Genomic DNA, 57671 nt, shown 5'->3' on the forward strand with positions numbered 1-57671 from the left:
TGTTCCCATGTTCTATATTTGATTTTATCAACCATGGTTCAGAGTTTGTAAACGCGTTCACTCCATTGCCAATTCTTGAGGCATTTTGGAAAGTGTTATCATGAATTACCGGTCTTGAGCCAACCATTGTGATTCCTCACAACTGGCAGTTGGTTATCTGTGAGTTGCGGATAACCGTGTTGTCGGCTCCGTAGTTATAGCTGTAGTATAAACTTATCCCATAGTGGGTATTGTCAATGATCACCCCGTCGATCGTGTCACCCGGACTGATATGACTGTAAATACCACAACTCGCGTTCTTTATTACAGCATTTTTAATCTTCAGGGGCGTTCTGTAAGCATGGATACCGTTTCCCGCTCCCCAGTTCTTTGAGACAAAATCAAACTCTACCTTGTTGTTCTGTGTTCCTTTTACTTCGAGTTCACCATCTTCAACCAATAATCTTCCGGAATTCCGGAAGGTAAGCTTTGTACCGGCACTCACTGTTAGCTTTACTCCTTCCGGAACAATGAGGGTTGTGTCAACTTCGTAAATGCCCTCACTAATAAATTCATCAACCACAAGAGTCCCGCCATGAACAAATCGAGGTTCAAATTTTAACAGAGTTCCGTCCCCGGCATTTAGGTACAAGTCGAAGTTTGAGTTTTTTGTTGTATAATACTTTTGTCCCGTTTTTAGGTTTGTTACTATTATATTGGAACAATGGGAGGCTACAGTTGAATCGATTTTTAAGCGTATAAATCTGTTCGAAGTGTCAGTACCCTGCCAATTACATCTCCTGTTAACGACATAAATATACTTCGCATGTTGATTATATCCTGCCAAATTCGGGTCTTCATCAAAATAACCCGTTTCAACATACGCATCCGCATCTATGCTAATTGCAGAAAAATTTGCACTCGTGGAAGTAGAACATTTTTTTATTCAGGTTACACCACTCTGGTCATTACGGCTCCAACCATCCGCGCCAAGCCATCTGAGGCGCAACAGGGTTGGAGCTATTAGTGATGTTGAGGAAATAAAACTTTGGACAGCATCATACCGTTCATTGGGTACTTGAAGGTTCGCCGGATTTTGAACCCATGTATCAGGATCTGAAGGGTCAAATGCCTTATCTGCCTCTTCAAACAATCCGTACTGACTGAGTACTGTCTGACCTTCCAGTGGTAGACCAGCCCTGGTAGGAACCATATAATACATGAATCCTTTCGCTCCATAGGCAAGTGAAATATTTCCCATCACTTTGATTTCATCAGGGGTTGGGGGTCTTCTACGATGGGGTCCATCCTCGAGTGATAAATTACTCCCTGTATTCTTAACATATTGTTCGGCTGCCACACAGATGGTTGAAATTAAAGGGATATTAGCCTCTTTTGCTGCCAAAATGGCAGGCAATATCCCGACATATTTGTATTTGTCCGGATCGTGATGAGTACCCCATGTATCATCAACATTATTGTAATTAATGAACAGGTCCAATCTGGGTTGTAGTGAAGCAGTTAAGGTAGTTGTATTGCTAACAATAGGATACATATTATACAAAAGATATTTTTTATAGGTACCTTCTTCTTCTTCATAATTAGCATATTTCTTGTCAAAATCGAGTAAGTGTTTTGGCGTACCTCCAACTGCACTGTTAACCTCAAAATTTTGATTTGCTGATTGATAATGATCCTTAATAAATTTTTGGATCTCCCCTCTATACTGTGCAGAAAGTTGGAAGGGTTCGTCAAAATAGAAACTCTGGAAAAATGAATCTATTGATGCCGGTGGATATGTGGTGAGCAGTTGACTCTTACCGTTTGCCGCAGGTACTGTAAAATCAACATACAACTCCCCGTATGAAGTGTTGTAAACCATTATTTTGTCAATAAACAGATCTGCATTCCCACTCCAAATTATATTAAATTCAAATTCCTTATTTCCTGCAATTAATATGGGATTTGACTCAAACCAGGCATAATTTGTTAAGTGGTCATTGATTAGATCACCGGCAGTTACCTCCTGTGCAAACGAAGGCGGGATTGTTTCAGGTTCTATTTCAGGATTACGGTGATCTCTCCTCCCTTCAAAATTGTATCCCGGTCTGGGTTCCCCCTGAACACTGGTTGCGTTTATTGTGAACAGTGTAACAGAACTTGAGGGAGCCTGACCCCGTCGAAACAGTATCCGGATTTTTAATGAATCTTTAAGAGGAAACTGCGCCGTGGGAAGTTTTGCCCACATTATCGCACCACCCGGTGTGTGATACTGTGTGAGTGCTATTCGAGAATGGATGCCAAACAAAGTGTCGAATCCATTTATTCCTGTACTGTTGACGCCGATTGGTTGTCCAGATCCCAGTTCTAACACCCATTTACTCGTGGTGCTAGCTTGAGAAGCAGTCACCCCAAACCCAAAATTGTGTAGCTCACTGATTGTTGAAACACGGCTTTCTCCTCCTAATTCAATTACATATTTTAACTCTTGATGTCCAAGTGAATTCATACTTCTTGCGGGTAAAAAATATCGGGGTGGATTTAGACTTAAGTCATGTTTCCAAGCAAATCCCATATCGTGGATGTAAAAATTATCAAGTGTGTGTTGTAAGGTTGTACGATGATATTGACCGTCAGAAACAAGATTTGTCAACCCGAGATCACTGAGTTGATCAAAATACCAATTTTGCTCATCATGACTTTTCTTTATTTGTCCCGGGTCAACAGTCCAATTGGGATTGCTGAGATAATTGACTACAAAGTCAAAAAAAGCAATTTGTGGCATATAATCAATGCCCGGTCTTAATTGTGAAAATGTAAACCCGTTTACAAGTACCAATAAAAAAAGTAACTTTTTCATAGTTAATTCTCTTTTCTTGTTGTTTGTTCACCTATTTAATTATTTGTACCTTAACACTTTTAGTTAAAGTCTTTTCACCTGTTTTAAGGGTGAAGTGAAAAATATATATTCCACTTGCTGCGGCACTGTTTTGAATATTTAACTCTTTTGTGTGGGAACCTTTCTCTTCCTGTGTCGAATTGTTGTATATCCTCTGTCCGAGGATATCCAATATCTCTGAAGTCAGCATACCTGAATCAGGGAGTGAATAATGAATACCTACCTTCCCATTTGTTGGATTGGGTGAGATTGCAACTTCCATGTTTTTTCCTACGGAATACTTTTCTTGTTCTTCCTCCATAGAGGCAGGCGTCCTGGTTCCTTTATAGATGTAGAGAGCACCGGCAGGTATAGATTGGTGATTTGTGGCTGCATTTTCACCAACACAAATATCATCTATCCCATCTCCGTTAATATCACCAACTCTCCCGGCAAAATTTATATCCCTTAAAAAAACATTGGAAACATAAAGTTTTGCTATAAGTCCTGTTATTGTGTTTCCTCCAAGGTATAATGCATAACTGTCATAAGGTATAAATTTTAACAAGTCGCCATAGCCATCTCCGTTTATGTCCCCGGGTGATACTCCTCCTCCTGAAAGTCCACCAGCACTGATGCGGACATCTGTGATTATATCAGGAGGACGAGTCCCGAATGAAAGTCCATAGCCTCCTGTGCCCCCACCAAGGTTGAGATAAACTATTAACTCTCCATTTCCATTCCCATTCATATCATTTACTAAAAAGATGTTTTCTGGTTGAAATGTTGTGTCATTGGAGAACTGGTAATATTCATTGAAGGAAAAATCGCTGTTACCAAAATAGAATCGGCGGAGGTCAACTGTCGGATTTGTCCTGGAGAGCATTGGCGAAACATCTGTCTTCCCGTCTCCATCCAAATCTGCAAAGGAGATGTAATTATACCAAAACCGGTAATTGGAATAGGCTGAATCGGGTTGTAATACATGATACTCAAAAGGTTGAACCCCGGGAGAGGAAATTATAAAAAAGAACTTCCCCGTAGTTGAGAATGTTACCCATTCCTCCCATCCATCACCGTTAAAATCGATCGGCCAATCCCTCCCATAGAGATAAGGTTTGGAATTCTCCGGATGTAAAATCTCATAGTCAGGTACAGTATCCAGGTTTGGACCTCCAAGATATACCGAAAAACTGATTGGGTAGGTTAGATTGGTCCCCTGCCTGACGATTACGTCCCTGTAACCATCCCTGTTTAAGTCACAGGCTGTGATGTTAAGAGGATTAATTGTACGAAAATAAAATGCAGGCGTATCAGAGACAGGGTTACCACCATAATAAAAATACGCTTTCCCTTCAGAACCGGGTGCGGTTGTGTCCATCTTGGTAATAATGAAGTCATCACATCCATCATCATTCTGGTCTCCCATATAGATGACGGATTCTTGCCAGTAAAGACCGGTAGTCCTGAAAATTAGGGTGTCGAAGTACTGGGCCTCCGCAGTGAAACTCAATAACGAAATTAAACAGGGCAGCAGCATCAATGTTTTTAGGTATTTACTCATACAGTCTTCCAAAAAGATTAAGTATCTAAATAATGGTTCAAAGGCATCTTAATTGCTTAAAATGTCAAAGTGCATTAGAATTGGTTTTGTAAAGGTTTCCCGGAGAAGAACCGCCGTGGTGGTTCTCTACAGGGTGTGGAAGGTACATTACGATAGAATATTTGCTCTAAAAGGGCCCGAAGAAAATCCTTGAACATCCTGCCGGATAACTTGTAATAACCGGACAATTTTTGTCCCGGTTATTTTATTTCCTGCTTTTACATCGCTCTCCCGTGTTTAATTATATCCTGGGATTAAATTAAAAATTTTTGTAATTAATGTCAAGATATACAAAAAAATATTTTAAAAAAATTGGACTATGGGATAAAATAGTGGCAAAGATGAAAAAGGCTAATTTTAGGATCGATGAAAATAAAGTCCGGGAAGTAACATCAAACTTTTTGGCTGACCTGAGTATCAGTAATTTTTAAGGTGAACCTTCAACCGGAGGTGGAAATTTTTATCTCAGGGAGGGTTTTACCACTGCAATATTTGGCAAAAATGTTCTTTAGTTTCTCTTCCACTTCCTCGGGAGTGGAATCGGGTGTTTTGTAGGGGATGTACCCGTGTTTCAGCCGGTAGTAGCGGGAAAATATTCTAAACCAAAACATAAAAGAGAAATTATTTTTTCTGATGGAGCTTTTGGAGAGGTCCTGGTCCTGATCGCCGATCAGCAGGTCGCTGCCGTAAATATCCGCAAACCACCAAAAAGGGGTGTGGGCGGAGAGTTTGGTTATTCTTGTGGTGAGATCGACATGCTCCCAAGCGTTGTAATACCACTCGTCGATCAATCCGGTTTTTTCGAGAATTTCCCTTGTGAAGTAGGAAAAAGCTCCGGGGATGTGTTCATTTAAAATAACGAGAGGTTCCCCGTCATAGGTTGCCACACCTCTTGTCTTTGGTGAACCGTCCTCATTTTTGTTGAGGGGACCGTGATAAGCGTAGTTGAAGTGCTGAATACCCGTTTTTTTGGAAACGGAAATATATTTTTCGAAAACGGAGGGGTCTTTTATCACGATATCATCTTCGAGTATAAATATGTGTTTGCATCCCTTTTCCAGCAGGTATCTCATTGCATCGTTTTTAGATTTGCCAACACCCTTGTTTTTTTTGTGCTGAATTATTTCAGCTTTTCTTCCGCTGTATGCTTCGGCAGGATATGATGCTCCATCATTCACGACCACAAGCTCATCACAAGCGGGGATGGATACAAACAAATTCCGGAAAAACTCCTGCCGCTGGTAAGTAACGATGCCGACGCCAATCTTTTCGCTCATATTACCCCCTTCGCAATGAGATATTTCTCATAATTTTGGATATAGACCGCTTTTGGGAAATTTTTGAATCGGGATATAATTTTTTTCACAGTCTTGTAATCACCTTCTCTTTCGGCTGACACTGCAATTATCCAGTAGATGGTCTCGTAATTGATAACCGGGTCTGCTGATATTTTCCAGATCAGGGCTGAAATTCTCACAGGGAGAGAACGAAAAAGCCGCATTAAATTTGTCACACCGGAATCTGAGTCGATAACACTATTATCAAGGAAGTGATTAATCAGCTCCAGCTTTATCTTAAATGCTTCGTGTATGGTTTTGTCAAGATTCTGGTATTCTTTGTTTTCATCCGCTGGTGATCTGAAATAGACACCGAGATTGGCATTAATCTTTCTGATTTCGTACACTTTGCTTACATCAGCCACAAACTTGTAGTCGCCTGTTACTTCAAAAGAGCCATCAAAATGAATTTTATGGAAGGTGTGAACTTCCCGCCGCCAGAGTGACTGGGGTCCGCACATGTAGCCGTTTAACAACCTGAGTGGGGAATACATGTCGGTGATGTGGATTGTTCTTTCATTCCGGGATGCCTCATCGAACGATTCATTTTCAACGGGGGAGACAAAATAGTCACCGTAGACAAGACCTGTTTTTTCATCCTTTTCGATTTCGGCGACAAGTTTTTCGAGAGCATACGGAGCCAGGCGGTCGTCAACATTTGCATTGGTTATGTACCTGCCTGACGACAGCCCGATACCCCTGTTCCACGATGTGTACATCGATTCGGTTTCCGGAGTTCTGAGATATTTAATATTGTCGTTCCCGGGGAGATATTCATCGATAATCTTTTTTTCATTTTGGGGAGAGTTGCTGTCGACAATTATAATCTCAACTTCCTTCCCGAGGGTCTGGGTGAGAAGGTCTTCGATTCTGCCTCTGATAAATTTTTCACCTTTGAAAAGTGATATTACAGCGGATACTGTGTATTTATGTTTTGCCAAAATTAACCTTGTTTTGCCGGTTTTAACAGGTTTGATAAAATTTCAATGAGACTTTTAAGGTTTGAACCGAAAAGTATCAGCCACGCAGCAGTCAGCCCGATAGCAATGAAAAATGGATTTAACTCCAGATTGTAAAGAGCCATGAAAGCAGCACATATTATCCCGAACTGGGCAATCAGTTTAATTCCTCCCGCATCCAGAAGATATCGGAGTCGGGAGTAATCGACCGTATGCTTTATCCACGAAAGCATGAAGAAATTTCCAAGAATTATGGTAAGTGCATATCCGGCGATTCCTGTGTAGGAGCCCGTTATTTTAATTCCAAAATAGAGGAAAACTGCAACTCCAATCAGGTTAATCAACTGGATAAGTGCAAGGAATTTCGCTTTCCCCGTTCCCATCAACATTGAATAATAAGAATATCCAAAGAGATTTACCGACTCAACAAGTGTGAGTAGAAGGAAAATGTTGTATGAGAGGGGTGAAGAATAGAAATAGATAAAAATGGCAGCAAAAAGGGGAGAAGCCGCCATGAAGACGAGACCGCCGTACAGAATTCCTTTTTTGGAGAGGGAAAGAACTTCGTTGAGGAGGAACCCCTTTTCCTCTTCTTTTTCGATTCTCGCCGCTTTTGGGTAGATGGTTCTGAAAGCTGCAAAGAAAAGTCCCGATGATGCCTGCGAGAACCGTTTCGCTATGTCATAATATCCTACAAAAGAGACATTCAGTCCGCTGCCAATAATATATTTCAGGACGGGATCGACTGCAGTTCCCAAAATTGTAGCACCCTGAACTCCAATACTGAAACTGAAAAGCCCTTTGAAAATGTCGAAACTGAAGTTTGTCGGTTTGAATCCGGGGAGCATCTTTGATGTTCTGCTGAAAGTTGCTAGAAGTAAGAGCTGAACTGTAGCTGCTGCCAGCATCAGGGCTGCAAGTCCCGCAATATCCAGAGCAAAAAGCCACGAAAAAAATGCAGCCAAAAGAGTAAGCAGGCTGTAGCTTATGGCTATTTTGCTGTAGAATATGAATTTCCCCAGCCCTTCATAAACAGATCTGAAAAAGGTGGAGATATAGTTGACATAGAAAAAGATACCAAGCAGCAGGTTGGTATTTGTCGCAGAAAGTTTAATGGAGCCGTTGATGAGAGAAGGATTTTCTATATAGTAGTAGTTACCGATCAGAAACCCGATTGAGAGAATTACAAATCCAAAGAGGAAAAAGAAAACGAAACCTGTTGAGGTTACTTTCCCCAACACAGTGGGGTTGTCACGCTCCTTCGAAACGGCTCTGATGAGTGCGAGCCCGAAACCGAGATCGACCACATTACTCAGCCCCCAGATGGAGGAGATAAGTACCCAGACCCCGAAAATATCGCTTCCGAAGTTCATCAGATTGAACTTCAATGAAACGAGTGAAGCAATCATTGTTAAAATATAGTGAGCAGCCAGCCAGAGATTGTCCCGTTTTTCGCTCATGGGAGAGAGGTTCCCTCATCCCTGCTTATAATATTGTTTATTGCCGCGATAACACCAAGAACCGTCCCCCACATCACAATCCCTCTTCCCCAAAACCAGGCATCGGTAAACATCAGGGAGGTGATTATGTATATTAAAACCCAAAATGCAATGAATGCGTGCAGAAAGAGGGGGGTATTCTCAGCTTTCAAATAGACTTTTCTCGATTTTCGGAAGAGAACGGTGAGGAAAATCAGCAGACCTGTGAAGCCAAAAATGCCGGCTTCCACAAGTATTGAATAAAATCCCTGATGCAGTGTAAGTCCCGAGACAAATTTTTTGTAGATGTTGTCAGGAAGTTCATTGTAGAACTGTGATGAATAGGCGAAGGAGTAGATGCCCATGCCAAAAACCGGATTGCTGACAAATCCGTTGTATCCGGTACTCCAGATAAAGTAACGGGTTACGAGTGAATTGTTGACATCTGCAATTTCGAGACTTTCGGCGGAGAGTTTTTGTTTCTCTTCGATTCTGAAAAATTTTGTACCATAGAAACTGATCAGCAGTCCACCAGAAAGGACGACAAAAAGAAGAGAAACGGTGCCGTAACGGATGATCTTTTTTCTGTCAACCTGCAGAAATTTCGCCTTCACCGCAACATGTATGAAAGAAATCAACATGACAAACGCAACATTTATCCAGACATTTCTGGTTTTGTTGAATATCATTGCAACCACTAAAAGTGCGAAAAGCATGCCATATCCTGCTTTTGATTTTCCTTTTGCATGCAGAAGAAGGATAAAAACGATGAGTATCGCAATCCCGAGGATATCGACGAACATAATGCCTGCAAAACCGAAGGCTCTTCTTCCGGTGGTAATTCCCTGAAAAATGGCAAAAAGTGCATTGACTGAAACAAATGCCAGGAATGCCTTAGTAAGAAAGTTGATGTGTCCTTCATCTCTGAGTGCAACAGCAAGAAGTGTAAACAGGAGGATGAAGCCGGGCCACATAAACATGTTTACTCCGGCGTTTGTCTTTGCGAGACTGTTGAAAAACGACGGAATAAGGAAGAGGACAAAAAAGATTGTGACAGTAAGGAAGGGCGTCTTCAGTTCGGAAAACCGGAAACCTTTATTGACTGCAGCAAACACCATCACGAGATACGGAATTATCACGAATGAGAGACTGATCAGGAGGTAAGGGAAAATATCCATGAAAAGCGATGCTATAAAAATCACGAGTGCGAATCTGAAATTCAGGAACCCCAGAAGCAGAAACGGCAGACCGAGAAGAATGACCTGAGTGGTTCTTTTTTCACCCATGTTACCGAGTACGAAGGTAACCGGTATGATCACCAGCAGAGCGAGACCGACGAGAAAGAAGTTGGTCTTAAAGTCGCTCGCCAACCCCGGATAAGTGTCGTCTTTAATCTTCTTTTCTCCTGATCGAGAAGAGATTGCGGAGGACAAATCTAACTTTAGGGTCGCTTACATTTCCGGAGACTTCTTTCATCACGAGAGCAAAAGCCACCATTCCGGTAGCGAAAAGGGAGATAAAAATTGCGTAAATCATCCTCGGAGGGTACACTTTTTTATCTGAAGGCACGGCTTTGTCGATGGAGAGGATGACGGGAATCTCCTTTTGCTCATCAAATTTTGCCTGTTCATAAACAGGGAGGAGGAACTCCAGCATCTCGGTATTTATTTTGACATCCCTGTAAAGACGGAAGTATTCAATCGCTTTTGAGGGGAGGGAACCCATCGGAATAAGGACAGATTTCCCGTTTTTCCCGTTTTTAATGTCATTCACTTTTTTCTCGAGAGCAGCGAGGGCATCCTTAAGATTTGTAACGGAAGGGGTGTTTTCCCCGAGCATTTTTGCGGCTGTTTCATACTCAACCTGTTTTCTGGCGAGTTCCATTTCGAGATCGGCAAAGGCGGAGACACTCGCCTTCACCTGCTGTTCTGCCTCAAAAACGCCATTTTTTTTCTGATATGACTCAAGTTTGTCCTCCGCAGTCCTGAGATCTGTCACCACTTCATTATATCTTTTTTCGAGGAAAATCCTGTTGTCTTTTGTCTTGCGGGTGTTTATTTCGAGCACTTTTTTGTTCAGGATATCCACAATATAATTCGCAATGTCGGCAGCCTTTTTGGGGTCTTTGTTCCTTACGGCAACCGAGACGGAGAGGTCGTCGTTGTTGATTACCGAAATGTCCTCAATCGCCCTTTTGAGTACATCGGCAAAATATTTCTGGTTGTATTCCTTGCGGAGATCGAATTTATCGATTACTTCGGTGAGGGTCGATCTGCTGTAAACGATTGTAAGGTAAAAGTCGAGATTTGAGCTGGAGCCGCCGAGATTCGAAAGACCACCGACAGGCAAGCCCGAAATGTTTTTCAGCAGGGAAGACATTCCTCCCGATTTCCCTGATTCGTAAGGAACGACCACAGCGGTGGATTCAAATTTTTCATCTATAAAATAATAGACTGACAGGTATCCCAGTGCTGCTGTCAGAACAGCAACAAAAAAGAGGAGGAATTTTTTCCTGACAAGTACAACCAGGATATCAAGCATTTCAATTTTTCGCTCTTCAGTCATTTTATTTTCAGTTGTTTTCAAATTTAGGTCTTGGATAAAAAGAAATTTAAATCAAACTGCAATATAATTATTTTGTGAGCTAAAAATTGAGAGAGGAGTTTTGGCACTGTCTGCTTCTGAAAGTTTTTCGCTTTTTTAAGGAGTACATTATTTATATATTTCCTTCATTCAATTTATAAATTAGAACAATCGATGTTATCCGGATTTAAAACCAGAACCTCAAAATTTTTACTGCTTTCCCTGCTGTCACTGCTTTTTATATCGTGTAATAATTCGGCTGTCGGACCGGTCACCGAAGAGATTCCGAACAGGAATGATACCGTTTCCTCTCCGGGTATCGAGAATGTATATCCCGTCCCTTCCGAAGCGCAGCTTGAGTGGCAGGATGCCGAACTTGTCATGTTCATTCATTACGGCATGAACACTTTTACGGGCAAGGACATTGGCGAGGGGGATGAAAGCCCTGCCCTCTTTAATCCCTCAAAAGTTGATGTGAAACAGTGGGTTTCTGTAGCCAAGGCAGCCGGATTCAAGTACCTTATTCTGACAGCCAAGCATCACGATGGATTTTGCCTTTGGCAGACTGAGCAAACAAGCCACTCAATAAAAAACAGTCCTTATAAAGGTGGACAGGGAGATGTGGTAAAAGAGTTTGCGGATGAATGTGCAGCCCAGGGAATGAAGTTTGGATATTATCTTTCGATGTGGGACAGGAATTCAAAAGTTTACGGCACTCCCGCCTACAACGAATATTACCGCGCACAAACCCGTGAGCTGTGTACCGGTTACGGTGATGTGGGTGAAATCTGGGTGGACGGATATCTTGGAAGGAATCCGTTGATCGATCATCCCAAATTTGACTGGTTGAGTTTTGCCGAGCTCTCAAAGGCACTTCAGCCAAAATCGTTGATGGCAATTATGGGTCCCGATATCCGCTGGGTTGGGAATGAGGACGGACTCGGCTCCGAGACCGACTGGTCGTTTACCTGGTCACATCCAGCACACCACGGCATTTCGAATGTAAGTGTCTGGTGGCCCACGGAATGTGATGTTTCGATCAGACCGGCGTGGTTTTATCATGATTATCAGGATAATGAAGTGAAAACACCTCAGTACCTCGCCGATTTATACCTGAAATCAGTCGGAAGGAACAGCCAGCTTCTTTTGAATGTTCCGCCGACACCGGCAGGAGTTTTTCATGACAATGATGTAAACAGTCTTCTCGGTTTCAGAAGGATAGTCGATGACATATTCCGAACCAACCTTCTTCGGGGCGGAACTGCGACAGCAAGCAATTCGAGAATTGATGATACACTTTTCTCGCCGGCAATGGCGATTGACGGAAGCAGGTCGACTTTTTGGGTGACTGAGCGGGGAATTGTAAAAGCCGATCTTACAGTGGATTTGGGGGTTTCGAAGCGAATCAACTATTTCAGGATAGAGGAAGCCATAAGATACGGACAAAGGGTAAAGGGATTCGAAATAGAGGGCTTCGTGAACGGCTCCTGGATTTTCCTCGCTGACGGGACAACCATTGGAAGGTCCAGAATACTGAAACTTGACACGCCGGCGGAAGTAACCAAAGTAAGACTAAAAATAAAGGACGCACGGGGAGCCCCCGCTATCCGCCTTTTTGGTGCCTACTACTACGAAAATTAGCTTTGTTTTAGAATATCCTCGAGTGCCTCGACAACATCATCTACATCCTGATCTGTCAGTTTGGCAGAGAAGGGGATGGAGAGGGTTCTTGCCGAGATGAAGTCAGAATTCGGGAAATCGCCTATTTTATAGCCGAATTCCTGCTGATAAAATGGATGCCAGTTGAGACCGAGGTAGTGTACACCCGTACCGATTTTCCTTTTGTGCATTTCGAAGATGAGCTGGTCACGGGTAACCGTGGTTTTAGTGTCATCCACCATTATAATGTAGAGGTGGAGCCCGTGCCGGGATTCAGGGTCAGCCGGAGCAGGAAGAATCAGAGGGAGATGTTTCAATCTTTCATTGTAAGTGTTCCAAATCTCCTCTCTCCGCTGATGGAGTCTTTCCACTTTCCGAAGCTGGTGAATTCCGAGGGAAGCCTGAATGTCTGTCATGTTATACTTGAAACCGGGGAATACCACCTGATAATGTTTGTAGCCGTCATCCGAGAACCGTTTCCACGCATCCTTGCTCATGCCGTGGAGAGCATAAATTTTTAATCTGTTTGCAATTGCCTCGTTGTTTGTAACGATCATTCCCCCTTCACCCGTTGTCAGATTCTTTGTTACATAGAAACTGTAGCTGGAAATGTCGTCGAAGCAGCCTATCTTTTTCCCTTTGAATTCTGTTTCAATCGCATGTGCGGTATCGTTGATGATGTGGATACCATATTCGTGGGCAATTTCATAGAGTTTATCCATGTCCACGGCTCTTCCCGCGAAATGAACGGGGATAATTGCCTTGGTACGGGAGGTTATCTTGCGTCTTACATCGTCGAAATCGAGAGTCATCGTATCGCGGTCAACATCAGCGAAAACGGGTTTGGCACCTGAATGGATAACTGCATTGGCGGTAGCTGCGAAGGTAAGGGCGGGTACTATTACCTCATCACCCTCTTTAATTCCGAGAGCCACAACGCTAAGGTGGAGCCCTGCGGTACAGCTTGCAACTGCTATTGCATATTTTGCTCCGACATATTCTTTGAATTCCTCTTCAAACTGTGCAACTTTTGGACCCGTTCCAATCCAACCCGACTTTAATGTATTTACTACTTCGTCAATTTCTTCCTGTTCGATAACGGGACTGCCAAATACAAGATAGTTTTCTCTCATTTTCTCTATGCTTTAAAAATTTCGAATAAATTGAAACAACAAGTTAAGGAATTTTACCGTTTGAATTTGCACCATAAGAGGGGTGTAACACAAATCACAGGTCGAGTTTTTGGAAAATTCTTTCGGGAATCGATCTGACGACGAACATTATTAATCGCCAGTAGCCGGGTGTGTAAATCACCGGTTTTCCTGCTTTCCAGCCGTTGTAGATCAGTTTTCCCACCTGTTCTGGTTGTGCGGTAAGGGGTTTCGGAGTTTCCAGTCCCTCGATCATTTTGGTGTTTACAAAGCCCGGTTGAACGGACATAACGAAAACACCTTTTTTGTGGAGTCGTTGCCGGAGACCCGAAAGATATGCAGTAAAACCTGCTTTTGCGGCACCGTAGATGTAGTTTTTCATTCTTCCGCGGTCACCTGCCACACTTGAGATACCGATAATCGAGCCTTTTTTTTCAGTCTCGAAGTGGTTCGCTGCGATGTTCAGGATGCTTACAAGACCCGTAAGATTTGTATCAAGTGTCCTTTGGGCGGCTGTAAAATCATTTTGGGCTTCCGCCTGATCACCAAGAAGTCCCGCTGCGGTTATAATGACGGAGGGCTTGGGGTCAAGCCCCGCAAAAAAAGAGCTGTGGGAGTCGTAGTCGAGTACATCAAAATGGAGGGCTTTTGATTCTATGTTGTGCCTGATGGCGAGATCGGAAGCCGTTTTCTTTAGGTCGTCCATGTTTCGCCCGGCGAGAAAAAGCCCGTAGCCGGCTTTTGCAAATTCAGCAGCGGTAGCTTTTGCTATTCCGCTTCCGGCGCCAATGATTAGAACAAATTTCATGTCAACTCCAGCCTTTTTGATTGTGTTGATGCAAAGATATTTTGCGGGTCATATTTTCGTTTTATTTCGAGAAAGTCGTTCAGATGAGGGTAACCCTTTTTAAAAACATCTGCTTTCAGGCGTGAATCTTTTGTGAAGTAGAATCTGCCGTCATATTTGAGGACAATTTCATCAAGTTTTGAGAGGAATTTCATCAATCCGGGCATTATGGGGAAATCCAGGGCAAGAGTGTAACCCTCCATCGGGAAGGAGATCAGGGAGTCCTGCCTTCCGAAAAGTTTAAGTACCGCGAGGAACGAACCTCTCCCTTCTTTGGCGATGGTCTGCAACACTTCTGTCATGCCTTCAAAACTTTTATTCAACGGAAGTACGAACTGATACTGCAGGAAGCCCTTTTTGCCGTAGATGCGGTTCCAGTTGTTAACCGAGTCAAGGGGATAGAAGAACGGATCAAGGTGGACGATGCCGTTTCCTTTCAGTTTGTTCATTTCGTAATACAGTCCGTTGAACATTTTAACCGTCAGAGAGTTGAGAGAACCCGAGGGGAAATCGAACGGGACCCCGAGCTTCCCTTTTCCGTGATACCAAAGGGGGGTGTTTTTGAAAACCGTCTCTTCAATGGTGGATAAAGGTGCATGCTCACCGAGGTAGAGGATCGATTTCCCCAGATTTTTCCCTTTTGCAAGGCAGTCGATCCATGCCACCGAATAAGTGAATTTCTTCGAATCGTTAAAAAGCTGCATCACCCTTTCGAGATTCTCAGCGGGAAGTGTCTCCTGCGAGATGAAGGAAGTTTCGATTTTCTTCAGGGCAAATTCCACTTCGAGTATCAGACCCGTAAGCCCCATTCCACCGATTGTAGCAAAAAAGAGATCCTCGTTTTGGGAGGGGGAGCAAAGGAGCACTTCACCCGAAGCGACCATTATCTTCATCTCCCGTACCCGGTCGCCAAAAGAACCCTCTTTGTGGTGATTCTTACCGTGGACATCGGAGGCAATTGCTCCGCCGACCGTGATATATTTTGTCCCGGGAGTGACCGGCAAAAACCACCCTTTTGGTATAAAAACCTCAAGAATGTCAGCGAACGAGACTCCGGCTTCACACCGCAGAACACCCGAAGACTCATCAAAAGATATAAAACGGTTGTAATCGACGGTCGAAATGATGTTTTCACCGAGAGAGCTGTCGCCGTAAGACCTGCCAAGCCCGCGGGCTATAACGGGATTAAGAATTTTCATCTTTTGCCGGGCACGAATCTCGTCTCTCAGGTCATAAATTTCAGCTTCAACCGAGGGGAATCTCCCCCAGTTGGATATTTTTTGCTTTTTCATTTTACAATTGAACCGGTTGAAATAATCTCTTTTTGAACAATTCCAAATATAACTATTTTTGGGGGGATGATGGAGGGGGGAGGTGTGGGGGAGGGCGATGATCGATAATACGACAAATGAACTCAGTCAATTCGATTTCGATCCCAATTATGTTTTTAAACAAAGGACAGTATGAAATCCGGGGAAATCGGACATCCTGATCGAATGGAAATATAGAATAAAGACCGCTCCATACCAGTTGATGAAATTGGTGTTAACTTGAAGGAGCGGACTTATTTATAGTGCGAAAATATTTAAGATAGCTAATATTGATATAACTAAATTTACTCAGTGAATTTTAATATTCCATCCGTGTTTAGCCACAAAGAACCTTCCAGATCTATAGTAATATTGTAGATCGGATAAAACCCAATTGCTGAATTAGAACTATTATAGACAGTCCAGTTGGTTCCGTCAAATTTTGAGAGAGAAACCTTCGGTAGTAATTCGTCACTTGCGGTAGCAATCCACTGGTTCCCTGTTTTATCAAATGCAATAGCAGTTACATTTTTATCGGGTAATCCGGAATTAGAATAATTCAAGAAGGTCCAATTTCTGCCGTCAAATTTAGCGAGTCCTTTATCACTTGTACCCACCCAAAGATTATCCTTATCATCAATTGCGAGGCAACGGGTAAACCCATCTGAAACTTTGTATTCAGTCCACGAGTTACCTTTCAATCGAGCAATACCATCAGCCATCATAACCCATTTGTCCCCTCTTCTGTCTATCCAAATGTAAGAGAAATTATAGCCATAATTGATGTCTTCTTTCCTGTAAACAGTCCAATTTGCTCCATCAAATTTGGTAAGTCCACTTTCTGTACCAATCCATTTATTACCTTTTTCATCAATCTGAATGGACCTTATGGTTGTATCGGGTATTCCGGAATTCAATGTTTTGTATACCTTCCAATTCTTACCATCAAACACAGCGAGCCCGTTTTGTGTACCAACCCATTTATTATTTTGCTTATCTACTGCCAAAGATGTAATAGCATTGGATGGCAATTCTGAGTTCAATTTGGTGTATGTAGTCCACTCTTTACCGTCGTATCTTGTAAGTCCACTTTCAGAACCAAACCACTTGACTCCTTCATTATCGACCAAAATTGACGAGACGAAATCTGGAGGCGCACCCGAGTTAGACATTTCGGAGATTGACCAGTTTGATTCATCAAATCTTACAAGCTTACCATCCACAGTTCCAACCCATTTAACATCGTTTTTATCGATCATAATATAATTAAAAGCCCCGTGAGAGAGACCGGAGGACGGTTTATAGTTGTGCCACTTTTTTCCATCAAATTTCATAAGCATAGTATCTGTACAGCTCCATATACCACCATTAAGATCTATTGCGATGGAAGAGGAATGAGTTGTCTCATTTAAAAAGGGAGATGCGTAGGAAACCCATTTTTTGCCATTAAATTTTTCCAGGCCATTTTTTGAAGCAATCCATATGTAACCGTTCTTATCTATATGTAATGTGCTTTCGGGATTTCCTTTAAACGCAATCCATTTTTTGCCATCAAATTTTGCGATACCCTCATTACCTCCAATCCATACAAAGTCTTTGTTATCAATTGCAACTGAATGGATTTGATTAACAGGCGGATCCCCGTCTCTTTCAAAGAATGAAATCAATCTATTTCCATCAACTTTGTATAACCCGCTCCAAATTGTGCCAATCCAGACAGTTCCTTTTGAGTCGATTGCCATGGAGGTTACAAAAGTCGAATACTCATCAGAATAAAGACTCCAATTTTTATTATCAAATTTGGCTACTGAACCACCGAATGTGCCAATCCATTTGCTACCTTTTTTATCAACACAGATTGATGTGACATGATTTTGAGGCAAACCTGAATTCGCCCTGTTATAAAATAGCGATTCCCCGGTCACTTTATTGAATCTGACAAGACCACCGCTTGTTCCAACCCACAACAAATCGCCCTCCTCGGCGATTGCATTGACACTTCCGGCATGTGAGTAATTAATCCACTTAAGGTTTTGGGCAGAAATTATTACGGTTAACAAGAAAATGGAAACCATAAAAAAGTAAAAAAATCGCATATAATCTCCGATAAAAATTGTAAAACAGATTTTAATTTATACTGTCATTTAAATTGGTGATGATCATATAAGATTCAGCGATTTTCAGAAAAACATCAGGATATTGACCATAAATCTCACCACTATTCTACCGAAATATAAGAAATTACCTATGAATTATGGCAACATATATATTTTGGAATATCCATTTGGAGTAACCATTTCACCTTAGAGCAGTTCACTATTTATGAATTCTGTTTTATATAGAGAATAGATGAATGTACCCTCGTATTCCCAGTTGTCTAAGAGATGTGATAGATCACCGCTAAATCACTCCCTGGATGTTAGACTAATTGACACAATATCAGTAAGTTTAAACTCAGCAGGCATAAAAAATTACTCTGAGCTGATGCGAGTGGATGAAAATATTTATCCCGAGATGTTGGATTTCACAAAAAAACAAAAAGGTCGTGCCGAATGTCGTTTTGTCCGCAACTGGAATCCCCGCTGCTGATATACAAAAAGCCGCTCCATAGCAGTTGATGAAATTGGTGTCAACTTTAGAGAATGGACTTATTTTTAAGAAAGTTAAATATTGAATATACAATGTTTACCCGCTTAATATTATTCAATAAATTTTAATATTCCATTCGCGTTTAACCAGAGCGAACCATCTTGGTCTACTGTTATCTTAGAGATATCGCCGGATCCAATTGCGGAATTTTCACTATTATAAACCGTCCATTTTATTCCGTCAAATTTAAAAAGTTCAGTATCACAACCCATTGAACAAAAAAGTGTGGCAATCCATTTGTTACCTTTTTTATCAACTGCAATCGTTGTGACGAAAGCATCAGGTAACAATGAATTGGAAGAATTAAAATAGACCCAATTATTTCCATCAAATTTTGCGAGACCTCTTGCTGTCCCCACCCAAATATTATCCTCGTTATCGATTACAAGACAACAGGGATACCCTTCAGAAATTTTGTATTCAGTCCACCCTTTGGGTGTTAATCTCGCGATGCCACTCTCTGAGAGTGTCCATATATCGTCTTTGCTATCGATACAAAGACTCCGGTAAGAATAGTCATTACTTTTAATGAACATTTTATAAACAGTCCAATTGGTGTCATCAAATTTGGTAAGCCCCTTCTCAGTCCTCAGCCATTTATTACCTTTTTTATCAATTGCAATTGCCAAGATGGCGGTATCAGATAATTTAGAATTCAAGGTATTGTAAACCTTCCAATTCTTTCCGTCAAATCTGGCGAGCCCATTTTGTGTACCTACCCATTTACTATTTACTCTATCCAAAGCCATACAGGTAACAACATTAGATGGTAACATTGAATTATCTGTTGTATAATTAGTCCACTCTTTGCCGTCGAATTTGGTTAGTCCTTTATCGGTACCAAACCATTTAATTCCGTCAAAATCTGCTAAAATTGAGGACACAGAATTTGAAGGTAAACCGGAATTAGAGACATTGAATACCGACCAATTAGATTTATCAAATTTAAGAAGTTTACCATCCCCAGTCCCAACCCATTTTATATCGTCTTTATCAATCATAATGCTTGTAAAATCTGCATGCGACAAACTTGAATTGGTCGAATTGAATTTCGTCCAGTTTTTACCGTCAAATTTTATAAGCACCTTACCCGATATGCTCCAAATATTCCCATTCTTATCCGTCGAGAATGAAGAGATTCGAAAGTTAGTTTCTTTCGAATATGGTGCCTTGTGGAAAGTCCATTTTTTTTCATCAAATTTAGCAAAACCACTATTTGAATTGATCCATTTATCACCTCTTTTGTCGATAAGCAAAGAACCATAAGTATCTGTAAAATCGGTTGAATTAATGATGTATTTTGTCCACCTACTACCATCGTATTTCGCAATATAGGTTTTGTTCCTAATCCATAGGTTGTCATTTTTATCAATTTCAAGGATAGTGGCCCCACCATCCAACAAATCATCTTTTTGAATATCTGGACATGCGACTAGTATGCCCCCTACAACTTCTTTTAATCCGGATGCAGCACCAACCCACGCTGTTCCTTTCGAATCTATGGCAACAGAAGTACGGGTAAACTCTCGAAGGAAATAAGCTCTCCAGTTTGTATTATCAAATCTCGTTACTAAACCAGTTGAGCAAATCCATTTGTTACCTTTTTTATCAATACGGATTGAAGTAATATTATCATCAGGCAGCCCCGAATTCGCTTTATTATAAAAAACCGTCTCTCCGTTAATTTTGTTGAATCTGACCAGACCAGCACCTGTTCCAACCCACAACAAATCGCCCTCCTCGGCGATTGAGTTGACATTACCGGCATGTGAGTAATTAATCCAATTCGGTTTTTGGGCTGAAATTATTACGGTTAACAAGAAAATGGAAACCATAAAAAAGTAAAAAAATCTCATATAATCTCCGATAAAAATTGTAAAACAGATTTTAATTTATATTGTCAATTAAATTGGTGATAATCTTATAAGATTCAGCGACTTTCAGAAAAACATCAGGATATTGACCATAAATCTCACCACTATTCTACCGAAATATAAGAAATTACCTATGAATTATGGCAACATATATATTTTGAAATATCCATTTCACCTCAGAGCAGTTCACTCTTTATGGATTCTGTTTTATATAGAGAATGGATAATCAGGCCCACATATTACAAATGGTCTCAGAAATGTGATTATAACAAAGTCCACACTTCTGATTTGATGACTGATTTTTATAAGTCAAATTTCTAAGGTCACAATCGGTGACCTTTAAGAATCGCTTTTTCTGCCCGGAACATGTTAATAAAAGAAATTAAACCTGTAATTTGCTTTTGGTGTAGTTTGGATATTCCGACAATATTCATAATTTAGCAGAATCTAAATTATTGAATTTTATTATGAACGAAGCTAAAACGCGCCAGGATATAATTGACCATCGGCTCGCCAAAGCCGGTTGGAATGTAAACAATCCTGCCCAAGTCAAAAGAGAACTGGATATAAAGATCAAAAGCCCGGATTCCGTACAGGAAGATGGGCATGTGTATGACGGGCATCGTTATGCTGACTATGCTCTTCTCGGTGATGACGGTTATCCTTTGGCGGTCGTTGAAGCAAAAAAATCCTCCCGTGATGCAAGAATTGGTCAGGAACAGGCAAAGCAGTACGCAAAAAACATTCAGGCTCAACTAAAAGGTAAACTGCCGTTTGTTTTTTACACCAATGGCAATGACATCTATTTCTGGGATACTGAGAAATACCCTCCACGCAAAGTTTATGGATTCCCTACAAAAAAAGACCTTGAAAGGTTATCGTTCCTGCGGGAACATGAAAAACCTCTCTCCAAAGAACTTATAAATACTGAGATTAGTGGCAGACCTTATCAAATTGAGGCGATCCGTTCGGTATTTGAAGGTATCGACCACGCAAGAAGGAAATTTCTTTTGGTTATGGCAACAGGAACCGGAAAAACCCGTACCTGTGTGTCGATGATTGATGTTCTCATGAGGACAAACAGGGTGCAAAGAGTTTTATTTCTGGTTGACAGAATTGCCCTGATGAATCAGGCACTTGATGCATTCAGGGAATATCTCCCCAATGCTCCCCTTTGGCCTCAGAGGGGTGAAACCAAATTTGTCACAAACCGGAGAGTTTATGTGACAACCTACCAGACAATGCTTAATATCATTGAAGATGACGATTACAGGCTGAGTCCCTTCTTTTTTGATTTGATTGTTGCCGACGAAAGTCACAGGTCAATCTACAATGTTTACAAAAACATATTCGATTATTTTGATGCCCTTCAAACCGGTTTAACAGCCACCCCAAAAGATGCTCTTGAACGGAATACATTTAAACTTTTTCAGTGTGAAGACGGACTCCCGACATTTGCGTATTCCTATGAAGAGGCATTAAAAAACAATCCTCCCTATCTCTGCGATTTTGAGGTTCTGAAAATCAGAACGAGATTCTTAAAAGAGGGGATCAGAAAAGAGACAATTTCGATTGAGGATCAAAAGCGGTTACTCAAAGCCGGGAAAGAACCCGAGGAGATTAATTTCGAAGGTACCGAAATCGAGAAGAGTGTTACAAATCTTGGTACCAATACCCTGATTGTCAGGGAATTTATGGAAGAGTGTATAAAAGACGATAGCGGAGTTCTTCCTGGGAAAACGATATTTTTTGCAATGACAATTGCGCATGCACAACGGCTTCGGGAAGTTTTTGATGACCTCTTTCCCGAATATAAAGGGGAGATCGCAAAAGTAATTGTATCTGAGGACCCAAAAGTTTACGGCAAGGGGGGATTACTCGATCAATTTGTGAATAAAAACTTCCCCCGCATCGCAATCAGTGTTGATATGCTCGATACAGGTCTTGATGTCAGGGAACTGGTCAATCTTGTTTTTGCCAAGCCTGTCTTTTCATATACAAAATTCTGGCAGATGATCGGACGGGGAACCCGCCTTCTCGAACCAAAAAAGATAAAACCCTGGTGCAAAACAAAAGAGAAGTTTTTGATAATCGACTGCTGGGGGAACTTTGACTACTTTATGATTGAGCCCGGCGGGGTAACTGAGAAACCATCCATTCCGTTACCCGTCAGACTGTTTTTAACCCGGCTTCAAAAACTGACTTTGGCTCAGTCGTTAAAAAAGACCCCGATCATTGAAGATTGCATAAACAGGCTGAAAGCTGAAATAGCCTCCTTGCCCCAGAACAATGTGGTAATCCTTGATGCAAAAACGAAACTTGACCGGATCGACGATAATTACTGGTCAGACCTGACAAAAGAAAAAACCGAGTTTCTGCAGAAGGAGATAGCTCCCCTGATGCGTACCCGTTCGGGTGAAGATTTTGATGCGATGTATTTCGAATTGAAGGTGCTGTTATATTCAATCGCCAAAATTGATGAAAAACAGGAAAAGAAGTTAAGAGAGAATCAGCTTTCCGGAACTTCAAAAGCAATAATCGAAATGGTTGCTGATCTTCCCCTGAGTGTAAATGTGGTGGCAAATCAGAAGGATCTGATCAATTCCGTCCTGACAGATGGTTATCTGCAAAAAGGGGGTGAACCGGAATTGAATCTCCTGATTGAAAAACTGGGTCCGTTGATGAAGTTGCGGGACCCCGTAAAACAAAACCAGGTGTCACTCGATCTGGAGGATGTTACACATGAAAAACGATATATCAAGTTTGGTCCCGGTCACGGAAGAATCACCGTGCAAAAATACCGTGATCGTGTGGAGGCTCTTATCAAAAACCTTGAACAAAAAAATGCCGTGCTTCGCAAGATCAAACTTGGTGAAAGCATTACAGATGAAGAATTAAACCAGCTCGCTGCCACCTTACAGGAAAATGATCCTTACCCCACAGAGGAAAATTTACAAAAGGCATATGAAGCACGAAAAGTTAAATTTCTCGACCTTATTAAATATATCATGGGGGTTAGTGGATTGGTATCGTTCCCGCAAAAAGTGACGACCGCTTTTGACGCTTTTATTGCCGAACACAATAATTTAACAACAAAACAGATTCAGTTTATTCAGACTCTTCAATCATTTATCATTGAAAATGGGGAACTGAGTAAAAAGGATCTGGTATCCGAACCATTCACAAAATTCCACAATAACGGCTTTTTGGGATTGTTCGATCATCAACTGCAACAGGAAATTTTACAATTAACGGACAGAATTTTAAACTATGCTTAATCAGACTCTAAAATCATCAATCAACCGTCTATGGGATAAACTTTGGAGCGGGGGAATTGCAAATCCTCTTACCGCCATCGAACAGATTTCATATCTGCTGTTTATGAAACGGCTGGATGAACTTGATCTTAAAAAGAAACAGGATTCGGAATTTACGGGCGAATCTTATCAATCCCTTTTTGAAGGTGAAAAAGAGGTTCTCAGGTGGAGCCATTTTCGACAACTGGAGGGGGGAGAGATGCGCGACCATATTCAAAATAATGTCTTCCCGTTCCTCAAAAAACTGGGGAAAGATGATGCTCCTTTTGCAAAATATATGGCCAATGCTGTTTTTATCATTTCGAAGCCGTCCCTCCTGGTTGAAGCTGTATCAATTATCGATGAAATTTTTGAAGAGATTTTAAAGCAACAGATGGAAGGGCAGGGCTTTCAGGATACACAGGGCGACCTCTACGAGTTTTTACTCTCCGAGATTACCACTGCGGGTAAACTGGGGCAGTTCAGAACTCCAAGACATATTATTCAACTTATGTGTGAACTGGTAAACCCAAAGCTGGGCGACACGATCTGCGACCCGGCAGCAGGAACTGCAGGCTTTTTACTGGGTGCATATCAACATATCATCACACAATTTACGAGTGAGCAGAATCAGCAGGTTGACGAAAACGGATTGGTGCGTGGTCTGCTCGGCGACAAACTCACGGATGAAAGACAATGGACGCATCTGAAGGAGAAGACTTTTTACGGTTATGATGCCGATGAAAGCATGGTTCGCATCGCTCTGATGAATCTTATGATGCACGGTATCTCAAGTCCGAATATTGAACAGAAAGATACACTTTCCAAATACTATAATGAGGACGGGATTTACGATGTTATCATGGCAAATCCACCTTTTAAGGGGAGCATTGACAAGAGAGATATCAACGATTCCTTATCGCTGCAAACCACAAAAACGGAGCTTTTGTTTTTGAACAGAATCATCAATTCCTTAAAAATTGGAGGCAGGGCTGGGGTTATTGTTCCTGACGGTGTTTTGTTCGGTTCGAGTAATGCCCACAAACAGGCGAGGAAAATGCTACTTGATGATTGTGAACTTCAGGGGATTATTTCGATGCCGAGCGGAATATTTAAGCCCTATGCAGGAGTGAGTACCGCCATTTTGGTTTTTGTCAAAGGTGGTACTACTGAAAACGTGTGGTTTTATGACATGCAGGCTGATGGCTACAGTCTGGATGACAAAAGGAATAAAATTGATGCCAATGATCTGAGCGATATCGTATCAAAGTGGAATTCAAGAACTGAACAAACGGAGAATGACAGAGGCAGTAAATTTTTCTATGTCGAGAAAGCAGAAATCGAAAATAACGACCTCGATTTAAGCATCAACAGGTATAAGGTTGCAGAACATAAAGATGTTGTTTATCAAGACCCGAAGGAAATTTTGGCTAAGATTGAGGCTCTTGAAAATGAGATATTGCTGGGGATTAATGAGTTGAAGAAGTTATGAAGATAGTACACTTTAAATTTGCTGAAATTTTCAACTTTAATAATAAATCAACTTTCAAAGCTGGAGAAGGTTTGGACACAGGTCTTTTCCCATTTTATACTTCAAGTTCAACATTATCAAAATATCTGAATACTGCTCAATTTAATACCCCAAGTCTGATATTTGGAACAGGGGGAAATGCCAGTATTCACTTCAATGATTCACAATTTTCAGTTTCGACGGATTGTTTAGTTGCATACTTAAAACCCGAGTTTACAGATTCTGTTGAAACAAAATTTATATATTATTATCTTTATGGAAATGTTCATATTCTCGAACTTGGATTTAAGGGAGCCGGATTAAAGCATATTTCAAAGGAATATATAAAAAATATAATTCTCCCAATTTTCCCGATTGAATTTCAAAGGAATGTTATAAAAATTCTTGATCTGGCTCAATCACTCATTGAAAAACGAAAACAGGCAATTTTGCATTTGGATGATTATATCAAAGCAGTTTTCCTGGATATATTTGGGGATCCGGTGAGTAATCCGAAGGGGTGGGGGAAGAAGCAATTAAATGAACTTGGAAAAGTGATTACAGGAAATACACCTCCTCGCGATGACCCAACAAACTATTCTCCTCGATTTATTGAATGGATCAAAACAGATAATATTGTTTTGGAAGAGACTTTTATCACACAGGCAACAGAGTATTTATCAGAAAGTGGTTTATCGAAGGCGAGATTTGTAAATCCCAATTCTATTTTGGTTGCATGTATTGCGGGAAGCATAGAATCGATCGGACGAGCAGGAATCACAGATAGGAAGGTCTCCTTCAACCAACAAATAAATGCGATTGAACCTAATTCAGACATGAATTCACTATTTTTTTATTGGCTTTTGAAAATGACAAAAGTCCATATTCAAAATCATGCAACTAACGGAATGAAGCGAATACTAACCAAAGGTGAATTTCAAAAAATTAAATTTATCAAGCCTTCATTTGAAACTCAAATCAAGTTTTCGTTAATCGTAAACAGTGTTGAATTGTTAAAACAAAAAATGAAATCTCAGCTGCAGGAACTGGAGGACAATTTTCAGGTACAGCTTCAGAGGGCGTTCAGGGGGGAGTAGAATTTTAGTGATGCGGATTAGATTTTATTAAAATTGTTTCAAGCGAAGAGGGAAAAATAAATTGTTTGCAGCTCAACTTTCAAGATTTCAGAGAAATATTTTCGAAATGGTGAATATCTTAATTAACTAATTATTCCACTTTTTGGTGAACCAGTACAAGCTATTATAAAACCAAAGTTTTCAAAACAAGACCCAAGAAGTCAATTTTAATCGACTTCAAGGGTCCAAGAAAAAAATAAGCCACCCTAAAACTTCATCCCAGGTCTCCCTTCATCCTTCAGCCATTTGTTTAACAAGTTCTTCACTGGTTTGTGAGAAGTTATTGAAGTCATTTTTGATTCGGGTGACTTCTTGTTTGATGCTGTTCAGTGCTTCGCTCTGGTAGGTCGTGGTGGCTCCGAGATATCATATGAGACCGGCAGAGGTACTTAATGTATTGCCTGATTGAATAGTCTCAATACCTATCGTTCTTTTGGATGGGTTTTCTTCCGTTTGGTGTTTGAATATCTAACAAGACTCTATATATTTCCACATTTTTAGCAACGGGAAATGAAGAATTCTGATGTTTTGGAATCTCCAAATTTAGTCAATTAATATTATGAAACTTTACTTTCTTACAAACCTTAATATTTAATACTCGTGAATAGGATCCAAAAGAACATTCTGCTGAAAATTTGCTTCCTTTAATTTCTATCTCTATTTATTTTCCTAATGAAAAATCATACAGTGGTCGTAACAGATTTAAATAATCAATCGAAGTCTTAACAAAGTCTTTTGAGTTTAATATTTTATCGTCCCGTTCAAAGCTGAAGTGACACCAGGTAAGGATTAATGGGTATTGATCGGCCTTCTTTTGAATAAAAACGACATCATCAAACTTAATATCCACACCACATTTAACCGATGCGACCGGAATATTATCATAAGTCCTTATTCTTTTAAATTCCCGTTTTTGGAGTTCATAATGAAATCCTGGCAAGTTGCTTAACAACTCTAACAGAGTGTAAGGTTTTGCATTAACATATTGGTAAAATCTATCAGCCGGGGTTTTGCCTTCTACAATGAAGCCGATTGAAAAGGTGTTCCTATCGAGAACAAAATTAAAATGGGGGACATTAACTTTGGATTTAGTTTCATCAGACAAGGTTCCCCAAATGTGATCACTTTTCACTTGTAAATTACCAACTTCAACTTTCAATCCTTTATACGATGGAATGGATTGTATTTCCATCTGAATTGCATCCAGATATTTTATTAGTTTCTGCTTTACTATTGATCTTATCTCTTTCTTTGGATCGTCATCAATATATAAAAAGGAATCAAAATCTTCTTTTGTGAATCCATTAAACGGTGCCATACCAATGTTCTCCATGTATTTAAGAAATTGAATAATGATGAAATTATCCTCGACTTTTTTTCTGTTCATTAAATATTTATTGAATATAAGATAAATCTCTTCCCAGGTAATAAACCTCAGACGAGAATCGGAGATTTTGTTGACTACACTCAGATCAGAATAGCGAGGAGTTATTATAATTAGATGTGATTCTCCAATTGACGCCAGATGATTATTGATCTGTTTCTCTTCTAACCGAGCCTGCACTTTACTTTCAATATAATAATCGGTTTTGCCTATTTGGATCTGTGCATCAGGTCGGCTGTAAAGTTCAGAAACCTGCATATCATAATTGGGAATCTGGTTTGTGACAAACGGAATATTTAGATTTTTTAGAAGATGATAGAGAAGTTCAACATTAGAGTATTCCAATGTGTTTATCAATGCTTTAGTAGTATTATCTTCAATTTGTTTCTCAGCTATTCTATTGGAACCGTGAGCTCCTCTGAAGTAATAGAAGATATTACGATAAGGATTAAATTTTTTCATTTTCAAAGGTTTCTAATAAATCAACTTTATCTATGATTATTTTTGTGTTTTTGGTAATTCTGGTTTTCAATTCTTCAATAAAACACTATCCCATTAAATTATCAACTGTACTCTGTCCAGTGCAAAAAATAAATCTAATTGAAGTTCAAATCTAAACATTTACCTAAAATTTCACGCCCGGTTTACCTTGGTCTTTAAGCCGTTTGTTTAGCCGTTCTTCACTTGTTTTTGAGAAGTTGTTAAAGTCATCTTTGATGTGGGTGACCCCTTTTTTTTATGTTATTGAGGGCTTTGATTTGGGATACTGCAGTGGTTTAAAGATATTTTGTTAGAACGGGAATGAACAATCGCGGGATTATGTGTATGGTTGGCCACAATATCTATCCCGCTTTGAGAGGGGGTTTTCTGTGGCTGTTCCGGCTACGACAGTTTTATCTTTACCCCTAGATTCGTATTTTGGGCAGACGAATTTTAATAATCACTAAAGGATCTCCGATTTTGAGAAAAGACCTCTCCTCGATAGATCAGTATATCTCTGAAGCTGATGAGAAAGCAAAGGAAATGCTTCGTTCGCTGCGCGAAATAATTTCTGAAGCTGCACCGGGAACAACGGAGTGTATAAGTTATGGCATGCCCGCTTTTCGTCTCCGGCGGGTGGTTGTGTATTTTGCAGCTTTCAAAAATCATGTCAGCCTTTTCCCCGGAGCCTCGGGTGTGGCAACCTTCGCAGAGGAATTGAAGCAATGGAAGTGTTCAAAAGGCACGATACAATTCCCAATTGGTCAACCGCTTCCGGTCGAGCTTATCCAAAAAATTGTTGCTTTCAGGTTGGAGGAAGAAACGGAAAGAGATAAGTCAAGAAAACACAGTTGACATTCGCCTGAATAATTGTGCAATTGTCACCTCTTTTCAGTTTATGAGAGTTTGTCGGTAGGACAATCGAGGACGATTGTCGCTCCTTTTCAGATTGTTTGGGTTTTGTCGGCAGGACAATCGAGGACGATTGTCGCTCCTTTTCAGATTGTTTGGGTTTTTCGGTAGGACAATCGGGGACGATTGTCGCTCCTTTTCAGATTATGATAATTTGTCAATAAACAATACAGATTGAAAATCCGTGGCAATCTCCCAAAGGGATGCCTTCGGCACGTTAAATCGGTTTTATCCGTGTTCCATTCTTCCATCCGTGGGATCCGTGTTTAATCCGTGAAATCCGTGTAACCATAAGCCACTCTGCGTTAATCTGTTTAATCTGCGTGTATCTGCGTCACCTACCCATATGTCGCCACAAGGGCTTTTATTTAATTGGTCGTTGTGTTTCTACCCATATGTCGCCACAAGGGCTCGTATGTCTCAGCTCATAGATCATAGTTCAAAGCTCATAGCTATTACAAGTGATCTCAATAAATTATTTGTAATAATGGTCTTGGGTTCTTATATTTGTAGTTCGATTTTTTGGACAATTGCGTTGAAAATAAAGATATCCGCATTGGAGTTTGGCAGGAACGAGTTGGATTACACAGGAAATGTGTCAGAACTTGGTCTGGAAGCCCCATTTTACGGTAAATACGAACTTTTTATATCGATTGACAAGACACATCAGCAGCTTTTGGTGGATGTGAATTTGCTTGTAAATGCGAAATTTGAGTGCGACAGATGCACGGCAGACCTCGAGTCAAAGCGGGACATAGGCTTTACACTTCTCTATCTTTTTGATGAAAGAAGCAAGGAAACTGATGATCCTGATGTAAATTATTTGTCGAGGGAAGCGGATAAAATAGATATTACAACTGAGTTGTACGACTATGCTTATCTTGATATTCCATTCAAGAAATTGTGCAGTGAAGACTGCAAAGGGTTGTGTCCCCGCTGCGGAACAGACCTGAATAAAAGTGATTGTAAATGTGACAAAGACCCGATAAACCCCGTTTGGGCGGATCTTGAGAAACTAAAAGACGATTTTAAAGAAGATTAATTAATAACTTAAATTGACGGAAATTAGCGATGCCAAATCCTAAAAGAAAAATGTCGAGAACCAGAAGAGACAAAAGAAGAACACACTACAAAGCTGTTGCTCCTTCAGTAGGTTCATGTCCAAATTGTGGTGAAGTGAAAATGAATCACCATGCATGCCCTTCCTGCGGATATTATGCAGGAAGATCGATGTTTCTTCCTAAGAAATAGTCTGAACGGCGAATAATATGCAAAGCCCCGGAAAATTGTCCGGCAAGTGTAGAGTTGTGCTTGATGCGATGGGTGGGGATTTTGCCCCCCTGAACGAGATAAAAGGGGCTATCGATGCGGAGAAGGAAGATAATGATCTGGAAGTGTGGCTCTCCGGGGATAAAAACCGGATAGAGCAGGTGCTTGCGGAGAGTAATCTACAATTCGACAAAAACCGTATCATAGACGCAAGTCAGGTTGTGATGATGAGTGATCAGCCATCACAGGCGTACAAGGAAAAACAGAACTCTTCACTGGCAATCGGATTGCGTTTTGTAAAAGACGGCAAGGCTGATGCATTTGTGAGTGCCGGAAACACCGGTGCAGTTATGTTGTTTTCAACATTAATTTACCGGAAAATTAAAGGAATAGACCGCCCTACGATTGGCACACTGATGCCATGTATCGGCGGTTTTTGCACAATATTTGATGCCGGTGCGAGTGTTGATTCGAAAGCCCATCACCTTGCGGAGTATGCCGTCCTCGGTTCCATTTATGCCGAAGAGATGCTTGGAAAGCCAAATCCAAGAGTCGGTGTTATAAGTGTGGGCGAGGAAGAAACAAAAGGGAACGAAGTTTCAAAAAAAGCCCTGCAGATGATCAAGCCTCTCGGTCTCAATTTTATCGGGAATGTAGAGGGGAAGGATATTTTTAAAGGAAATGTGGATGTGGCCGTCTGTGACGGTTTTACAGGCAATATCCTTTTAAAGTTTGCAGAAGGAGTAATGTACCTGCTGAAGCATCTCTTCAAAGAGTATGCAGATCAGGGCATTTTTAATAAAATTAAAGTTGGCTTGTTCAAAAGTTCACTAAAATCGATCTTTTCCAAGCTCAACTATGAAAATTACGGTGGTGTGCCACTTCTCGGTGTGAACGGGATAACGATAATAGGACACGGATCAAGTTCACCTCTTGCAATTAAAAATATGATACACAAAGCTGCAGAAGCACACCGGAAAGACCTGCTTGCGAAACTCGCGAGTGCGATTGCAATCCGTAATATCGACCACAACGAAGGAAACCCCGAATGACCAACAATTCCAAAATAAATGCCACGATTACCGCGGTAGGCATGTATGTGCCTGATGAGGTGCTCGACAATGATTATTTTTCAAGTTACCTTGATACGAATGATGAATGGATAGTATCGCGAACCGGAATTAAAGAGAGAAGAATTTTAAGAAATGGTGCCACAAGCGACCTTGCATATGGTGCCTTAAAAGATTTAATGGACTCATCGGACCTGAAAGCCGAAGAGATTGACGCAATTATTGTTGCCACCGTGACCCCCGACATGCTTTTCCCTGCAACCGCATGCCTGGTACAGGAAAAAATCGGAGCGAAAAACGCGTGGGGATTCGACCTTTCAGCAGCGTGCTCAGGATTCCTTTTTGCGCTCCAGACTGGTGCCAGTCTTGTGGCATCGGGCGCATATAAGAAAGTGGTCGTAATCGGTGCTGACAAGATGAGTTCCATTGTGGACTACTCTGACCGGAACAATTGTATACTGTTCGGAGATGCAGCCGGAGCGGTTTTGCTTGAGCCGACTGAAGATAAATCACTTGGAATAAAGGATTCGATACTTCATGTTGACGGTTCAGGAGCCGATTATTTGCACATGAAAGGTGGCGGAAGCCTTAATCCACCATCACATGAGACCGTTGACAACAAGATGCACTACCTCTATCAGGAAGGGAAAGCTGTTTATAAAAGAGCAGTTCTCGGAATGGCAGAAGTATCGGCTGAGATTATGGAGAAAAACGGTTTGAAGGGTGAGGATGTGGCATGGCTCGCACCACATCAGGCAAACCTTCGCATCATCGATTCCACTGCGAGCAGAATGGGAGTCGGTATGGACAAAGTGATGCTGAATATTGAAAAATATGGAAATACAACCTCGGGAACCATCCCCACCTGTCTGGCAGAATATTACAGAGCCGGAAAAGTAAAAAAAGGTGACAATGTGATTCTTGCCGCCTTTGGTGCCGGATTTACATGGGGTTCGATTTATCTTACCTGGAGCATGGACTAAAATGGCAAAGAGGGCTCTACTTTTCCCCGGACAGGGTTCCCAGTATGTCGGAATGGCAAAAGACCTCTACGACAATTCTGTTGAAGCCAAAGAAATGATAAAGACCGCAGATGATGCGCTCGGAGTTCCCCTTTCCTTTATAATGTTTAACGGTCCCGAAACCGATCTGAAGCAGACTGAATATACACAGCCTGCAATTTTTGTTCACAGCGTTGTGCTTGCATCACTTCTAAGACGACTCGATTTTGAAGGAGCTGCGGGGCATTCACTCGGTGAATATTCAGCTCTGGTTGCCTGCAACGCCGTGCAATTTTATGATGCTGTAAAGCTCGTGAGGTTCAGAGGTCAGGCAATGCAGCAGGCAGGAACCGATTTTCCCGGTACAATGGCTGCGGTAATCGGTCTCGACAGACCCGCTCTCGAAGAGATTTGTGCCGAAGCATCCGCAACAGGCATAGTTCAATGTGCCAACTTCAATTCGCCCGGACAGATTGTTCTTTCGGGAAGTGTCGATGGTGTATTGAAAGCGATGGAACTTGCAAAAGCAGCCAAGGCAAGGCTTGTCACTCAGCTTCCCGTTTCGGGAGCATTTCATTCCCCGCTTATGCAATCTGCAAAAGACAAACTCGAAGCAAAACTTGATACAGTTCATTTCTATGACGCAAAATTTCCGGTTTACGCAAATGTGACCGCCAAACCCGTCACAGAGAAGGAAGAGATAAAGAAAAATCTCTTTTTACAGGTAACTGCACCTGTTTTGTGGGAGGATACAATTCGCAACATGATAGCTGACGGCTTCGATGAATTTGTCGAAGTGGGTCCGGGGAGAGTGTTGCAGGGTCTTGTAAAGAGGATTGACCCCTCTGTTGCAACCGCCGGAATAGATAAATACGCAGATATTGAAAAATATTTATAGCTCTATATTCATTATTAACTAATATTTAATATATTTCGAACCCAATATGACAGAATTAAAAGAGAAGAGAGCACTCGTAACAGGCGGCTCCAGAGGAATCGGAAAAGCGATAGTTGAAGAGCTGGCAAAACAGGGCTGCTCTGTCGTTTTTACTTATCAGTCCTCGGAAGAAGCTGCAAAAGCCATCGAGGCTGAGCACGCTGCCGAAGGAAGAAAAGTACTCGGATTCAAGGCTGATGCTGCAAGTTTTGAGGATGCTCAAAAAGCGGTCGATTTCACTGTTCAGAATCTCGGCGGATGTGATTTCCTGGTGAACAATGCCGGAATCACCCGCGACAAATTTCTGATGATGATGAAAGAAGCCGATTTCACCGAAGTAATGGATGCCAACCTTAAGAGCGTTTTTAACTACACAAAGGCTGTAATGAAGCCGATGATGTCGCAGAGATTTGGAAGAATAATCAACATCACTTCTGTTGTGGGTCTTACCGGTAATGCCGGACAGTCCAATTATGCAGCCAGCAAGGCGGGCATGATAGGCTTTACCAAATCTGTTGCGAAGGAAGTTGCTTCCAGAAATATTACTTGTAATGCAGTTGCCCCCGGTTTTATTCAGACCGACATGACTGCGAAACTTAAAGACGATATCAAACAAGAATTATTAAATCATATTCCGCTAAAAGCTCTCGGAGAGCCCGGACACATCGCCAAAACTGTTGCGTTCCTCGTTTCTCCGGCTGCCGACTATATAACCGGACAGGTTATAGCCGTCGATGGCGGGATGACGATGTAATTTTTTATTATTAACTTAACAAATAGGAGTAGATAATGGACATTGAAGTAAAATTCAATCAAATTATTCAAGACAAACTTGGCGTAGAAGAATCACAGATCACACCTGAAGCAAGCTTCAGAAACGATCTTCAGGCAGATTCACTCGATCTCATGGAGCTTTTCATGGCTTTCGAATCAGAATTTAACATTCAGGCACCCGAAGATCAGGTTGAAAAACTTGATACAGTTGGTGCTGCACTTGCCTTCATCAAAGAAGAAACAAGCAAAAAATAACTTCTCTTTTGCCGGGTGGGCTGCCCAGAAGTGAGCAGTGATACCCGGCTTTACTTTTTTCAGGCACTCACCTATGAATAACAGAAGGGTAGTTGTTACCGGTCTGGGTTCGGTTACACCCGTCGGGAACAACCTTCATGAATATTGGGACGGGCTCCTCTCCGGCAGAAACGGAGTAGAACTGATCACAAAATTTGACACCACTAACTTCGACACAAAATTTGCTGCCGAAGTTAAGAACTTCGATCCCGGTCTTTATGTAGATTTCAAAAACCTCAAACGAATCGACACTTTTTCAGTGTATGCCCTCGCGTCTGCCACGCAGGCCTGGGATGACGCTGCATTTCCCGAGGGTTCGTATGATCCCGAACGGTTCGGAGTGATTTTTGGAAGTGGTATCGGCGGATTGAAATCACTTGAGAATCAGTTTCAGGTTTTCTACAACGACAATTCCCCAAAAAAGCTCTCCCCCTTCTTTGTTACCATGATGATAGCGGATATAGCCGGCGGACACATCTCCATTAAATATGGTTTGAAGGGTCCCAACTATTCCACTACATCTGCCTGTGCCACATCATCCCATGCAATTGCGGACGCCTTCATGCTCATTCAGCGCGGAGCTGCAGATGCGATGATTTGCGGGGGTGCTGAAGCTGCTGCCACAGAACTCGGAATTGGCGGATTTGGTGCCATGCGGGCAATCTCGACATGGAACGACCGCTACAAGGAAGCGAGCAGACCATTTGACAAAGACAGGAACGGATTTGTACTGGGTGAAGGCTCGGGGTCTGTTATTCTTGAAGAGTATGAACACGCAAAAAGACGCGGAGCAAAAATTTACGCCGAACTTGCGGGTATCGGTTTAACGGGCGATGCCTACCACATGACAGCTCCCGATCCTGAAGGAAGTGGTGCCGTCAGGGCAATGGAGGAAGCTTTGAGGGATGCAGGTGTTCCGCTTGAAAAAATTGACTACATAAATGCCCACGGAACTTCGACTCCATTGAACGACAAAACGGAAACCAAGGCAATAAAGACGGTCTTTGGAGGTCATGCCTACAATCTTGCGATATCATCCATTAAGTCGATGACCGGTCATCTCCTCGGAGCCGCCGGAGCAATAGAAGCTGTTGCCACAATCATGACGATAGGGAACGACATAATTCCGCCGACCATCAATCTTGATGAAGCTGATCCCGAATGCGATCTCTATTATGTTCCAAAACAGGCGGTAAAACGAAAAGTCGATTTTGCCATAAGCAATACATTCGGATTTGGCGGACATAACGCTTCACTTCTGTTTAAGAAACTTGAGGCATAAACTTGTTCGGTTTTGTTCGTGATTATTTCAGGCGTCTTGAACAGAAGAAACTGCTCAAGCGGAAAGATTTTAAAAAGCTTGAAGAACTTATCGGGAAGAAAATTACAAATCCCGACAAGTTTATCGAAGCCCTTACCCACCGGTCGGCTCTCGACCAGAACAAGTTCAAAGTTTCAAACGAAAGACTCGAATTTCTCGGTGATGCCGTTCTTGGAATGGTGACTGCCGAAACTCTTTTTGCTATGTTCCCGCAAACGAACGAGGGGACACTGACAAAAATGAGATCGAACCTCGTTAATAAAAACAACCTCTTCGAAGTGGCTCAGGTGATCAACCTTTACCAGTTCCTGTTTATTCAGGAGGAACTGGTTAACAGCCAGTCGCAGGGGATCAAATCGATACTTGCAGATGCCATCGAGGCATTGATCGGTGTCATTTATACTGAATACGGATATCAAACGGCGAAGGATTTTATTTCGAAGTTCATCCTTGAGCCGGGTCTTACCAAAGGTGTACATGTAACCGATGAGAATTATAAAAGCCAGCTCCTCGAACTGATCCAGAAAAAGAAGGTGGAGCTGCCCCGCTACTATGTGGTGGATGAGACGGGTCCCGAACATGAACGGATTTTTACCGTCCGTGTATCCGTTGGTCTTCAGGTTCTTGGAGAGGGAAAGGGACGCAACAAAAAATCCGCCGAACAGGTCGCTGCCAAAATGGCAATGGACCGCCTCAGCGCCGGAGAAGTTCTTTCAGATTAAGATTTGTCGGGAGATTACAATTTCTTATTTTAAGGATTAGTAATTAAAATTATTCCTTTTCGAGTTGTGGTCCCAAATGAAATCTCTTTTTCTAAAGATATCTCTATTTACATTACTTATAATCCAAATTTCAGTACTCGCTCAGCGCGGGAAGGCTGACCTCTCAAACCTTGTCAAAGTCAGAATTCCATTAACCGGCCTTCCTCCGGGAACCTCCCAAAATTATTCACAGGACAGCGCATTTTTCCCCTCTGATCCAAGAAACATATGGCAGTACTGGGAGGCTACAACAGATTATCAAACGACACCGTATGTGAAACTCAATTATGTACTTTCTGATACGGTGATGTCGGGAAAGGTGTATCAGTATTATGGAATGTGCAGATGGATTAGATACGATCATGTTGAACGAAAACTATTTGGTTGGGCCAATAATTCTGATCAATTAATTGCGGACTTTTCAATAGAGAAACCAGGTGTACCAATTTACCCGACCATGAGTTTTTATGGTAATATGGGTAGTTATTTTTATCACAATTATCCCGCCACCATCGAAGTGTTAGGAGAACCCAGAGAGGTTCGCGCCTTTTGGTATGAAGGTTACGGTTCGAGTGGAGTTGTAACAGATGAAGAATATGCGAAAGGAATTGGTGCTTATTATCTTTATTTTGTATCCTGGGGTCATGGAAATATTATTCGACAAGATTATCGTCTTAGACAAGCTAAAATATATGATGATACAGGAGTTACGCTCTATTATACCCCGACGGACAAACCGGTAATAAGTTTTACTCGCCCTCCTTCTCAAATCGATACTTCGGTTCTGAAAAAATCAGTAAAAATCCGGCATCCTTATAATAAAAAATACACCTGGAATCTGATGCCAAAATTTTACAATTTTATAGATTCAGCGATTATCGAGGGTTATTATTCAAATGGTGTCAGTTTAATCCCAGCCCCATCACAAAGATTAGTATTCGAACCTCTCGCAGACTCATCAATGATTAATTATCAGTTAAATGACTCTCTACTCCGGGCGGGTTATGAGTTTAATTACCGTTTCATTGCAATCGACAGAAGTATCATACCGCAGTCAGACACACTGCCAAAGAACGGTTATTTCTCCGTAAATTATCCGGCTGTTGGAATCAAGGACAACCCCGTGACGGAGATCGGGTATGAACTTGAACAAAACTATCCGAATCCATTTTCAACAGGAGATGGTTCTGATGGAGGGCTGACTGCTATCAACTATACACTCAGACAGGCCGGTCAGGTAAAAGGGGTGGTTTATGACCTCCTTGGAAGTGAAGTGGCAACCCTCGTTGACGGAGAAATGCCGCGAGGAACACACTCTCTCAAGTTCGACGGGAGAGGACTCTCCCCCGGCGTTTACATCTTTCGCATTACCTCCGGTGGTTTGACCAAGGCGATAAAGATGGTGCTTCATTAGAGTACAAGAGTACCAGAGTACCGGAGTACCAGAGAGACCTGAGTACTAGAGAGATCTGAGTACCAGAGAGACCTGAGTATCTGAGTACTAAAATACTCAAGTTTCTCAAGTTTCTCAAGTCTCTCAAGTTTCTCGAATCTCTCTAGTCTCTCACTTCATCAGCAACATCTTTATTGCTGCCGAGTTTTTACCCGCCTCCAGCCGGAAAATGTAAACACCCGATGGTAGTCCGTTGGCGTCAAATTTTATCTCATGAGTTCCGGCACTTGTTTCACCGTCTACCAGTGTAGCCACTTCGCGACCGAGAAAGTCGTAAACCACACCCTTCGCGTAACCGGCAACGGGCAATACGAAACGGATAACCGTCTCTGGATTGAACGGATTGGGGTAGTTACCGATCAGCCAGGTATCGGGAGTCGTTGTCTCGTTCGTCAAAACAGTTGATTGCGTCCCCGCGACACCCCCCTTGTAAAGACCACCTGTCCGGGTTGCTAAAAGGAACTGATCGGCTGTCGCAAATTTAACCTCCGTGAAGTTCAAACTCCGGTTGGTCTCTCTTCGGTTCCAGGTATTACCCATGTCGAGTGATATGTAAAGCGCGCCCGAATCACCGGCGGCAATTACCGTCGAATCTTTTATGTCAATTGTGTTAAAAGCAACAGTCGAATCCGAGAAAATGGTGGTCCAGTTAACCGCCTTGTTGTTGGTCTTCATTATCAAACCTTTTCTGGTTACCAGTATTCCCGCGGTATCACCAATCCTTTCATAATCTGAGATCAATGGTGTCAAAACCGGTTTCAGGTTCCACACCGACCCGCTGTTTTCAGTTGTGTAGAATCGGGTGCTGTCCCGTAAAACCCAGCCGTTTTGTGGTGAAGTAAAGTTTAGGTGGGTCAGCCTCGCTCCCGCCAGATTCAACTGCTGGGTACTGGATGTACCCGAGCGTCTGTAAATTGTACTTCTGGCTGTTGAAACGGGCTTTTCCAATGAGTCGGTCACGATATAAAATCCGGTGTCGTATGTGAACGATCTCTCCGAGATGATCACTCCTGAAGAGAATGTAAGAGCCGTTTGCCAGGTCGCTCCACCGTTTAAAGTGTAGTCGATGCTCTTGTCTCTTACCCTCACTCCCTGGTCACTCGTAAGAAAGGTACAGTTTCCTGTCCATTTGTCATCATACAGATAAGACCAGCTTGTGCCGCCATTCGTGGTTCGTGCTATTCTCCCTTTCCAGGTACTGTAAACGCTACCGCTTATGGTCCAGTCATTCTCACCGGTCACATTTATGGTGTGCAAAGGTCTGTCAGCGAACGAAACAACTGTGCTGTAGGTGGGATTGTTTGCAGGGTCCTTATAGAGGAGATCGGGACCCTCGGCTGTGAGGAAGAGTTTCGACCCCTTAATCCAAAATCCCGTATAGATTCTGTTAGTCGGCAGGGTGTAGAAATCAATCGCGGCGCCGCTTCCTGTGTAATCGATCTTGAAGGTGTTGAAGGTGCTGGTCAGTCCGAACGCCCTTCCCGGCTCCACTTCTACGGCCGCCAGGATCTTCGTGGTAGCCGAAGTCGCCGAGAGTGAATAGGTGAGCCCGCCATCAATTGAGAAAATCAACCTGTAGTCCCGCGCGAGGAAAAGCCGGTTGCTTCCGTAACTGAAAACAGCTACTATGGGCGAGCCTGAATATGGCAGGAAGTGGCCGTTCCAGGAAACACCACCATTGGAAGTGCTGTACACCCCGCCGTGTTGGTACAGGATGTAACCCCTGTTCTGATCCGTAAAAACCACTTTGCTTATGTCTCCGGTACCTATGGTCGCTACTCTCCAGTTAGCCGCGTTGTCCTCACTTTTTGCGTAAAATCCATTCTCTCCCGCAACTATCAGGGTGGAAGCGGAAAGAGTTGATACGAAGTTCAGCTTCAAACCCGGGTATCCGGAAAGTGAAATATCGCTCCATGTCTGCCCCCGGTCGCTCGAGGTCATCAGCATGCCGCCGTGGCCACAGATATAAGCAACTCCAGTTCGCGAGATGTGCAGGTTGGTGATCCCTCTGTTACCCTGAATAGCGACGCGCGTGAGCGTCAATCCGCCATCCGCCGAGCGATATATCTCACCATTGCTCGCCAAAACCAGACCCGTCGTAACATCGAAAAAGTCAACCGCGATGAATGACTTTATCTCATTGAATTTTAATGCATCCGTTAATTGTGGACGGGAATCCGTAAACAACAACACTAACAATATGGCAATTTTTTTCATCTCAGTACCCTTACTTCATTAAAATCATTTTATGGGCTAATGCAACTCCTCTGCCCCTCAGGCGGTACAGGTAGATACCACTGGAGAGGGAACCGGGGTCGAAGAGCTCCCTGTATTTCCCGCCATCGAGCCAGCCTTCATGAAGCGTGGCAACCTTTTCACCCATCGTGTTGAACACCTCAAGTGTGTAGTTGCCCGCCTCGGCGATCGAGAACTCGATCACTGTGGAAGCGTTGAACGGGTTCGGGTAGTTCCTCGCGAGTGAAAATCCCTGAATCGTGCCTTCATCTTTCACACTTACGGGGTTCCCCGAGTGAAGGGGTACATAGAAGAGTTTATTCGCCCTTGCTGTTATAAGTATGGTATCTCCCGAGATTTCTACTCCCATCGGCGAGGCTCCTACGGGTAGTCTGCTGTACCTCCAGGGCGTCGTGGGAGTAAGTGAAGTGTAGATCCCGCCGAGTGTGTCGATCACCACGCTTACCCCGTTCTTGGTGACCATATCCCTTATCGGTTTCCGGATCTCGAAGAGTTCAAAGCTCCATGTGTTGCCCATATCGGTGGTCGTCCGCCTCTCACCATTCTTGTTCAGAACCACTATCGTTCCATCGGGTGCGAATCCCGCTCTTCTGTACATTTCTGTCTGTGAGTGGGCAATATACCTGAAGGTCTGGCCCCCGTCAGAGGAGAGGGTGATATTACCAAAATCGCCAACCGCGGCTATTTTGTACACTCCATCGGTCGCGATATGCCTGAAATCACCCCAATTCGGTGCAAACCAGACATTCGACCAGGTGGCTACTCCGCCTGCCGCCTTGAAAATGCTTCCGTAATAGCCGGAGGCGAACAGCAGGTTTGGCGCGAGCGGGGCGATCGATGTTATCATGGTGCTGCCCAACGGGGCTTCTTTTCTTCCGAAGGTGTAACCCCTGTTGCTCGAGTACCCCAGAAAGTTTCCGTTTGTCAGGTAAAATGTCAGGTTGTTGTTCGCGTCGTAGTAAAACCGGTTTATTGGGTAAACCGTACCCGAAGCAACCGTCGTCCAGTTCCCCGGCAACTGATCGGTTCTTGCTATTACACCATAATTGTTCCCGACGATAAGCCTGCCGCCCGGCAGGATGATCGCGGCCGTAAGATCTCCCGTCAGTGGAGTGGTGTATAAGGATGCCTGCAGAGCCACTGTCGAAGACTTGAACGAGTACCACTGGTTAAAACTTCCCCAACCGTATTGGTTCTCGGCTCTTACCCGCCAAAAATAGAGTGCCGAATCCGCCGTCAGGTTCACATTGATCGATGTGGAATCCAGTCCGGTCCTGTCCTCAACAATATTTGAAGTGTCGCCAAGGGCGAGCTGAAAATGGTAATGCGTTATCGGTGCGATTGTCCAAGGCTCCTCCCATTTGAAGTTCAGATTGTGAAATTCGTAAGGCGATCCGTCAACAGGGTAATTGCGAATGACTGTGGTCGGGGCTGTATTGTCACTTCGCGAGAACTTCCAGTAAACACCGTCTGCACTCAGAAGATAAGTGCTGTTCCCACCTGCCGCGACTATCTGCCTCTTCACGATATTTGATCCCAGGTTGATATGCCTGAAATTTCGCTTGATTCCCAGATTGAAGAAAATATTCTGCGTCCCCGCGGTAAGAGCAATAACTCCACCCCTGTTCTGGTCCACATTTGCGGGATAACTCTCCATGTAGATCTTCTGCCCCGAAGCCCCGGCATCCCATGTGCCGAATCCCTCGTCACTTCTGTAGAACAATCCCTGCGAACCGGGATCGTATGTGAACATCCTGTCAGGGAAGTTCTGCAATTCCCAGGTAGCGCCACGGTCGGTTGTCACAAATGCCCTCCCTACAAGATCACTCGTCTTTTCGTATGTCGCGGCCCCGTTCGAGCCATCATAGAAATCCAGATCCTTATAGTACCCTCCCGTCAGCCCTGTATTCATCGGAATTACAGTCTGCCAGCCCGATGTGGTCATATAAAGTGAATCTTTCGTGCAGAAGAATATCGTGTCCCGTCCCGCGAATGACGCCCTTATTATCGAGCCCTTGAATGCAGAGGGAATGCTCTGCCAGCTGTTCCCGGCATCGTTCGACTCAAGTATCGCCCCTCCTTCACAGATGGCGATAAACTCCGACTCGCTTCTTCGCGCGAACCCCGTCACTAATGCCAACTGTGCCGGCACCGTCGTCTCCTGCCATGACTCTCCACCGTCGCTCGTTTTGAGTATCTGGTTCTTCGAAGTGGCGGCAAACCCCATCGCGTCGTTCACAAAATAAAGGCACGATGCATCAAGATTCCCCGGAAATTTGAACCGCTCAACCCGTATGTCCCGGAAACCGTACATGTGAAATACCATCAAGGCCGAGTGGCTGGGCTGGTAAGTTGAGGCCATCACCACCTTGTCATGGGTGGTAACCGCTATCTGATCAAGGTATTGCTCGTGATAATTTATTGGGATATACGAGGTTGAAGAGTCGGTTATCGAATATTTCACTATTCCCCTCGAAAAATAACTGTAGTCATTGTCGAGTGAGAATATCTCAGAGTCGCTCAGATATGCATATCCCCGCGCGATCGCGTTACCGGGTGAGGTCAATCGCTTTAATATCTGGCCGGTTTGCGAAATGGAGTAAACTACCCCGTTGTTGGTACCGATCACAAAACTTCCGGCTCCTCTGGCTATGTAAGTGTACTCGCCTATCGAAGTGGGGAGGTTTATCTTCTCCCAGGTAAAACCATTGTTTGTCGAGTAAACTATCGACTGAGGGTTGGGTGACTGTGGAACTTCTGTAACAAAGAGATATCCGTTGTTGTAGAATATATCAGGCTTTATCGTCCTGTGTTGCCAGGGGATCGTTATCCATGAAACTCCAAGGTCCGAGGATATCATTAGCTCGTTGTTAGTGGTCAGGTTTATTGCGTACTTGTGGTTGAAGAAAAAGCATTTGTTGATCCTCTCTCCGGACCAGAGTGAAGCCGCCAATGTCCAGGTCTCACCCGCGTTGAAACTGTGGTAGATATACTGACTGTCGCGGACCACTACCATCGAGTCCTTTCCCATTAAAAACATCTTCATTATGGCGGGGATCTGGGTTGAGAGACTTCCGTCCCTCCAAGTCTGACCTCCATCGGTGGTTATGCCGAAGTGGGGTGTGTTGGGTGAGTAGGATATCCCGTTAAGTGAATCAACGAACTGGATCCTGCGGGCTCCCTTCCCGTCATAAAAACTGAACGCGTTGGGGATCACTACTTCTGTTCTCTCTGCCTGAACAGGTTGTGCCTCAACTCTTACCATCATTAAAAAGATGGCTGCTATAAGTATAATCGCGGATCGCATTTTACTGTCTTTTCTATTTCTCATGCTGATTTAAATTTTGTCAAACAACTTATTTCAAAAGGATCATCTTTATTGCCCCCGAGTTTTTACCTGCCTCCAGCCGGAAAATGTAAACACCGGATGGTAGTCCGTTGGCGTTAAACTTGATCTCATGGGTTCCGGCACCTGTTTCACCTTCTACAAGTGTAGCCACCTCGCGACCGAGAAAGTCGTAAACCACACCCTTCGCGTAACCGGCAACAGGCAACACGAAACGGATAACCGTCTCAGGATTGAACGGGTTGGGGAAGTTCTGCGCAAGGGTGAACTCACCGGGTACGCCCGGTTCCTCCTCGACTGTCGTCAAAGCGGTGTCGGTAAGTTTGATTATGATATCACCGGAGGCAAACAAATATGCTGTGCCCTTGTCAGCCATTCTCATCAAGCCACCTGTGATCTGGAGCGGTAGTATTTTCGTGGTCCAATCCTTCCCATTCCGGGTAATACCGATCATTAAAGGATGGATATTCGTTTGTCCGTGGATCATCGATGCAAAACCGTTTAGATTGTCAATATAATCCATGGCGAGAATCCTCGGTACATATGAAGTGCTTCCCGTCCAGGACTCACCCTGATTGGCAGTGTAAAGATCGGAAGAGGAAGTGAAGCAAACCCCATCGTTCGGCGAAGAGAAGTGGAATCCCTTTGAATACCCGGAAGGATCGTAATATTTTTGCACCCAGGTCATTCCGCCGTCGGAGGTTTTGTAGATTGAAACACCCGTGGATCCGTGGATGAAACCGACATCCCTGTTTACAAAGTAAAGACCCTCGAGGTTTGAGGTGGCAGTTATCGCGTTCCTCGTCCATGTCGTACCCCCATCCGTGGTTTTAAGGATGAACTTGTTGCTACCCAAAACATATCCATACTGATCATCAACAAAGAAGAATTTCAGGAGATTATCGTTCGAGTTAAGGGGTGCCGCGACATCAAACCAGCTTTCGCCATAGTCAGTGGAACTCATTATCTTGTTCCTTGCATGCAGAAAACCTTTGGCACCCCTTTCAATGAATGTCATATCACTGATGCTGTAGTACGAATGATGCCAGGGGATCTCGCGCCATGTCCTGGCTCCGTCAGTGGTTTTTCGAATGAATTGCGTCCCTTCTTCACCGGCAAGAAAACCTGTGTCCCGCGAGGTGAAAAATGCAGATCTGAAGACATTGTCTTTCCTTTTTGACATCGTCATCCACGAACTGCCCCTGTCAGTCGACCTGAATATCTTTCCCTCATTCCCGGCGGCAATAATGTTGTTTTCACCGCAGCTAACTGCCTTTAAATATCCCATGTTCTTAAGCTCAGTCCAGTCCGCTCCGCTGTTCCAGCTCATCAGATTCAAAGAACCTGCAACAAACACATGTGAATCATCGAGGAATTCGACGCTAAAAAAATCTTTATAGTTGAATGCCAGAAAAACCCATGTTGCCCCCATATCAGTTGACCTTGCGGCAAATCCCTTTCCGACACAGATCAGCACACCTTGAGAATTCAGGTCGAAATCCAATACAGGGTAACCCGGCATACTGTAGATGGTATCCCAATTAACTCCATTGTTTGTACTCCGGAACAACTTCCCGACATACCCTGTTGCTGAAGTGGCGCAGAAAAGGGAATTACCGAACACTTTAAAGCCATAGATGAAGTTGTTGAAATGCTTGGGTGTCCAGCTCAACCCACCGTCAGTGGTTACATACAAGCGGTAGTCAGACCCCATGTACCCGTTGTTGGCATCCTTGAAGTAGATCGAGGTTATCAGTCTCTCCTGTGGCAGAGAGTAGAACAATTCCCACGATTCACCCCCGTTCGTCGATTTGTAGAGCTTGCATGAAGCATCAAACAACCACCCCTCGCTCTCGTTCAGGAAGTAGAGCCCTTTCAAGTCGTTCGTTGTGTTTATTATGCAATTCTGCCATGTCGTTCCCCCATCGGAAGTTTTCATGCACAGGCCCGAGTTTCCAACTATCAATACTGTGGAATCATTAAAGGTCCAGACATTATATATGTCAGCATATGTGGGGGAAGGGCTTAGCAACTCCCACTTCAACTGTGAGTGTGCTGTAAATATGAGCGTAAGTAGCAACAATAAAATCTTTTTCATGGTGATCGCCTTAGAATTTACTTCTTTCTCTCTGTGGGGTTAGGTTCATCATCGTTTACCTCAGAAGCACCATCTTGACCGCTGCCGAGGTTTTACCCGTCTCAAGCCGGAAAATGTAAACACCCGATGGTAGTCCGTTGGCGTCAAATTTTATCTCATGAGTTCCGGCTCTTGTTTCACCGTCTACCAGTGTAGCCACCTCGCGACCGAGAAAGTCGTAAACCACACCCTTCGCGTAACCGGCAACGGGCAACACGAAACGGATAACCGTCTCTGGATTGAACGGGTTGGGGAAGTTCTGCGCAAGGGTGAACTCACCGGGGATAACGGGTTCGTCATATACGCCTACAGGATTACCCGTTTGGATTTTTAGGTAGTAAAGTTTATTGCCCCTCGCCGTGATCAAGATCGTATCGCCTGATATCTCAACACCCATCGGTGAGACACCTTCCGGGAGTTTACTGAATCTCCAGGGGGAAAACGGACTTGTGGCAGTGTAAATCCCACCAAGGGTGTCTATCACCGCGCTGATGCCGTTCTGGGTGATCATATCCCTTACCGGTGCCCGCACCTCAGATGTCTCGGATGTCCAAGTTTCGCCCAAGTCGGTCGATACCTTTCGCGAGCCATACTGATTCAGCACAACGATAGTTGAGTCAGGGGCGAAACTGACCCTTTTGTACATTTGTGGTGCTCCGTGCCCGACATACCTGAAGGTCTCTCCGCCATCGTTCGAGATCGTGATGTTACCATTGTCACCTGCCCCGGCGATCAGATTGGTTCCAAGGGTGTTGATATGTCGCAGATCCCCGTAGGCGGGGGCGAACCACAACTTTGTCCATGGATCCGGCGAAGCCACTGCCCTGAATATACTGCCGTAAGTCCCGGATCCGAATATCCTGTTGGGTTTCAGCGGAGCAACGGCCGTTATCATTATGCTTCCGAAAGGTGCTTCCTTTCTTCCCCATGTGAAACCCCTGTTCCCTGAGTAACCGAGGAAATTGCCGTTCGTTAGGTAGAACGCGAGATTATTGTTCGGATCATAGTAGAATCTCAGGATAGGATAGGTTGTGCCCGATGCCACCGTGGTCCAGTTTCCCGGTAACTGGTCGGTTCTTGCAATCTCGCCGTAATTATTAGCCACGATCAGTCTTCCGTCGGGTAAGATTATTGCCGCTGTCAGGTCACCGCGAAGCGGCGTTGTATACAGGGTTGGCTGGTAGGCCAGGGTTGAAGACCTGAATGAGAACCAGCGATTGAAACTTCCCCAGCCGTTTGAGTTTGCCGCCCTGACACGCCAAAAATAAAGTGCCGAATCTGCGCCAAGGCTCACCGTAACTGAAGTGGAGTCGATACCTGTAATATCGTTCACAATATTCGAAGTGTCTCCGAGAGCGAGCTGTAGGTTGTACTCTGTAATCGGCGATACTGTCCAGGGCTCCTCCCAGCTGAATCTAAGATTCTGGTACTCGTAGGGCGATCTGTCCCTCGGGAGCCGCCTGAGTACCGTCGAAGGGGTAGGGGGCCCGCTTTCATGTCTGAATCTGAAAAGCCTGTTCCCCCCAACAAGCGCGTAGGTAGTGTTGGCATCACCTGGAGCCACCTCTAGCTCATTTAGCCCTCCTCCGATGAAAACCCTCCGGAAAACGGCCCGTTCGCCAAAATTGTAGAAGAGTTGTCCGCTCTGATAGATCATGCCGATCAATCCACCCGGGCGCTGCGCTGTATGAACGACAACTCCCTCCTGGTTTACCGAGCCTCCCTGACCGCCTTCGTACCAGACCGAGAACTCGCTCGCGATATAGTAATAAAGCCCGAGGGTTGCAGGATCGAGGCTGACCATCTGTCTGCTGTAACCGGTTGCTGTCCAGGTCTTACCGCCATCGGAAGTTACAAGCGACTTGCTCTCAAAGTATCCATGCTGATAGATGGCCGATCCGTTCATCCGGTCGTAAAAACAGACATCGGAAAAATACCCGCCGCTAAAACCGGTGTTCACCGGTGTGAATTGTTGCCATGCCGGATCTGTAAAATAGAGGGAATCGTTTGAACAGACGAATATCGTGTCCCGCCCCGCGAATGATGCGCTTACAATCGTCTTGTGGAAGTTTGAAACAACCGGGTTCCAGTTTGCGCCGCCGTCGGGTGACTCAACTATCTGCCCGTTCGCATAGATCGCCACAAACTCTGTCTCGCTCCTTTGTATGAATTTCTTTACCTTATAAGTCACCGCGGGGGTTGTGGTCGCCTGCCATGTCCCGCCACCATCGGTCGTCATTATTATCGTTCCGTCGGACCGGCCCGCAAACCCCTTGGTTCCGTTTACAAAAAAGAGTGTTGTTGCCTCGCTTTCACCGGGCAGATCGAACTGCTCGATCTTTAAATTCCGGTGTCCATGTTTGTGAAATGTCATAATCCCGTCGGTTTTGCCCACATTTCTCGTATAGATCACGAGTTTGTCGTGAGTTGTGGGGATTATATAATTCAGATTCATTGAATTGTTGCCGATAGTAACGGTCTGCAATACCGTGTCAGGGAGGCTAAAGCGGTGCAGCAGTCTGTTGCCCCAACCGACATTGTCGAGGGCGTATATCTCGCGGTCACTAACATATCCATAGCCACCTCTGATGTCAGTTCCACCCGGTCTGTAAGCCTGAATGATCTCACCTGTCATCGATAGGAGATAGAACATATTGCTGGTCGATACCACGAAAAAACCGTTGTCACTTTTTCCGACCTTCCTGTATCCATTCAAAGTTGTTGGTAACTCCACCCTCACCCATGTAGCACCGTTATCCGTCGAGTAGAGTATCCCGGGAGTGGGAGGAAACCTCTCAATAACGAATAAATATCCTTTATCATAGACAGGGTTCTCATTAACTTTGCTGTAGGGCCAGAACGCAGCATTCCATGACGCTCCGAGGTCTGTTGATCTTAGCATGCCCCCCTCTTTGGGGAACAGAATACCATGCTTATGGTTGTAGAGAAGACCATATGCAAATCTCTCACCCTCCCAAAGCGACGCCACATGAGTCCAGGTTTCACCTGCATTATAGCTGTGAAAGACATACTGGCTGTCTCTTATCGCCACGAGGGTGTCCCTCCCGATGGGGAACATCTCCATGATTTTGTCGAGCTGAGAGGTTAACTTGCCGTCACGCCAGGTTTCACCACCATCGGTGGTTATACTGTATTCAGCATAATTTTTCCAAAATGCGACTCCGTTCAGAGAATCACAAAATTGTACATTAGCAGTACCTTTGCCGGTATAAAAACTCGCAGCCCAAGGGACGACAACTTCGGTACCACCGGGAGATTCTGACTGTGCCCTTGTCTGACTAACCACGGTCAGAAAAAAAATGAGAATCAGCGTGTAATTTTTCATAGCATTCCTGCTTTTATTTTACAAATCTTGATGAACTTCGGAACCTCAGAACTTCGGAACCTCGGAAGTGTTGAAATACTGAGGTTCTGAAACTCCGAAGTTCTGAAGCTCTATTTTAAGAGAATCATCTTCGAATATTCCTTTTTCCCGCCGAAATCGAGTGTATAAAAATAGACGCCGCTGTTCAGGTTTTGGGAGTTGAAGTTGTATCTGTTTACTCCGTTTTGGGCGTTAATAATGTCTGAATAAACCTCTCTGCCTGAAATGTCGAAGAGAGTGAGTTGAACATTCCCGCTTTCCTTTGTGAAAAACTCAATAACTGTGCTGTTATTAAAGGGATTCGGGAAATTCCCGATAATGTGATATTCGGGGAGAATGGGACTTGGTTCCTTTACTTCCGAGTACCAGGAATCGTCGAGATTCCCTTTATAAACACCACCTGCTGTAGTAGTGATGAGAAATTTACGGGAGTCGATCATCTTTATATGATTGAAATCAGCCTGTATCCCCGTTTTCAGGAGCTTCCACGACTGACCGCCATCGACTGATGTGCAGATTACCCCCGAATCACCGGCGACAATGAATCTTGCGGAATCAATACCGGCAATCGAGTTGAACCTTAAAACTGTATCTTTAAACAGGAGCGACCACGATTCGGTATTGTTGTATGTTTTCATGATTCTCCCTGTTTGGGTAACGAGAATGCCCGAGGTATTGCCAAATCTTAGATATGAGGAGATGTACGGAGTAATGACCGCTGTCTGCTTCCAGTTGACACCGCCGTCAGTCGTAACATTGAACTGAGTGCTGTCACGGAGCACCCAGCCGTTCAGATTGTCGATGAAATCGAGATGTGTCAACCGGGTGTTTGCAAAAGTTTTGAGCATCGTTTTAGTCGAGCCTGTCCGCTTGTAGATGCTGCTCGCAGACTTGTTGCGGGGTTTTGTGAGGGAATCGGTAATGATAAAATAACCTGTTTGATCGCTCAATGATTGAGAACTGATTATGACCCCCGAGGTATTTGCTATCAGATCTGACCATGTCGCCCCCGAATTTGATGAGTAGAGTTCGGATCTTTCGAGAACCCTGAAACCTCGTCCGTTCGAGAGATAATACTCCCTGTTCACCCAGCCGCCATCGTAACTGTATTTCCAGGATTCACCTCCATTGGTTGTTCTGGCGATATATCCGGATGAAACACCGTTTATGAAAGGGGAATTGCACGAGATGATATAGTCGTTTTCAGAGACGATAGTTACAGAGGAAATCTTTCTGCCACCCAAGGAGACAATACGGGAACTAAGCTGCTGCCCCGAAGAATTGGAATAATAGATATTCGGTCCATCGGTAATTGCGTACAGTGTGTTCGATTTTGACCAGAAGCCGTAGTACCTTTTTTGAGGTTTTTTTTGGGTAGTGAGATTGGTAGCCGTAACTCCCGTTGCTGTAAGCGTTAATGTTCTCATTTTACCCGTTGTGTCCATGATAAAAAGGCTGTTTTGCCCTGTTTGCTTTGTTTCAACGAGATCTGTTTGTTGCCAGGTGAGAAATGAAGTCCAGGTTGCACCATTATTTTCGGATGAAGTAATCAAACCGCCGTCACCTGTAAACATGATGGAGTTACCGCTCTGCAGCATTCCTTTGACGCTTTTTCCGAGTGTTTCGGCGTAGAAAGGGGACCAGGTAAGTCCACCATCGGAAGTTGTGGCTACAACTCCTTTGTCCATAAGCGCCCAGGCTGTGAAATATCCCGTAAACACAACATTATTAATGTCTTCCATTCCGATTCTAACCGACTGCCAGTGTAACCCGTTATCATCGCTTCTTGCGAACCAGCCCCGCCTGCCGGCAACAACCAGACTGTAGGTAGCAATTCTTTTCACGAATGTAAGTGCAGCATCCGGCAGTGAGGTTACGGATACATCAGACCAGGTGGCGCCGCCATCGGTAGATTTCTTAACCATCCCGTTCCTGCCCGAAATGAAGAGTATTCCATCGGGACCGGAAGTTACAGCAAGAACACCCGTATTACCGGGAATGGGGACATCCGACCACGCAAGTCCTGTATTTGTTGTCCTAAGGAGTGTTCCTCTGTTTGTGACTACAAAACCGTAATACTCATTCAAAAATTCGACATCAATAAATGCACTTGTGTCTGAATAATTTATCACGGGCACGAGTTGAGTCCGTGGAGTGATAGATAAAATGAGGATAAAAAATGCAAAATATTTCATCATGTCCCCCTACTTTAAATAGATCATTTTTTTTGTGAAAAAGGCACCGTTTCCTCGTAGCCGGTAGAAATAGAGTCCGCTGGAGAGTTTTGATGCATCAAATATGATCTGATATTTCCCGGGCTCCATAAAACCATTCAGGAGGGTTTGGACTTTCTCACCGTTACTGCTGAATATTTCAAGGGTGTAGGAATCAGCCGTTGTAATTTGGAATCCGATGGTAGTCGAAGGATTAAACGGATTCGGGAAATTCTGGTAAAGGGTATATTCATCGGGGATGTCGACTGAGGGATCATCCGGTTGAATTTCGTCACTGGAGGAACCGTAGTAGATATTCCCGGCTTCCGAGACAACAATCCCTTTCCCGGAGTGGGAGAAGAGTACTGATTTTATACTTCCAAGGGCAAATCCCTTGAAGGAGGAGGTTATCCCGCCGTTATCATCCAGCCTGTACAAATTACCCGAATTGTCACCGACCCAAAAATTCTTTCCGTTTGAAGTGAAAAGGGAGGAGATATTCAGAGTATCATTTGAAAATTCGACAAGTGTGTCCATCAGGGGACCTCTTCCTGTCACAATTCTGTTACCTTGCAACAGGACTGCGAAGAATTTTCCCGGTACGATGATCGCGGGCATGTTCGAAAGTGATCCTGCTGACCAGATTGTCCTGTAGCCCGACAGATTCAGATTGTACTCCCTTATTTCCGATCTGGTGGCTTCGTTGTTTACGGAGGATTCAAGATGGATATAGAGCTTGTTTTTTCCTGCTTTTATCGCAGCTATCTCCAGACCTGCCGCAGCCGGATTAATCTCTGTTTTTTGTATCCATGTTCTTCCGCCGTCATTCGTCCGGAAGAGTGATCCGTCGCGGCATGAAATAAATCCTGTGAACTTGTCGTTGAAAGAGATAGCCGAGGCTTTTTTGTCCGCAGGAATTCCCGAACCTTCGGCTAAAAAGGCGCCGTTGTTATAGACAAGTACACGCCCGGAATCGCCTGCGATGACGACTTCACCCCCTGCTTTTTGAGTAATTACAAACAAATCGGATGTAACGGGAGAGGGGGCTGCCCTCCAAATTCTTCCTTCATCTTCAGACACCATAACCATTCCGGCTCTACCGGCACCCATCAACGATTTTGCGCCCGTAAAAAGATACTGATTCAGAGATGCAGCACCCGGATTGACAACATACTGCCATGGTGCATTGGAACCGGGTGAGGGGAGTGGAGCTACAAAAAGTTTACCGCCTGATGAAGGAATCAACACTTCATTTTCAACGAGTTCAAGTCCGTTGGCAATACGCTTTTCGGGGAGTGTCTGATAGAAATATTCAACTGAGTTGAACGGCATTGTAAACACTCCGCCAAGAGTATCAATCATCATCGAATTGTTTCGCCAGTCCTTAAAACCTCTCAAAGGGGCTTCGAATGCGAGCCGTTCATAAATCCATGTATTGCCCAGATCATTGGATATCCGTCTTTCACCTCTGCTGTTTCTGATGATAATCCGCTGTCCCTCGTCTATTTCAAACCGGGTGAAGGTTTCGGAGTAGGCGAGGGATTTCTGCCTGAATGTAGCACCGCCATCAGTGGAGATGGTAAAACTTCCCTGAGCTCCGACTGCAATAATTACAGTGGAATCGATGGTTTTAATGTCCAGGTTATCACCTGTGTCGGGTGAGTACCAGATGTTGTTCCAGGTGCTGCCACCGTTGGTGGTTTTAAATATGGTACCGTAACCACCGGCTGCATAACCTGTTGTGGCGCCGGTAAAGGCGAGGGAATAAATCATTTTCCCTCTTAAAGGGTCGGCAATTTTTGTCCAGGTTATACCGTTATTAGTCGAGAAAGAGTACTCATTATTAGTGCTGAAGGCATAGATGACGGAAGAATACTTATTAACGGTGAACTTCGTAATTTTGTAAGTGGTTGCCGAATTACCCTGTGTCCATAACCAGGAGAAGTTGTCTGTGAAGCTGATCAGGCCGTTCTCCGTACCTACGAAATATCTGCCTGCAGGTGTTTTTATTGCGGCTGTTACATTGTTAGTGAAATTTGTTTGAACTGTGGAAAATGAGAGAATCTCGGCTGAAGTCCGGAATTTGTACCACGGGTTGAATTCTCCCCAGCCTTCACCATTCCGGGCACGCACCCGCCAGAAATAGAAGGAAGTATCTGAAATTAGATTGAGGGTGTATTTCGGTGAAAAAACCGATGCGTCATCCACAACGATATTGGATGTGTCGCCAAGTGCGATCTGAACCTGATAATTCCTGATTGGGGTATGAGAATATGGCTCGCCCCACTTCAACTCAAAGTTTTTTGGAACAAATTTTGCTCCGTCCGGAGGTGATTGTCTGAGTACCAGGGATGGAATATTCGGCAGATTCGAGGGAGAAAATTTATATATCCTTCCGTTCGGGGCTGCAAGATAGATTGCCTTGTTGCCGGCTGCAAAGATGTGTCTGACCGTGACCGGTTCACCGAGACTGACAAGGGACCAGTTGAATTTGTCTCCAAAAGTAATAAGGAAGTTGCCTCTGTCGGTATATGCTGCAGCCACTCCGTTTTTATTTTGATGAACACCCGTTATCATTCCTTTCAGGGACATAATACAACCCTGCGTATTGTTCCTGTACCAGGTGACTCCTGTGGAATATTTCCAGTAAATGCCAAAATTTGCAGGATCGTATGTGTAGAGGCGGTAAGTCATGATCTTCTTCCACCAGAATGAGCCGCCATTGGTGCTTGTCAGCAAATGGCTCGCAAAATATTCATTCTCATAGGTAACAGAGCCGTTGAGAGAATCGAAGAACTGAACACCCGTGTATCTGCCCGCCGGAACATCGACCCTGATGTGCCTGATCTGCCGCCATAGATGATCTGTTCCGTATAACGAGTCGGAAGTGCAGAAATAGATATTATCGGGATTGCTGTATGAAATGGAGGTAATGTCCCGCCCAAATCCTGATTCTTTCCTTATCCAGTTTTCACCCCCGTCGGAGGAGAAGAGTATGAGACCAGCATTGCCTGAAGCAATAAATTCATTCTCACTTCGAGCGGCGAAACAATTGATCTGGGAGTATATTCCGGGAGTGTTTACCTTTCTCCAGGTTAAGCCTCCGTCAGTGGTTTTCAGGATTTCTCCCGAACCCGTGGCTACAAATCCGAAGGATTCGTTTACGAAGAAGAGTTTTTTCGCCTCGAAGTTGTCTGGGAGTTTCAAATATTCGACCCTGATTCTTTTATCGTTGTACTTGTGGAAGGTGAGAACACCGTCATCAAGGCTCATTGCGGTCTGCCCAAGGACAAGTTTGTCGAATGTGGTCGGGACAATCTGGTTTATATAATTGGAGGTTATTTCAAGTCTGTAACCTGTTTTTGCGGTATCCTTGAAAGACATTTTCGTGAGGTATCTGTAACCATTATCAGCCGCCCAGCCGGTGTTGTCGAGAGCCCATACTTCGGTGTCACTGATGTAGCAGTAGTCGAAATTGTATTTTTGATTTGGACTGATGACGGAAGCCAGAACTGCCCCTGAATCGGAGAGTTTGTAATATTTTTGATCGGTACCAATTACAGCGAAGCCGTTGCTGATTCTCTCAGCCCGTGTAATTCCACTCAGATTAAGTTTAATTTTTTTCCAGGAAATTCCATTATCCGTTGAGAAAACTATACCGGGGATTGAGGTAGTCTGTTCATAAACGAAGAGATATCCATTTGACCAGGAGGGTACTTTTTTGACCGGTCCAAAATTCCAGGGCAGGTCGAACCATGTCAAGCCTCGGTCGCTGGTGATTCTTATTCCGCCTGTGGCAGGGAAGATAACACCGTGTTTTTTATTGAAGAAGAGGCAATTTGAAAAGTGCTCGCTGCTTCCCATCTCATACTTAAGTTGCCAGCTCAGACCGCCGTTGTAACTGTGGAAAATATACTGACTGTCTCTTACAGCGACAAGGGTATCTTTGGCAAGCAGGAAAATTGAGAGAAATTTAGCGAGGTTAGGGGCAGGTTCCCGCTCAATCCATGTGGCACCTCCGTCGGTGGTCAGAGCAAAAGAACCGTTTTGAGTGTTGGCTGTTATACCATTCAGTGAGTCGATAAACTGAAGCCGACCGGCACCCAGACCTGCATAGTACGAGGTTGACCATGGTACCACCACTTCGGTACCGGCAGGGGAAAATTGTTGCGGAATGAGACCCGGACACATTAACAGCACGAAAACCGCAGCTTTTATAATATGTTTCATATATTGCCTGCAATATCTGAATTTGCGAACGAATCTTACAGATTACCCAATCCCGTGGCAAGAGAAGAAACGGTCAAAAGTACACCATTAAAATAATCATATTATTCAAATAAACAAGGAACGAAGACGGGTACGGTTTTCGTAAGCCATTATTAAAATGGAGGTAACAAAAACAACCGCCACGAGGGCAATATAAGAGTCCCTCAAACCAACACTTCTGTAAACGCCACTTCCCAGGTTGCCGATAATTACCCACTGCACCACATATGCGAGGGTTACATTTCTGCCAATCAATGCAAAATATTCGAGGAAGGCGTTCTCTTTTGCGTGTTTTACCGCCTCGTTTATCAGAATGGCAAATCCCGCGGTAAAAGCGAGTGCCCAGGCGGAGTATTCAATTCCGTGATGGTAGTAGCTCCGAAGAGCGGCTGCTGTTTCAATTCCGTATTCAATGGTCAGGGAAACAAACACTGCCCACACTGCGATGAGGAACCACGAGACTTTATTTGTGAGATATTTTTCGGCAAACTCACTTTTAATGAGGAGGTATGCAGCATAACCAAAAAGGGGATATGCAGCCCAGGGAAACAGTGGGAAATACGACCACGGGGCAATTCCGCCCAACACCGAGGCAAAATATGCCATGGTTTTACTCCCACCGTTCAACCAGGAATTGACGGAAGGTGTAAGGAGGAGTACGACAATCGCGAGACCGGAGGGAATCAGAAAATTGATATCAAGAATCTTTTTCAATAGTCCAATAAAGACAGTAGTTACACCGGCGAGAACGAGAATATCTATTCCAAAAATGAAGTCGAGCGGGTTTACGGTGGATTGTCCTGTTGCGATATGGTAGAGGAGATGGGCATTAATGGCAATATTTAGAGCAATTCCACCTGCGATAAGTTTCAGTCCGCGCAAAACCGTGTGTTGCAGATTTTTGGAGGAAGCAGCAAGAAAATAACCCATTACTGTCATGAAAACAGGGGCAGCAGGTGGTCCCCCGAGGAAGAGGGATATCTTTCCGATCCAACTGTTATATATCGAAGTATCAGCAATAACCTCGGTAATGTGAACCTGAATCATAAAAAGAACCGCAAGCCCCTTTAGCACATCAGCAGTAATAGATCTTTCTTTCATTCTTCTTTCCATATATCCGTATGTAAAAGTGTTTGACAGTCGATATGGTTAACGGGTTTAAGCATCAGGTCATTTCAAAAGTACCATCTTACCGGTAAGAACTTTCCCGCCGGCTTTGACCCGGTAGAAATAAACGCCTGATTCGAGCCCGGCTGCATCGAAATTGAATCTGTTCTCACCCTTGCTGCCTTTGATGTCGTTCGAAAAGATGAGAGAACCAAGGGACGAGAAAACCTCCAGCCGGCAGTTGAAATCTTCAGGTAGTGTAAAATGTATTACAGTTGAACCGTTGAATGGGTTCGGGTAGTTGCCGAGTGTGAAAGCAACGGGCATTTCAGAGTTTGCTGTTTCATCTTTGACATCTGTAAAGATAAAGGGTCGTTCACCTTTGAAAACTTCTCCCGAACCGGTGCAGACGATATAAGACAAATCGGACATAAGCGCGACTGCTGTAAAGTCTGAGCTGGTTCCAAGGTTTATTTCCTGCCATGATTCACCGTCATTTGTCGTGGCGAGCATTTTCCCTCCATTTCCGACAACAAGGGATTTCCCGTCAATGCTGTTGGAAGCGGCGTTCAGAGTGATTCCGGGTTGGTCATACTTCAGGGTAAAGCCAAAACCACCTGATGAGGAGAATGCAATTTTACCATCTCCGAATGCCATGTAGCCTCGTTCACCAATGTTTGCGCCCACCGGCATGGCGTTAGTGCTTACATAACTCGATGAAAGACCGGTTCCGCCATTATTGCTCACAAGAATATCACCGTAGGCACCTTGAGAAATCCACATTCTGCCTGTCTTGTCAGCATAAATATCCCATACAGACCAGGATTCGAAAATCTGAAGCTGGCTCCAGGTATAACCGCCGTCATTGGTTTTATAGAGTCTTCCCCGTGGCAGACCCGGCGGAGTCGGGTAAAGATAATAGCTAAGGCAATAGCCATTCAAAGAATCTAAAAAGAGCATATCTCTGAAATAGCCATCAATATTTGTTTTTGTGGTCCAGACTTTACCGCTGTCGCGGCTCATCCAGGCTGACAATTCGGTGATGTATAATTT

The 57671-nt window shown here is 43.7% G+C and carries 37 protein-coding genes (1 of these 37 running past the window's edge); 15 read left to right on the forward strand and 22 right to left on the reverse strand.

Going from position 1 to position 57671, the window contains the following annotated elements:
• Positions 1 to 136: 136 nt before the first annotated feature.
• The 8 genes from LCH52_12610 to LCH52_12645 all read right to left on the reverse strand — a co-directional run bounded on the left by LCH52_12610 (position 137) and on the right by LCH52_12645 (position 10799).
• A complete protein-coding gene (locus tag LCH52_12610; GenBank protein MCA0389323.1) occupies positions 137 to 826 on the reverse strand; it encodes a right-handed parallel beta-helix repeat-containing protein in 690 nt (229 codons plus the stop codon).
• A gap of 99 nt (positions 827 to 925) precedes the next feature.
• Positions 926 to 2839, reverse strand: a complete 1914-nt coding sequence (locus LCH52_12615) for a hypothetical protein (protein ID MCA0389324.1) — start codon at positions 2837 to 2839, stop codon at positions 926 to 928.
• A gap of 31 nt (positions 2840 to 2870) precedes the next feature.
• Positions 2871 to 4421 carry a T9SS type A sorting domain-containing protein gene (locus LCH52_12620; GenBank protein MCA0389325.1) on the reverse strand — a complete coding sequence of 517 codons (1551 nt, stop codon included), beginning with the start codon at positions 4419 to 4421 and terminating at the stop codon, positions 2871 to 2873.
• A 479-nt stretch (positions 4422 to 4900) separates the two neighbouring features.
• On the reverse strand, positions 4901 to 5737 hold the full coding sequence (locus LCH52_12625; protein ID MCA0389326.1) for a glycosyltransferase subfamily GT2 protein: 837 nt from the start codon (positions 5735 to 5737) through the stop codon (positions 4901 to 4903).
• Positions 5734 to 6738: a glycosyltransferase gene (locus LCH52_12630; protein ID MCA0389327.1), complete on the reverse strand. Its 1005-nt coding sequence runs from the start codon at positions 6736 to 6738 to the stop codon at positions 5734 to 5736. The genes LCH52_12625 and LCH52_12630 overlap by 4 nt, the downstream gene beginning before the upstream one ends.
• Positions 6739 to 6740: 2 nt before the next feature.
• The gene (locus tag LCH52_12635; GenBank protein MCA0389328.1) at positions 6741 to 8216 is read right to left on the reverse strand and encodes an oligosaccharide flippase family protein; all 1476 of its coding nucleotides are present in this window, start codon (positions 8214 to 8216) and stop codon (positions 6741 to 6743) included.
• Entirely contained in the window at positions 8213 to 9667 is a 1455-nt protein-coding gene (locus LCH52_12640) for an O-antigen ligase family protein (GenBank protein ID MCA0389329.1), read from the reverse strand. Before LCH52_12640 ends, LCH52_12635 begins: the two co-directional genes overlap by 4 nt.
• On the reverse strand, positions 9624 to 10799 hold the full coding sequence (locus tag LCH52_12645; protein MCA0389330.1) for a hypothetical protein: 1176 nt from the start codon (positions 10797 to 10799) through the stop codon (positions 9624 to 9626). Before LCH52_12645 ends, LCH52_12640 begins: the two co-directional genes overlap by 44 nt.
• A 192-nt stretch (positions 10800 to 10991) precedes the next feature.
• Between LCH52_12645 and LCH52_12650 the strand changes: the two genes are divergently transcribed.
• A complete protein-coding gene (locus tag LCH52_12650; protein MCA0389331.1) occupies positions 10992 to 12458 on the forward strand; it encodes an alpha-L-fucosidase in 1467 nt (488 codons plus the stop codon).
• On the opposite strand, the gene LCH52_12655 is transcribed toward LCH52_12650, so the two are convergent.
• From LCH52_12655 to LCH52_12675, 5 genes are all read right to left on the reverse strand, one after another.
• Positions 12455 to 13609 (reverse strand): DegT/DnrJ/EryC1/StrS family aminotransferase, encoded by a 1155-nt coding sequence (locus LCH52_12655; protein MCA0389332.1) that lies wholly within the window; start codon positions 13607 to 13609, stop codon positions 12455 to 12457. The two genes, LCH52_12650 and LCH52_12655, sit on opposite strands and share 4 nt — an antisense overlap.
• A gap of 94 nt (positions 13610 to 13703) precedes the next feature.
• A complete protein-coding gene (locus LCH52_12660; GenBank protein ID MCA0389333.1) occupies positions 13704 to 14435 on the reverse strand; it encodes an SDR family oxidoreductase in 732 nt (243 codons plus the stop codon).
• The gene (locus LCH52_12665) at positions 14432 to 15766 is read right to left on the reverse strand and encodes an FAD-binding oxidoreductase (GenBank protein MCA0389334.1); all 1335 of its coding nucleotides are present in this window, start codon (positions 15764 to 15766) and stop codon (positions 14432 to 14434) included. Before LCH52_12665 ends, LCH52_12660 begins: the two co-directional genes overlap by 4 nt.
• Before the next feature lie 323 nt (positions 15767 to 16089).
• Positions 16090 to 17880, reverse strand: coding sequence for a hypothetical protein (locus LCH52_12670; protein MCA0389335.1), 1791 nt, complete (start codon positions 17878 to 17880; stop codon positions 16090 to 16092).
• A gap of 603 nt (positions 17881 to 18483) precedes the next feature.
• Complete coding sequence (locus LCH52_12675) at positions 18484 to 20289, reverse strand: hypothetical protein (GenBank protein ID MCA0389336.1); 1806 nt, start codon at positions 20287 to 20289, stop codon at positions 18484 to 18486.
• Positions 20290 to 20774: 485 nt separating this feature from the next.
• On the opposite strand from LCH52_12675, the gene LCH52_12680 reads away from it, so the two are divergent.
• Genes LCH52_12680 through LCH52_12690 form a run of 3 tightly spaced genes read left to right on the forward strand, consistent with a single transcriptional unit; the run spans position 20775 to position 26210 of the window.
• The gene (locus tag LCH52_12680) at positions 20775 to 23585 is read left to right on the forward strand and encodes a DEAD/DEAH box helicase family protein (GenBank protein MCA0389337.1); all 2811 of its coding nucleotides are present in this window, start codon (positions 20775 to 20777) and stop codon (positions 23583 to 23585) included.
• On the forward strand, positions 23578 to 25095 hold the full coding sequence (locus LCH52_12685; GenBank protein ID MCA0389338.1) for a type I restriction-modification system subunit M: 1518 nt from the start codon (positions 23578 to 23580) through the stop codon (positions 25093 to 25095). Before LCH52_12680 ends, LCH52_12685 begins: the two co-directional genes overlap by 8 nt.
• Positions 25092 to 26210 (forward strand): restriction endonuclease subunit S, encoded by a 1119-nt coding sequence (locus LCH52_12690; protein ID MCA0389339.1) that lies wholly within the window; start codon positions 25092 to 25094, stop codon positions 26208 to 26210. Before LCH52_12685 ends, LCH52_12690 begins: the two co-directional genes overlap by 4 nt.
• A gap of 700 nt (positions 26211 to 26910) precedes the next feature.
• On the opposite strand, the gene LCH52_12695 is transcribed toward LCH52_12690, so the two are convergent.
• Positions 26911 to 28095, reverse strand: a complete 1185-nt coding sequence (locus LCH52_12695) for a hypothetical protein (protein ID MCA0389340.1) — start codon at positions 28093 to 28095, stop codon at positions 26911 to 26913.
• Between the two features lie 498 nt (positions 28096 to 28593).
• Between LCH52_12695 and LCH52_12700 the strand changes: the two genes are divergently transcribed.
• The 11 genes from LCH52_12700 to LCH52_12750 all read left to right on the forward strand — a co-directional run bounded on the left by LCH52_12700 (position 28594) and on the right by LCH52_12750 (position 37866).
• Positions 28594 to 28968 carry a DUF1801 domain-containing protein gene (locus LCH52_12700; GenBank protein MCA0389341.1) on the forward strand — a complete coding sequence of 125 codons (375 nt, stop codon included), beginning with the start codon at positions 28594 to 28596 and terminating at the stop codon, positions 28966 to 28968.
• Positions 28969 to 29560: 592 nt separating this feature from the next.
• Complete coding sequence (locus LCH52_12705) at positions 29561 to 30067, forward strand: DUF177 domain-containing protein (protein ID MCA0389342.1); 507 nt, start codon at positions 29561 to 29563, stop codon at positions 30065 to 30067.
• A 29-nt stretch (positions 30068 to 30096) separates the two neighbouring features.
• Positions 30097 to 30276, forward strand: coding sequence for a 50S ribosomal protein L32 (gene rpmF, locus LCH52_12710; protein ID MCA0389343.1), 180 nt, complete (start codon positions 30097 to 30099; stop codon positions 30274 to 30276).
• A gap of 17 nt (positions 30277 to 30293) precedes the next feature.
• Complete coding sequence (plsX, locus tag LCH52_12715; GenBank protein MCA0389344.1) at positions 30294 to 31346, forward strand: phosphate acyltransferase PlsX; 1053 nt, start codon at positions 30294 to 30296, stop codon at positions 31344 to 31346.
• Positions 31343 to 32347, forward strand: a complete 1005-nt coding sequence (locus LCH52_12720; GenBank protein ID MCA0389345.1) for a ketoacyl-ACP synthase III — start codon at positions 31343 to 31345, stop codon at positions 32345 to 32347. The genes plsX and LCH52_12720 overlap by 4 nt, the downstream gene beginning before the upstream one ends.
• A 1-nt stretch (position 32348) precedes the next feature.
• Positions 32349 to 33263, forward strand: coding sequence for an ACP S-malonyltransferase (gene fabD, locus LCH52_12725; GenBank protein ID MCA0389346.1), 915 nt, complete (start codon positions 32349 to 32351; stop codon positions 33261 to 33263).
• A gap of 46 nt (positions 33264 to 33309) precedes the next feature.
• On the forward strand, positions 33310 to 34056 hold the full coding sequence (fabG, locus tag LCH52_12730; protein ID MCA0389347.1) for a 3-oxoacyl-[acyl-carrier-protein] reductase: 747 nt from the start codon (positions 33310 to 33312) through the stop codon (positions 34054 to 34056).
• 35 nt (positions 34057 to 34091) lie between these two features.
• The gene (gene acpP, locus LCH52_12735) at positions 34092 to 34331 is read left to right on the forward strand and encodes an acyl carrier protein (GenBank protein MCA0389348.1); all 240 of its coding nucleotides are present in this window, start codon (positions 34092 to 34094) and stop codon (positions 34329 to 34331) included.
• A gap of 73 nt (positions 34332 to 34404) precedes the next feature.
• Positions 34405 to 35652 carry a beta-ketoacyl-ACP synthase II gene (fabF, locus tag LCH52_12740; GenBank protein MCA0389349.1) on the forward strand — a complete coding sequence of 416 codons (1248 nt, stop codon included), beginning with the start codon at positions 34405 to 34407 and terminating at the stop codon, positions 35650 to 35652.
• A 2-nt stretch (positions 35653 to 35654) separates the two neighbouring features.
• Positions 35655 to 36413: a ribonuclease III gene (gene rnc, locus LCH52_12745; GenBank protein MCA0389350.1), complete on the forward strand. Its 759-nt coding sequence runs from the start codon at positions 35655 to 35657 to the stop codon at positions 36411 to 36413.
• A 76-nt stretch (positions 36414 to 36489) separates the two neighbouring features.
• Positions 36490 to 37866 (forward strand): T9SS type A sorting domain-containing protein, encoded by a 1377-nt coding sequence (locus LCH52_12750; protein ID MCA0389351.1) that lies wholly within the window; start codon positions 36490 to 36492, stop codon positions 37864 to 37866.
• A 150-nt stretch (positions 37867 to 38016) separates the two neighbouring features.
• Here LCH52_12750 and LCH52_12755 read toward each other — a convergent pair whose 3' ends face one another.
• From LCH52_12755 to LCH52_12790, 8 genes are all read right to left on the reverse strand, one after another.
• Positions 38017 to 40122 (reverse strand): T9SS type A sorting domain-containing protein, encoded by a 2106-nt coding sequence (locus LCH52_12755; protein ID MCA0389352.1) that lies wholly within the window; start codon positions 40120 to 40122, stop codon positions 38017 to 38019.
• Positions 40123 to 40132: 10 nt separating this feature from the next.
• The gene (locus LCH52_12760) at positions 40133 to 43468 is read right to left on the reverse strand and encodes a T9SS type A sorting domain-containing protein (protein MCA0389353.1); all 3336 of its coding nucleotides are present in this window, start codon (positions 43466 to 43468) and stop codon (positions 40133 to 40135) included.
• A gap of 49 nt (positions 43469 to 43517) precedes the next feature.
• Positions 43518 to 45605 carry a T9SS type A sorting domain-containing protein gene (locus LCH52_12765; protein ID MCA0389354.1) on the reverse strand — a complete coding sequence of 696 codons (2088 nt, stop codon included), beginning with the start codon at positions 45603 to 45605 and terminating at the stop codon, positions 43518 to 43520.
• Positions 45606 to 45660: 55 nt separating this feature from the next.
• Positions 45661 to 48990, reverse strand: coding sequence for a T9SS type A sorting domain-containing protein (locus LCH52_12770; GenBank protein MCA0389355.1), 3330 nt, complete (start codon positions 48988 to 48990; stop codon positions 45661 to 45663).
• Between the two features lie 110 nt (positions 48991 to 49100).
• Positions 49101 to 51227, reverse strand: a complete 2127-nt coding sequence (locus LCH52_12775) for a T9SS type A sorting domain-containing protein (protein ID MCA0389356.1) — start codon at positions 51225 to 51227, stop codon at positions 49101 to 49103.
• A 6-nt stretch (positions 51228 to 51233) separates the two neighbouring features.
• On the reverse strand, positions 51234 to 55472 hold the full coding sequence (locus tag LCH52_12780) for a T9SS type A sorting domain-containing protein (protein MCA0389357.1): 4239 nt from the start codon (positions 55470 to 55472) through the stop codon (positions 51234 to 51236).
• 105 nt (positions 55473 to 55577) lie between these two features.
• A complete protein-coding gene (locus tag LCH52_12785; protein ID MCA0389358.1) occupies positions 55578 to 56612 on the reverse strand; it encodes a DUF1624 domain-containing protein in 1035 nt (344 codons plus the stop codon).
• A gap of 69 nt (positions 56613 to 56681) precedes the next feature.
• Positions 56682 to 57671: the end of a T9SS type A sorting domain-containing protein gene (locus LCH52_12790; protein MCA0389359.1), read on the reverse strand. Its footprint extends 1143 nt past the window's final position; 990 of the gene's 2133 nt are visible here — the last part of the coding sequence; its start codon lies beyond the right edge, outside the window; the stop codon is at positions 56682 to 56684.

The organism is Bacteroidota bacterium (assembly GCA_020161395.1).
Lineage (GTDB): Bacteria > Bacteroidota > Ignavibacteria > Ignavibacteriales > Ignavibacteriaceae > UTCHB3.

Excerpts from the sequence above, each read along its gene's own strand:
- LCH52_12765 (MCA0389354.1), bottom strand. The coding sequence starts at position 45,605 with ATGAAAAAGATTTTATTGTTGCTACTTACGCTCATATTTACAGCACAC.
- LCH52_12675 (MCA0389336.1), bottom strand. The coding sequence starts at position 20,289 with ATGAGATTTTTTTACTTTTTTATGGTTTCCATTTTCTTGTTAACCGTA.
- LCH52_12635 (MCA0389328.1), bottom strand. The coding sequence starts at position 8,216 with ATGAGCGAAAAACGGGACAATCTCTGGCTGGCTGCTCACTATATTTTA.
- LCH52_12645 (MCA0389330.1), bottom strand. The coding sequence starts at position 10,799 with ATGACTGAAGAGCGAAAAATTGAAATGCTTGATATCCTGGTTGTACTT.
- LCH52_12665 (MCA0389334.1), bottom strand. The coding sequence starts at position 15,766 with ATGAAAAAGCAAAAAATATCCAACTGGGGGAGATTCCCCTCGGTTGAA.
- LCH52_12720 (MCA0389345.1), top strand. The coding sequence starts at position 31,343 with ATGACCAACAATTCCAAAATAAATGCCACGATTACCGCGGTAGGCATG.
- LCH52_12680 (MCA0389337.1), top strand. The coding sequence starts at position 20,775 with ATGAACGAAGCTAAAACGCGCCAGGATATAATTGACCATCGGCTCGCC.
- LCH52_12770 (MCA0389355.1), bottom strand. The coding sequence starts at position 48,990 with ATGAAAAATTACACGCTGATTCTCATTTTTTTTCTGACCGTGGTTAGT.
- LCH52_12650 (MCA0389331.1), top strand. The coding sequence starts at position 10,992 with ATGTTATCCGGATTTAAAACCAGAACCTCAAAATTTTTACTGCTTTCC.
- LCH52_12655 (MCA0389332.1), bottom strand. The coding sequence starts at position 13,609 with ATGAGAGAAAACTATCTTGTATTTGGCAGTCCCGTTATCGAACAGGAA.
- LCH52_12660 (MCA0389333.1), bottom strand. The coding sequence starts at position 14,435 with ATGAAATTTGTTCTAATCATTGGCGCCGGAAGCGGAATAGCAAAAGCT.
- LCH52_12775 (MCA0389356.1), bottom strand. The coding sequence starts at position 51,227 with ATGATGAAATATTTTGCATTTTTTATCCTCATTTTATCTATCACTCCA.
- LCH52_12780 (MCA0389357.1), bottom strand. The coding sequence starts at position 55,472 with ATGAAACATATTATAAAAGCTGCGGTTTTCGTGCTGTTAATGTGTCCG.
- LCH52_12760 (MCA0389353.1), bottom strand. The coding sequence starts at position 43,468 with ATGCGATCCGCGATTATACTTATAGCAGCCATCTTTTTAATGATGGTA.
- fabD (MCA0389346.1), top strand. The coding sequence starts at position 32,349 with ATGGCAAAGAGGGCTCTACTTTTCCCCGGACAGGGTTCCCAGTATGTC.
- fabG (MCA0389347.1), top strand. The coding sequence starts at position 33,310 with ATGACAGAATTAAAAGAGAAGAGAGCACTCGTAACAGGCGGCTCCAGA.
- fabF (MCA0389349.1), top strand. The coding sequence starts at position 34,405 with ATGAATAACAGAAGGGTAGTTGTTACCGGTCTGGGTTCGGTTACACCC.
- LCH52_12690 (MCA0389339.1), top strand. The coding sequence starts at position 25,092 with ATGAAGATAGTACACTTTAAATTTGCTGAAATTTTCAACTTTAATAAT.
- rpmF (MCA0389343.1), top strand. The coding sequence starts at position 30,097 with ATGCCAAATCCTAAAAGAAAAATGTCGAGAACCAGAAGAGACAAAAGA.
- LCH52_12670 (MCA0389335.1), bottom strand. The coding sequence starts at position 17,880 with ATGCGATTTTTTTACTTTTTTATGGTTTCCATTTTCTTGTTAACCGTA.
- LCH52_12695 (MCA0389340.1), bottom strand. The coding sequence starts at position 28,095 with ATGAAAAAATTTAATCCTTATCGTAATATCTTCTATTACTTCAGAGGA.
- LCH52_12685 (MCA0389338.1), top strand. The coding sequence starts at position 23,578 with ATGCTTAATCAGACTCTAAAATCATCAATCAACCGTCTATGGGATAAA.
- LCH52_12755 (MCA0389352.1), bottom strand. The coding sequence starts at position 40,122 with ATGAAAAAAATTGCCATATTGTTAGTGTTGTTGTTTACGGATTCCCGT.
- acpP (MCA0389348.1), top strand. The coding sequence starts at position 34,092 with ATGGACATTGAAGTAAAATTCAATCAAATTATTCAAGACAAACTTGGC.
- LCH52_12620 (MCA0389325.1), bottom strand. The coding sequence starts at position 4,421 with ATGAGTAAATACCTAAAAACATTGATGCTGCTGCCCTGTTTAATTTCG.
- LCH52_12785 (MCA0389358.1), bottom strand. The coding sequence starts at position 56,612 with ATGAAAGAAAGATCTATTACTGCTGATGTGCTAAAGGGGCTTGCGGTT.
- LCH52_12625 (MCA0389326.1), bottom strand. The coding sequence starts at position 5,737 with ATGAGCGAAAAGATTGGCGTCGGCATCGTTACTTACCAGCGGCAGGAG.
- LCH52_12615 (MCA0389324.1), bottom strand. The coding sequence starts at position 2,839 with ATGAAAAAGTTACTTTTTTTATTGGTACTTGTAAACGGGTTTACATTT.
- LCH52_12750 (MCA0389351.1), top strand. The coding sequence starts at position 36,490 with ATGAAATCTCTTTTTCTAAAGATATCTCTATTTACATTACTTATAATC.
- plsX (MCA0389344.1), top strand. The coding sequence starts at position 30,294 with ATGCAAAGCCCCGGAAAATTGTCCGGCAAGTGTAGAGTTGTGCTTGAT.